This is a genomic window from Flavitalea antarctica, assembly GCF_054461535.1.
Window position 1 is genome coordinate 1 of the sequence record NZ_JBTLQG010000001.1, and the last position, 57,671, is coordinate 57,671.

Consider the following 57,671-nt stretch of genomic DNA (forward strand, 5'->3'; position numbering starts at 1 on the left):
GTTGGAAGATCAGTGAAGGAACCGCTGGTCTGGTAAGCACCGGTACCCAATGCATATTGATATGGTGCAGTTCCACCGGCACCGGTAACCGTTATGGAACCGGTGTTTGGTCCGGCACAGGTAACATCAGTTTTGGTGGTGTTTCCTGTAACGGTATTAACTGCGGCTGCAATGGTAACACTAAGGTCTCTGATACAGAGATTTGCATCACGTACATGAACCGTGTAAGTGCCTGTTGGAAGATCAGTGAAGGAACCGCTGGACTGGTAAGCCCCGGTACCCAGCGCATATTGATATGGTGGCGTTCCACCATCACCGGTAACAGTTATGGAACCGGTGTTTGGTCCGGCACAGGTCACATCAGTTTTAGTTGCGTTTCCTGTAACGGTATTGGTTAGTTGAGTGATGGTTATGTTAGCAGTATTGGTACAGCCAGCTGCATCTCTTACGATAACGGTATGTGCTCCTGCAGCCAGGTTGCTAAATGTTCCGGAGGATACAAACGCACCGGTACCATCTAACTGGTAAGTATAAGGTCCTGTTCCACCGGCACCGGCTACAGTAACCGCACCCGTGTTACCACCGGCACAGGACACATTGGTCTGGCTGGTGATGCTTGAAGTGACGGTGTTCACTGCGGCTGCAATCGTAACACTAAGATCAGTGATGCACAGATTTGCATCACGTACATGAACCGTGTAAGTGCCTGTTGGAAGATCAGTGAAGGAACCGCTGGTCTGGTAAGCACCGGTACCCAATGCATATTGATATGGTGCAGTTCCACCGGCACCGGTAACCGTTATGGAACCCGTGTTTGGTCCGGCACACGTCACATCAGTTTTGGTGGGTGTGCCGGTAACAGTATTGTCGGTCTGGGTGATGGTAATGTTAGTAGTGGTGGTACAGCCAGCTGCATCTCTTACGATAACGGTATGCGCTCCTGCAGCCAGGTTGCTAAATGTTCCTGAGGATACAAATGCACCGGCACCATCTAACTGGTAAGTATAGGGTCCTGTTCCACCGGCACCGGCTACAGTAACTGCACCCGTGCTTCCACCGGCACAGGTAACATTCGTCTGGCTGGTGATGCTTGAAGTAAGGGTATTGGGTGGAGCACTATTTATTGTTACAGGCGCAGTTGGACTTACACAAAGCTTGTCATCCCGGGCTATAACCTGGTAACTACCTGGAGCAAGCCCGGGAAATAGATTTGCGGACTGCCATGTAACACCATTATCGATAGAATACGAAAATCCCTTGTCCGATCCACCGCTACCAGTTGCTGTGATAGTGCCAGTAACAGTTGAGCAATCTGGCTGAGTAACAGCTGTTGCAACCGCAACTGCGGGATTGATTGTAACAGTACTTGAATTTCCTGCCAAAGCCTGACACTCCGTACCAGGATTCAACACCACAGTATACACACCAGAAGATGTTGCAGTATAGGAAGATGCAGTCGCTCCCGGGATACTATTTCCATCTTTAAACCATTGGTAGGTGAAGTCGGCGGAGGCCTGCAGCAGTACAGAACTGCCGGAACAAACAGCGGCTGAGGCAGGGGAGATTGTTCCCACCGGTGGCGTACATGCCAATGCGCCGAAGGTCATCATGTCGTTGAACTGAACTTCAGTGCCTGCAACCGTTGCAGAACCACCAAACATCCACAAATTCCCGTTGTTATCGGTCCATGTGCTTAACTTGGACCTGTTGCCAGGATATGCTGTATTGGAAGAAATACCTTTCGTAGTGTGCACAGGTGGTTTGTCAAACCCCTGCTCCCCACTTATCCATGACCACAGGCCCGTGGTTGTATTGAAACGCCATAGATCACTATACCGGCGATTGTTATAATCAAGGCCGCCAAACAAATACAGGTTATTGTTTCGTGTCCAGCTATTTGCACTTACGCGGTTTCCCGGATGTGCACCAAGGATCTCAATGTTTAAAAGGCCGTAAGAGGTAGGGGCATTTGGAACCGAGGTTCCGCTCACCCAGGTCCACCGTTTTGCACTGATATCATAACTCCACAAATCGCTGGCTACCTGACCGGAACCACCAGCTGTGAATACTACGTTTCCTCCATATAAATACAGATCTCCGTTCGCACCTGTCCACCCAGTCGACCCATAGCGACCACCCGGGTTAGTAATTGCATCACCAAAACCCAGTACCCCGTAATGAGGAGGAGTTCTGACAGACTGATCTCCACCTTCCCAGGCCCATTGTCCGGATGGAAAATGAAATCTCCACAGATCATTCTGATAAGCATCTACCGGCCCAACACCGCCATAAATCCAAAGGTTATTTTTTCCATCCGACCAGCCAACTGCGGAATGTTTACCCCCGGGCGTATTTGCCCGGTCAGCAATTCCTTTCGAGCCAAATACAGCGGTCGCGCCCCCCGTCTGTGAACCGGTTACCCATGTCCACATCGAAGTTGCAGGCTCAAATTTCCATAGGTCATTCAGCACCTGCGGAGATGATCCGATCATCTTATAGCCGCCAAATAACCAGAAATCGCCCTTGTCATCCACCCAACTCGTTGCCCGGCTATCTCTTGATCCCGGCCAGTTCGTGGCGGCCGGCACATTCTTAGTCCCAAAAACTCCATTTGTCTGCGTCACCGTTTTCTCACCGCCAACCCAGGTCCAAAGACTTGTCCTTGGGTTATATTTCCACAAGTCGTTGAGGTAACCACTGGCACCAGCGCCATCAAAACCATATCCACCGAAGAGCCAAAAATTGCCGGATGCATCTGTCCATTTACCCGCGGCAGTCCGTGCTCCGGGTCTGTTGCCAGCTGCAGTGACACCTTTGGTTCCGTAAACGCCGGGACTGTTCGGTTTACTTTCGCCATCGGCCCAGGTCCAATCACTGCCGGCACCAACCTGTGCATAGGAGAGACTAACCCCTGAACATAAGAGAATGGTAAACAGAAGTAGGGACAAGCAACACTGAATATAGATCCGCATGAAATTTTGTTAGTTTGGGTCGATTTATTGCTATTTCCCGCATCATTAAGTGTAATGAAGGAATAGCCTTTAATTAGGATGAAACCCGGGTCAACCCCGGAAATGCGGTTTATCTATTGAATTGGATCGGCCGTATCCCGACGTTCGATCGGGATTCAGCGGTTGCTTAACAGGATGGATTTATGTTCTTACTATACGGATGTTCTGAGTACGTCGTTTAGTAATGTGGTCATTTTTACCCGGTCACATGATGCCGGTATGTAGCGGCGGGTTATTTGTACTGGACCAACCTGAACCCGATATATTTTTGCTTTTCACCCGGATCCCGACTAATCAATTCCACAAAGTCTTTATTTGCGAAGGTCCCACCCCTCACTATTTTTTGCGTTCCCATAGAAGGTCCCGTAGGATCAACATTGTTCTTGTTGCTTTTAAGATACTGGAGATCGTACCAGTCAGCGCACCATTCGGCCACGTTACCCATCAGGTCATAAGCCCCTGATCTGTGTGGTATTCGTGTGCCAACCGTATGCGTTTTTCGTTGGGCATTGTTCTCATTCCACGCCACGTTATCCCCGTACTTCGGGCCACCTCTTTTGTTGATGTATTCGCGATTATCAAGTCTTACTGCATAATCCCATTCTGCATTGGTAGGCAGACGAAACTTAGCTTCGGAGGTTTCATTCAGGATGCGTATAAAATCGTCAACTTCGTTCCAGCTTACATTTTCAACAGGACAATCACTGCAATTTTTGTTCTCACTGTTATTGTAGCCCATCACCTGTTGCCATTGCAGCTGGGTAACTTCGTATTTTCCCAAAGAAAACGGTGAAACAAATACCGAGTCCCTGGAATTTTTACCGGCAGAGGTTTTGGGATCATCTTTTTTATACTTGCCTCCAGGAAGAGGAGACATGTTTGCAGACAGTTCGCTAACCGTCTGCAGTATCGTATTCCGGCTTACATAAAACGGAACCGGGTCCGTAATATCGACCTTGTTGATTTCGATAGCCTCGGAACTGGTTGGCTGAACAGCAGGCACGGCTGAAAAGGTGAGACTGTCCTCCAGGCCTTCAAGGGCAGGATTTAAACCCGACATAGGAATGTTTACGACCTGGTTATTCCCGAGGATAGTAATTGTGGTGTTGTAGAGCTCACGTGTAATTTTGCTTTGGGCAAGAACTTTGTGTTGACCGAAATCCAATGGTATAATTTTCGGTTCATCTTTATTTAGTGTGCCAAACCATTTTCCATTTATTTCCAGTAAACAATCTTCGCTGGCTGTAAAAACAATGTCCAGCTTTTGATCCACTTTAACGGTCTGTGGCTTTTGAGCTTCTTCTTTGATGACCTTTGTTTTCCTGGATTTTTTTGAAGCCGTTGTCTGAACCGGTGGAGGGGTTGTTTTTGCCACAGGTTTTGGCACCTCTTTGGGAGGACTTTTTTTGGGAATGAACTTCTCAGGTACGGCCTGTGAATAGCCTTTCATGAAAAAAATTCCGATACACACCAGTAATAAAAAATATTTTATCATCAGTTTTCAATAATTAAGACGGGTAATCATACTTGAAACGGTTGTCGTGACTAATTTATACGGAGGTTACTGGGCTGATCTGCAGATCCGAAAACCTATGTTGCCACCACGGGTTGTCTCGGGGTAAGCCATCCTGAAAGTGGACCGGCACATCAGATCTGAAGTGAACCACGATCCGCCCCTGGCGACTCTTTCAGTGCCGTTGTCGGGGCCAAAACTATTTTCAGGCCTCGCTGATGAATAAAAATCGTCGCTGTAATAATCGTAACACCATTCCATCACATTTCCGCTCATATCATAAATGCCCAGTTCATTGGGCAACTTCTGGCCGATCCTGGCCACATTTTGTTTTGAGTTCCCATCGTACCATGCTACCCGTGACAGGGTATCATTTCCGCTGTATTTATACTGCTTTGAATTATTACCACCCCTTGCAGCGAACTCCCATTCAGCTTCCGTAGGCAGCCTGAAGGCAAGCCTGGTTTCTTTAGAAAGCCATTTGCAATAATTCATCGCGTCTATCCAGCTAATATGAATAACAGGCACGTCCATGTCCTTCACTTCGATCAGCCTGCCGTAAATATCGTTTGTCCAGTTAACATTTTCTCCTTTTACCCACTGACCTTGCTTATAGATCCAACTGAAGCCAAGCGAATCAGAGGTGGTCATATACCTCGTCTCAGTGATGAAATGAGAAAACTCTCTTACAGTCACCTCATACTTTCCGATCAAAAAAGAAGACAGAATTACATTATGGGCCGGTTTTTCATTCTCCTGTGCATCCCGGTCATTACTCCCCATCAGAAATGTTCCTCCTTCCACAAGTGTCATCTCAGGGGTCTCAAACAAGGCATTCGATGCCGAAACACTTGTTCCCTTATTTGGCCTGGTGGCGCTTTCAAACAAAAATTTATCCAGTGCGAAATAGCCACCAACCAGCACGACTGCAAGGCAGATGAACAACACTATCCTCCTTCGCCTCCTTTTCCGGATCTGGATTTGTTTATTTGAAGGCCGGTTCAGAGGAGTCAATGGCGGTTTGTTGACATGCCTCGGCTTATCCGGATCCCAGGCGGGGTCTTTTGGTGCGACCGGGGGATCAACGTCTATGGTTACAGGGGGTTTTAGTACAACTCTATCCCGGCCAGTACTACGTTCCGGTTCTTTCCTTGGTTCCCTTGGCGGTAATACATAAGCCCCTTCACTGGTATGTCGGAGGTCTTTCGGGTCTGCAACAGGTTTAACATCCGGGCTCAGTTTGGCTAAAGGAGCGGGCTTTTCTTCGGGATCGATACGTACGACGGACGCTGGTTTTTCGGGCAAAATGATCCGGGAACCGGTGAGAGGAGGGTCCGACAGCATTTTTTCGTCATCGACAATCCTTTTCCCGGCAGCCGGTATTTCTTCGGATGATAAGCGCTTCGCAATATTCACCTTCTCTTCAGCATCAGCACGGTTCGAAGTGCCAGTTTTCTCTTCAACGACTACCCGGTTGAGCGGCGCATACTTTTCCTGGGGACCCGTGACCTTGTTTAAAGGGCGGGTTTTACTGTTCTGGGATTCTGGAAATGACTCGGGAATCTCTGGGATTAACGGCCTTTTTGACGCCCCGGGTCCATTTGCAGGAATTATGGGCCTGATCTCTCCCTTTGATCCTGAATCTGATCCTGAATCGTTTTTGAGTGGACGAACGTTGGTGTTTTTTTTATCACCGGGGGAAGTTTTTGAGACAGCAACTTTGACATCGGCATATTTTTCAAAAACCCTTATAAGTTCGGCCGCGGTCTGAACGCGTTCAGATGCATCTTTAACGATACATTTGTTTACTACTTCCTTATACTTTCTTGGCAATGGGTTAAACTGGGCAAGTGGAAACTTGTAGAGAATATTAGACATTACTTCACCTTCACTTGTCCCGGTACTAATACTTCCAAACAATTTGTTATCTGTAATAGTTTCATAAACCATCAAACCAAAACTCCAGAGGTCAAGGTTAGAAGTGATTTGCCCGCCCATTCCATAACGCTTTGGATTGAAATGTTCAGGGGGCATGTACTCAATTGTACTCATCACTGCGGTTGAACCCGGATTGGAGGGATCAGATAACCTGGCAATGCCAAAATCAATAATTTTCGCTACCGGCAGGTCATCGTCAACGGTGATTAGTATATTCTGCGGCCGGAGATCGCCGTAAACAATACCATGCTTGTGCAGGTAGGAGAGCCCCTTCAGAATATCAACAAATAATTTATCAGTATACGCTGGTTCTGCTTTGACATAGTTTTCAAAATTGCCGGCTTCGAGATATTCCATTACCGCGACAACCACATTTTCCGTCTCTCCCATGATATTTTTCGTGGAGATTAATTCAACCGCATAAATTTTACACAGATTAGGGTGATCGAGTTTACTGGCCTTCTCTAGCGTGTTTAAAATCTGATACTTTGCAGAAGCTTCGGCAGAAAAAAATTTGAGTGCAACCGTTCTATGGGCTACAATATCCCGGGCCTTGTATATGCGCGAAAAAACACCGTTACCTAAAAGATCAGATTTAGGGTCAAACTCATATCTCTTTTGAAAATCCATTTCGTCAAAAATATCTTCTTTATTAAGGTCAATGCTATCGTCCCAGTTTCAAGAAATGGACAATCAGTTCAACCGATTTAAGCTCAACTCCGGGAATTAAGCTTCTAATCATTTGTTTTTTCAGGATAATGGCGACGGCGACTGAAAGAGTGGTCAGGCAAAGATGCCCTGGCTAACCATTAGTGAGTTGACTTCAATACAATTGGATTGCATCAAATGTATGTATTTTACCAATAGGTTTAGCCCGAAACATCGCTTTTAACGGCAAACCGGCCGGGATAAATTTTGAATTGAAACCAACCTTAACTTCAGCTAAAACAGGTATTGCTGCAATATCTTTGCCGGATTCCTGCAAACAGCTTTTCAGACCTGTAATTTACCTTATGTTTCCAAGAAGATCGGGCAAAAAAAGTGAAAATTTTGAGATCCGCTTATATGATGGGCCAGCGCCTGGTTCGGAAACCTGGGACTGGGCCGAGAAGTCGGGGAATGAAAACAGTTTTGGTGTTTCCACCGTGTGGAACGTGGGGAATCCCACACTTACCATGTTTCAACCGGAACAAAGTAATATAAATGGTACTTCCATTGTGATCTGCCCGGGTGGCGGGTTTCATTTCCTGGCCATTGAGCATGAAGGCGGTAATATCGCCAGGCAGTTGGTAACGCTGGGCTTTACCGTTTTTATTTTGAAGTACCGACTTTTTCGCGTCCAGCATGAAAACCCATTTGATGAGATGATTCATACTCCGGACAAAAATGCCTGGGACCGTGAAACTGAACCAATTATTCCCCTGGCGATTGCGGATGGACGGGAAGCAATTGGATATGTCAGACGAAATGCGGCTGAATTAGGGGTACTAACTGACCGGATTGGCATCATGGGATTTTCAGCAGGTGGCCTGGTGGCTGCTTCCTCGGCTTTCAACTACACTAGAGATAATCGCCCCGACTTTGTGGTTGCAGCATATCCTGATATGCCCGAATCCAGGCAGTCGCCACTTTTTTCCGACGCCCCGCCTTTATTTCTTATGTGCGCAACGGATGATGAACTCGGCTTCCCGGAACATGTGATCAGTCTTTACAATCGCTGGCTAAAGGCCAAAGCTCCAGTTGAGATGCATCTGTATGCCAGGGGTGGCCATGGATTTGGCATTGGCACTGAAAACAACACTACAGGAAGCTGGATGAGCCAGTTTGTGAAATGGTTGGACCTGGAAGGTTTTATGTGATGATCGAATTGCGGACTTCGACTTTCAAACTCTGGCCGGGTTGCTTACTTCGTCCTTGAGGCCAGGTCCTTAGGCGCAATTGGCATAGGTACCACGTTCTTTACGGGTTTGGTTGATTTAAGAAATGCAAACATTGCTTTAATATCCTCGTTGCTTATGTTTTTATAATTTTCCCAGGGCATAGGTGGCAACAGGGGCCTCGTGTTATCAAGACCTTTGAACTTACCTTCTGTTAACGCTTTACGGAACTGCTCTTCCGTCCAGGATCCGATACCTGTTTCGTCTGAAGTGAGGTTTGCAGAAAACGACGCCCCCCATGGACCTATCATAGACGTTCCACTCATATTAAAGAGCACCCAATTTTTTGCAGTGGCCGTGTCGAAAGGAAATAATGGCATATCTGAAGGATGGCCGGATAACATCCTGTCCATATCCTTTGCTGGTCCCTGTGGTGTCATTTTCATAGGTGTGTGACAATCATTACAACCCATCATATCTACCAGGTATGCTCCTCTTTTAATAAGGCTGTCATTAGATATCTCTGTTACCGGTTGCTTGTCCGCCTGGGCAGTACTGCATGAAATGGCTATGGCGACCGTGGTAGTGAGCAAGCAAAAAATTACAATGTTCTTTTTCATAAAAGTGTTTGTGTTGAAAGGTTCATTTTACGCACGAATCTGCCATCCTTTTATTAATACCGGTGGTCCCAGCTGTGTGAATTGATTAAAAACCGACATGAATTGAGGTGCACAAAAAATGGGTGAAAATCCAAAATCTGTTTGCTACGCTACTTGGATCATTCCATCCAAATATGTCCCAACTGATGTATCACTTAATTGCCATCGGAATGTTTCTTACAAATCTTTGCGTCATAAAAATCAGCAATGAAAAATATTATCCTTCTTTATTTATGTGCATGTTTTGTCGCCACCCCTGCCAGCGCACAGCTGGGAGGCTTTGCTAACAAGGTAAACAATAAGGTAACTACCAGGGCGGCTCAGCGGGCAGATCAAAAAATTGATAAGAAGATAGACGAAGCGTTAGATGCAGCAGAAGGTAAACCGGCAAGCCAGTCTTCAACAGACAAGGACAAACCCGTTACGAATTCATCAACTACAAACGGAAATGCTGCTGACAAGCCATTCACCAGTTACTCAAAATTTGATTTCGTTCCCGGGGAAAAAATCGTTTATGCTGACGATTTTGCCAAAGATGAGATGGGCCAGTTGCCTATGCACTGGAACACGCAGGGCAAAGCAGAACTGGTAAAAGTTGATAAAATGGATGGAAACTGGCTTCGTTTGTTTTCGACTGCAGTTTACCTGCCAGGTAACAAGCAGTCGTTTAGTAAGAACTTTACTGTTGAATTTGACCTGGTGCTTGACCTGCACAATAACGGTTATACCTACCCGTACTTTTCATTTGGCCTGTTAAGCAGCGGCGATGCTGACCCGGCTGATAATGAATTCCTGAAATCTTACCGTTCTATCCAATCAGCCGAAATATATCTCCGGCTTGCTTCAGGAGGGGGAACCGGAACCTATATGGAAAGCTTCGATGGAGGTAAGAAGCATTTCCAATCGGAAACACAACAACTTTCCAACCTTGAAAATTTTTATGGGAAGTCGACCCATGTCTGTATCCAGGTGCAGGAAAGCAGGCTGCGCGTTTGGTTCAATGGTGAAAAGAAATTTGACCTGCCACGTGCATTGCCGGTAACAGCCCTGTTTAATAATATGTTTTTCCGGACCCACGCATCCAGTTATAAGGAAGATCAAATTGGTTTCTATATCTCAAATATCAAAGTAGCAGCGGGACTTCCTGATGCACGTAATAAGCTACTCGAAGAAGGTAAATTTTCGACAACAGGGATTTTGTTTGATGTTAATACTGCAACCATAAAACCGGAGAGTAATGGAGTGCTGAAGGAAATGAGTGACATACTCAGCAAAAACCCCGATCTGAATATCCTTATCGTTGGACATACCGATAGCGATGGGAGTGATGCCGATAACCTCCTGTTGTCGAAGAAAAGATCAGCGGCTGTAAAGGCTGCATTAGTGGCAGGTTCCGGCATTGATGAATCACGTATCAAAACGGATGGTAAAGGCGAAGCTGACGCCATCGGAGATAACAAAACAAAAGAAGGGAGGGCAGCAAACAGGAGAGTTGAATTCATTAAACAATAATCCGCTACGGATATTCATTTATCAAATTATATACAAACAAAATCATTATTTAAATCAGAGTTATGAAACAAATTTTTTCAAGTCGTTCTATTTCGATGTTAAAGTTAACAGGTCTTTGTATGATGCTTTTGGCAACCGGAGTTTCATTGTCATCTTATAAGCTTGCGGCAAAAACTGCCGATGATTTATGGAAGCAACTCGGCATCAGTCAGCAACAAGGTTCAGAAAAAATCAAGAGTAGTTTTATCAGCGGTTACCTGGACTATTGGGGTGCAAGAAATATCAGGAATATAAGTTCAGGAAATAAGGCAATGGTGGCAAAGGATCTGCTGGTTTATACAAAAAACTATCTGAACAGTGATGCAGTTAAAAACGCTTACGCGAAAGAACGTGAATCCGTTAAACCAACCCCACCGGCAGCAGCGAACACTGTAACCAGGGAAGATATTCGCAAAGAGCAGATTGAAGGCATGAAAAAAGCCATCGCGAATACGGAGGCTATGATCAAACAATTCCCGGACATGGAAAAATCTGCCCGTAAGTCGCTCCTTGAATTTGAAAAGATGATCAAGGATTTCGAAAAGCCGGACAGCGAGCTAATTAACATTCTTTACCAGGGAAAACTTGCCGAAAACAAAAACAATGAGGACCGCTACAACGAGAGTCTGCGGAGCTGGGAAAAGAACTTTCCAGCTGATTACAGGTCAAAATTACGGTCATACCTTGAGAAGTATTTAAGTATTGCTTCAACTGTTGATTTCAATGCGGAGCTCACAGAAAAATACAATAAGAAAGTATTTGTCAAGTCTGCCTATGAAAGTAAAGACGACGAATGGAAAATGATTTTCAGGGCAGGCAAAGAGGTTTACGAGGTGGCTAAACCATTTGCAGAACAGTGGTTGAAAGAGTTATCTGCAAATTAGTGTGTATGAATTGAACAAAAAGCGGTATGGATTGGTGAAAGCATGCTATCCCTGACCCCAATGTAATGTACAGGTTCATTACATTTGAAGGATAAAATCAAAGCTTTGCGTTTAATATTTCTGCTATTCGTTTTACTGGTTTGTTCCAGCTCCAACATGCAGGCACAACCGCAGAAATATTTATTCACTCATATTGGAATTAAGGATGGCCTGCTGGCTGACGATATCCTGGCCGTTCAGCAGGACGCAAAGGGGTTCATCTGGATAGCATCTCAGAATGCCTTGCAACGTTATGATGGACAGCGCCTGCTAAATTTTTACCAGGACCCTGCAAATGAGAATTCATTGCCGAAGGGTGGCATCAGGGGTATAAAAATGGACAAAAAAAACCGCCTCTGGGTGCTTTCGGGAACGGTATCCGTTGGCTATTTTGATGTTAATACCTTTAAATACAAAGCGGTTAAAGTCAAACAGGCTCCGCGCGATGCGGCCCAGGCTGGAACCGCTTTGTATATCGACCGGGATGATAACGTCGTTCTGATTTTTGTTGGCCATGGGTATTTGACTTTCAATGAATCAGAAGGCGCGTTTTCTGAAGTCAATAATCCTTTCAAAATCCCGGAAGGCTGGGAACCCTTGTATATGTGGCAGGATTCATCCCATAATTTCTGGGTCGGATCACAATCTGGTTTACTAAAATACAACACCCTGAAAAAGCAGTTGTCCTACCGCGGACACAACACTGAACAGGACCCCGTAATTCGTCATTTTGAATATGCAAGAACGGTTGTTTTTGCGATGGTTGACCGGGCCGGGAGGTTTTGGATAACATCATGGCCGGAAAACAGGTTACAGATCAGAAGTTACTGGCCACCCAGTGATGCGGAAGCAGACTGGTTCGGCCCTGTGAACCGTGGTCTTAAAGGACAATATTTCGAACTACAGGGTGTGAACGAATTCAGTGATGGTTCGCTATGGATGGCCGGCGTAAACATGCTAGCGAAGGTAAATGCTGCCAAAAGTGAGATAGAACCGGTGTTTAGTAATGCCTCTGAGGAATATAGCATCAGGTATGATCACATATTCTCCTTGTTCGAAGACCGTGAAAAAAATATATGGGTCGGTACGAACAAAGGTTTGTTTTGGTTCAACCCGGGCGCCCAATTGTTTAAATCAGTTACAAACAGAACACCTGAAAGTGATTCAGCCTATACTTCCGATGTTACCGATGTGCTGGAGACAGCAGATGGTAAACTGCTGGTGAGTACCTGGGGTACAGGCGTCTTTGTTTATGATCAGTCCTTTAAACCATTGGCTTCGAAATACACCGAGCGTAACAATCCGCTTGCAGAAGGGATGGTGTGGTGTATGCTGCAGCGCCCTAACGGTGATATCTGGAAAGGTGTACAGGACGGACATTTATACATATACGATGCGGCCTCAGGCAAACACGCCAGATTGCATCCGCCGGTCTTTGAAATCAGCACGATTCGCCAGATGGCGCAGGATAAAAACGGCAACATCTGGCTGGGAACTAATCGGGGGAACATTATCAAATGGGAGGCATCGACCGGAACTTTTGTGCTGCAGCACAGGTTGAAAGCGATTATCGGGAGAATTTATACAGACGATGAAAATTATGTCTGGATCTGTACTGACAAAAATGGGGTATACAAGATCAGCGCAGATAATGGCAAAATTGAAGCATGTTACGGAGACCGGGGCGCTGCGGGTCAGGTATTACGGATAAATGGTGCGGCAGATGTAATCAGGTATAACGACTCACTGGTCATGATTGCAGCAGACGGCCTGGCAATGTTACATGTTCGTACCCAACAAATCATTTACGCAGCCGGACAAAAGAACGGACTTCCGTTTCCGAATATTTCTAACCTGGTTAAGGACAAAGCTGGTTTTGTCTGGATGACAACATCTGCAGGCATCATGAGCTATCATCCATTTAAAGGAAAACTTAGCCGGTACAACGCGCAGGATGGCTTGCCAACCAATACCTTCAATGTTGGAAGCAGTGCATACTTGAAAGATGGGAGGATCGCTGTCGGAACGAATCACGAAGTCATCGTTTTTGACCCGACCCGCGTCACAGTCAGCGATTATGTTCCTCCACGGGTTCAGATCTCCGGCTTTGCGGTGATGAACAAAACACTGAATTATGACTCTTTAAGTAAGTTGTCACAGGTAAGTCTCCAGGACTACGAACATTCAGTTACAGTGGAATTGTCTACGCTAACATTCCAGAACATCTATGAGATCTATTACCGGATGGAGGGGCTTGATAAAGACTGGGTACCGGCCGGCAACTCGAAACAGGCAACTTTTAATTATCTGCGACCAGGGACCTACATTTTTAAAACTGCCTGCCGCGACGGAAACGGCCGGATGGGGGAGATCACTGAAATTAAGATACGATTGTTTCCACCTTTCTACCAGACCTGGTGGTTTTATTCTCTTGTTGTTCTCCTGATTGTTGCCCTCGCGTTCCTTGCAGACAGAATAAGACTCCGGCATATTTACCGTGAGCAAAAGATCAGGTCAGGCATTGCAGCCAGCCTGCATGAGGAGGTGAATACGACACTGCAAAACATAAATGTGCTCAGCGAAATTGCAGGTTTCAAGGCTGATGATAACCCGGAGCAGTCAAAAGGATTTATTTATGATATAAAACAGAAGAGCCGAAATATGGTTGTTGCCATGGGCGATGTGTTGTGGAGTATAGATCCGCTTAATGACGACATGGATAAAACTATTGCCCGTATGCAGGAACATATTGAATCTTTAAGGAACAGGCACCAGGCGGGCATCGAGGTTCGTATCGATCCTAAGATCAAAAAAACAAAGCTTGACATGATCATGCGCCATGAAATGATGGTCATATTTAAGCTGGCGCTTGTGAACCTTGTCGAATTGCTTCAGTCAACACATACCGTGGTTCAACTGGACAGGGGAAAAAAGAGTCTCATCTTAAATATCTATTCAACACAAAATGCAGCGACAAGGTCACCACATTTATTGTCGAAAAATATAAATGAAATGAAAAAAAGAGCCGCCAATATCAATGCGACCCTGGATATTCAACGCGATGAAACAGGCTCCTATGTATTGCTGATAATGAAAGTATAACGCTCGATTGTGATGCTGATATTGAAGGTGAAATGCTCAAAGTGTTGTTGATATTGAAAGTGAAATGCTCAAAAGTGTTGCTGATAGTGAAGGGGAACATGCTCAATTGCGTTGCTGATCATGAAGGGAAAATGCTCAATTGCATTGCTGATAATGAAAGTATAATGCTCAATGATGTTTTATGAAGGCTAAACCATACAGCAGCCAGGAGGGGGTCATTTTTTTATGGGCAATGATTCCATATACTGTCATTATTAATGGGATGGTCTTTGGAAAATGTTTTGCCAGGGATATTCTTGCCTTCACAAAGATCAGCACATTGGGTATTTTATATTTTGCAATTGTTTATAGCGTTTTCGGACTGGTTGCATTTCTCGTCAGGAAGCGCTACCCGGAAGATGGAAATTTTTTCAGAAGGATCGGAACCATGCTTCCAATTTTTTACCTCCTCAACATCTGCGTAATGCAGGGCTTGTATGCGATGAACGAATGGCTGCAGCCGGCGGGTTGTGAACCCGACCGCACCATGGAATGGTGGGTGGCTCTTTTTGGATGTTTTGCCAGTACCATACTCACATTTGTGAACGAAGCAGCTGCTGGTTGGGATAAATGGAAAACCTCGGTAATCGAAACTGAACAATTGAAAAACGCCTATCAGAAAACAAAATTGCTTGGCCTGAAAGGACAGGTTAAACCGCATTTTTTATTTAACTGCTTCAACAGTCTATCCAGCCTGATCAACGAAGATGTGTATGTGGCTGAACATTTCCTTAACGAAATGACCAGGGTTCACTGGTATATGCTGAGAAGCGATGATGACCAGCTAACGGAACTGAAAGAAGAACTTAAGTTTGCAAACTCTTACCTCTATCTTATCCGGGAAAGATTTGGAAATGCCGTAGATGCACATATTGACATTGACGCAAATGATGGTGAACTGTTATTGCCACCATTAACGCTCCAGGTAATACTTGAAAACATCATTTATAATAATACAACCAGCAGAACCGCCCCATTATCCATTAATGTCAGCTGTGCACATGGCGAGTTGCTGATCAGGCACACTATCAACGCCAGGAAACGCAGCGACAAATCAGATGAAGAGGAAGGGCTTGACAATCTTATAAAAAAATATCTCTTGTTAAACAATAGCGTGATTACCATCAGGGAGTCGGGAACTGAAAGGAATATTCATTTGCCGTTAATAGCAAAACAGGGTTGACTACATGAAAATGGAAAAGCAGTTATCACTCAGACTAATAGGTTTTCTTATTGCCATGCCGCTTATAGCCTGGTTGACAAACTACATTCTTTATGACGAACGAATTTACCGCCAGTGGACAGTATGGTTGTTTTCATTTCCTTTGATCTGTGTTTTAGGATATATCGGCTGGGTGGTGCAAATGTGGTGCCTGGCGAAGGTTCAGCACAGGTTTCCATCTCTTAAACAAACAACAACCCGCGTAATGATTGTGACGGCAGTGACCTGCCTGATCGTATTTCTTTTTTTTCTTATAATCTTTGGTACCTATCATTTTCTCAACATTCTGGATTACCAATACTCAAAGGACGATGCAAGGCTTGCATTAATTCTTGGCATCTCCGTGAATCTCATGTTTATAACCTTGACCGAAGTATTTTATTCTATTGAAAAGTATAAGGAAAACCTGGCAGAAAAAGAATTGCTTGAACACATGAATGTGATGCAGGAATTTGAAAATCTGAAGAGCCAGGTGAATCCCCATTTTTTGTTCAATTGTTTTAATACGCTGTCATCGCTCATGTTTGAAAACAAAGCAGAAGCGGAGGTTTTCCTAAATGAATTAAGCCAGGTCTATCGTTACCTGCTGCGGACAAACGTTGGGGGCGTGGCGACCCTGGCTAACGAAATAAAATTTATCACCAGTTACTACAAACTATTAAAAACCAGGCATGGTGATGCGCTCCACATGAAATTGGAGATAGACAAAAAATATTATAATTATCTGCTGCCTTCATTCAGTCTTCAGTTGCTGGTTGAAAATGCGGTGAAACATAATATAGCCAGCCGCCAGCATCCCCTTAAGCTTGAGATTTTTACAACTTCTGCTGATCAGCTGGTGGTGAATAACAACCTGCAACCGAAAATCAAAAAAGAAAGATCAGCAAGTATCGGGTTAAAAAATATCAGGCATAAGTATAAGTTGATGCAGCAAACCGGCTTCCAGGTTGTTGAAGGTGAAAGGAATTTTATGGTCGTGTTGCCGTTGGTCTGGGACAATTCTATGGCAAACCGCGACATACCGGTATCATGATTGTCGTGCAACAAAAGCAAAAAGAAGTATTTCAATAAAAGCAAATGGAAAAAATATGAAAATATTAATTGTAGAAGACGAAGAACTGGCCGTAAAGAAATTGTTGAAAACACTTTCGGAAGTTGATGAATCCTGCACTGTCGTGGGTATCAGCGATAGCATTGAATCGACCGTGCAATGGCTGGAGCAAAACCCGGAGCCCGACCTGATTTTGATGGACATTGAACTTGCTGACGGCGAAAGTTTTGAAATTTTTAAAATGGTCGAATTAAAAACGCCGGTAATATTTACCACCTCATATGATGAATATGTGCTAAAGGCATTCAAGGTTAACAGTGTAGATTACCTGCTTAAGCCTGTGCAAAAAGAAGAGCTTTCAGCGGCTTTGACGAAATTCCGTGCGGTGAAAAAGAACTATGCCGGAGACGCCGGCCTTCAGGCAAACTCACAGGTCGAGAATCTCATCAGGGAACTACAGCAAAAACTACAATTAAAAGAATACCGGAAAAGATTCCTGGTAAAACTGGCTCAGAAATTAATGAGTATTGATGTTGAAGATATTTCTTATTTCTATAGTGACGGAAGGCTAAACTTCTTCAGAACTAAGGATAGTAAAAAATTTGTAGTGGATTATACTATGGACGAGCTCGAAGAAATGTTGGATCCGGACAGGTTCTTCCGGATCAGTAGGTCTTTTTTTGTAAGCATCGACAGTGTAGATAAAATAGATGATTACTTTGGCCACCGGTTAATTCTGACGTTGAGACCAGGCCATGAAAAGGAAGTGACCGTTAGCCGGGAGAAAGTAACGTTATTCAAAAAATGGATGGGAAAATAGCGCTGACATAACATAATACACAGTTAATGTGATCGCCAAAAGTTTTCTGAGCTAAAGCCTTACATTTGAGACCTTAATAATTCCTGTTAAGTAAACCACTTCATTGCTTATGAAAAAACTTGCCCTGTCAGCATTGCTTATAGTACAATGTCTATTGAGCCGCGCGCAAACAGACACACTTGAAACCAGCCTTTCAAAAAACAGGGTGAGGCTCCCGAATGGATGGCACCTGTCACCGGCCGGCCGCTCATTTCCGTTAGGCGATCTTCCTTTAAACATTGCAGTTTCGACCTCAAAAAAGTTTATAGCTGTCACCAATAACGGCCAGAGTATACAAAGTATCCAGCTTATAGATCCAAAAAAGGAAACCATTCTGCACACCGTGATCATCCCTAAATCCTGGTACGGTTTGAAGTTTAGTTCAGATGAACAATTTCTCTATGCATCCGGGGGAAATGATAACCGGATTCTCAAATACGCTATCATCAACAACAAGCTTCAGCTCAAAGACAGCCTGGTGCTTGGAAGACCGTGGCCGGTGAAGATATCTCCGGCAGGGCTGGACATCGATGATGCTGCAAAGATCATGTATGTTGTGACCAAAGAGGACAATTCGTTATATGTCATAAACCTCGCGGATAAACAGGTCATCCAAAAGATTGATCTTGGCAGGCAAAACTATAGTTGCCTGTTATCTCCTGACAAGAAGGAATTATATATCTCATCCTGGGGTGGCGATAAAGTGTTGATATATGATACCAGGCAAAAAAAACTGGTTGGCGATGTAGCGGTGGGCGATAATCCCAATGAGTTATTGTTAAACAAGAAAGGCAGCATTCTATATGTCGCCAATGCAAATGACAATAGCGTTTCAGTTATAGACATCCGGAAACGTAAGGTGCTGGAGGTGTTGAATGCTGCCTTATATCCAAACTCCCCGGCAGGATCTACTTCGAACGGGCTGGCACTTTCAGCCAATGAAAGCAAATTATATGTTGCCAATGCTGATAATAACAGTCTTGCGGTGTTTGATGTTTCGGTTCCGGGACGTACAAAATCGAAAGGCTTTATACCTGTCGGCTGGTATCCCACCAACATAAAGGTGATCGGATCAAAAGTTTTTGTTTCCAATGGTAAAGGGTTCTCTTCTTTTCCTAACCCTGATGGCCCCAACCCATCTGCCCCAAGGCAGAATGTTGTCCGTCATCTGGGAGACACTTCCGGTATGGTAACAGCAGGATATATAGGAGGGCTTATGAAAGGTACAATGTCCATCATTGATGAACCAACAGATGCAGCACTTGCGACTTATTCAAAGGCTGTCTATACCAATAGCCCGTTTTCCAAAGAGAGGGAAATAAACAGTGCCGGTGAGCCCGGAAATCCCATACCCATGAAAGTGGGGGATAAGTCTCCTATCAGATATGTATTTTATATTATTAAAGAAAACAGGACCTATGACCAGGTGCTGGGAGATCTGCCGCAGGGCAACGGTGACACCAGCATTGTATTATTTGGCGAAAGGATAACGCCGAACCAGCATAAACTTGTAAAAGAGTTTGTATTGCTTGACAACTTCTACGCTGATGGAGAGGTGAGTGCTGACGGACATAACTGGAGCACTTCAGCGCATGCCACAGACTACCTGGAAAAAAACTGGGTAACCAGCTATGGTGGTCGCGGCGGAACATATCCTGGTGAGGGCCAGTCAGAAACTGCTAATCCCAAAAAAGGTTTTATCTGGGATTACGCGAAACGCGCAGGAGTCTCATACCGTACTTATGGCGAATTCGCCGATGGAGGCAAGGCAAACATTCCTGCACTTGTAGGGCATTTTTGTACTTACTTCCCCGGGTATGATCTGAAGATCCGGGACACGCTCAGGTTTAATGCCTGGAAACGAGACTTTGATTCGTTGCTTACACTTAATGCAGTGCCCCAATTGAATACAATCCGGTTCAGCAATGATCATACAGAAGGGCTCCGGCTAAACAGCACAACTCCGTTCGCTCATGTCGCCGATAACGACCTGGCTGTGGGGTTGTTTATTGAACATTTGTCAAGCAGCCCGATCTGGAAAGAAAGCGCAGTATTTATAGTAGAAGATGATGCCCAGAACGGGCCTGATCATGTCGATGCACATCGCACCACTGCTTATGTTGCAGGTCCGTTTGTGAAACGTGGTTATGTAGATACAACAATGTATTCGACATCCTCAATGTTGCGTACGATCGAACTCATACTTGGCCTTCCCCCCATGAGCCAGTATGATGCCGCTGCAACGCCGATGTTTAAGAGCTTTACAGCAGAGGCAAATTATGCAGCGTTCAAATCGCTCCCATCTAATATAAACCTGAATGATAAAAACACGGCGACCAATGCAACGGCGAAACTGAGTGCTGATATAGACCTGAGTAAAGAAGACAGGGTACCCGATTTGCTTTTCAGCCAGATAATATGGAAAGCAGTTAAAGGAGAAGATAGTGAAATGCCTGCGCCACGACGCAGTGCATTTGTAAATGTTGCCGACGACGACGATGAGGAAGATGAAGAGGAGGATGAGATCCTAACCGGGAAGGCGGCGAAAAAGGAGAAATCATCCGCTGGCAAAAAAAAGAAAACACAGGCTGAAAAACATGACTCCAGGGATAAAAAATAGACAGATAAATCACCCGGCGCGAATCAAAGCGGTTACAATATAAAATCCTTTCATAATTAAGCTTTCTGTCTATACACTGTAATAGTGAATTTCAATATGCGAAAAATCATCCTGACTGTATTCATCCTTTATACCGTTATCACTCCAGGCTTTTCTCAAAACGATACGGCTGCGCTGCTTAATGAGGTGACGGTAACAGCAACCCGGAAACCTCAGCGAAATTTGTTGGTTCCTTACGCAACAGTATCCATCTCCAGATCGTCCCTGCTGAACTATCAATCCCGTACCACACCTGAAGCCCTGATAGGTGCAAACGGTGTGTTTGTACAAAAAACCAATCATGGAGGGGGATCTCCATTTATCAGGGGGCTTACAGGCAACCAGACTTTGATCCTTATAGATGGTATCCGGCTGAACAATTCTACATTTCGTTATGGCCCCAATCAATACCTCAATACCATTGACCCGTTTACAATCAACCGGATAGAGGTAGCTAAAGGAACAGGATCAGTGCAGTATGGTTCAGATGCATTGGGGGGCGTTATACAGGTATTTACATCTGACCCGGAATTTTCAAATGGCAGTCGCGGGTGGTCAGGTAGGGCGGTGGCAAAATACATGACCGGTGATATGGAAAAAACGGTGAGAGGAGAAGCGACCTATAGTTCAAAAAATGTGGTTGCAAGCGCGGGTGCCGGTTATAAAAAATTTGGTGATCTGATTGGCGGCGATACCACCGGAAGGCAGGCTCCATCCGGATACGAAGAGTTTGCTTTCGATGTGAAGACTAAGTTTGCATTTCGGCCGGACATCTCGCTCACACTGGCCCACCAGTTTGTGAGGCAGCATCATGTACCTGTCTATCACAAGTTGAAGCTCGAAAATTTCGCTGTTAATGAATTTGAACCGCAACAAAGGATGCTTACTTATGCTAAACTGAATATCCAGGGAAAACATGCCTGGCTGAGCAATGTTGACATAATAACTTCCTGGCAGCAGCATCTTGAAGGACGAAACAGCCGTAAAAACGGGAGTAACACCTTCCGCTTCGAAAAAGATAAGGTTAATACCCTGGGGTTAACAACAGATCTTACCTCGGTATTTTCAAAAGTCTGGTCAGCTAATTCAGGTATAGAATTATACTATGACAAGGTAAACAGTGTTACAGAAGACCTGAACATGCAAACCGGTTCGGCTGTAAAAAAACGGGGGCTTTATCCCGATGCATCTGAATATGGTAATTACTCTGTTTATTCACTTCATCACCTTGATCTTAATAAATGGTTGATCGAAGGTGGTGTACGTTATAATTTTTTCCGCATCAGCATCAATGACACAACCCTTGGGAAAGTAAGTATAAATCCATCAGCATTTGTATACAATACATCACTTCTCTATAAAATAACCAGCACGCAAAGTGTGTATGCGGGCTTCAATACCGGTTATCGTGCGCCAAACGTAGACGATATGGGAACACTGGGAATTGTAGACTTCAGATACGAAGTCCCGGCCGCGGACCTGGAGCCGGAGCGATCAAAAACGATAGAACTGGGGTATAAACTGCAGACTGGTAAATGGTCCGCCAACGTCACCGGCTATTATATGCACCTGGATAACCTGATTACAAGAGTTAAATCAGGTACAGAGGTTATCAATGGTTATCCGGTTTATAAAAAAGAAAACGTTGAGAAAGCATATATCAAAGGAATTGAAGCCGAATTGTCATACAAATTATTAAAAAGCTGGAATCTTAGTGGCAACGTTTCTTTAACGAAAGGCCAGAGTCTTAGCAAAGGCGAGCCACTTCGGAGGATACCACCGGTCAATGGCCGGTTGTTGACTACTTATCAATACAAACGCTGGTTTGGTTCAGCAGAATTTCTACTGGCGGGAGATCAAGCACGACTTGCACAGGGCGATAGGGACGATAACCGGATTCCGAGGGGAGGCACACCAGGTTGGAATGTATTCAACGTCTATGGTGGATATCAGCTCGGAGCCATTAAGTTCAATGTCGCATTTCTTAATATATTCAATGAAGACTACAGGACCCATGGCTCAGGCATCAATGGAGTAGGGAGAAGCGCAAGTTTTGCTGCAACTCTCTCGCTTTAATTCCTGCCAGATAATAAGATCAACCCCAGGAAACTACGGGTGCATGGTAGTTACGAAAACGGAAAGGCTGGATTTTAGTGATTCGAACCTTTTTCTGAAATGTTGATAGCGCGTTTGCAACTCCTCATGGTCATCTGTTTTGCCGGCAGCATCCTCCGATTTTTTTTGTTTCCTGATCTGGCCCGCAAGTTTCATTTTTAACAGATGCATATCATTTCTCAGTTCATCAATTTCATCGCGGAAGGATTGTAATACTGTCTCGAAGTCCCGGACTTTTTTAGTCAGGTCATCATCTGCATTATTCACGCTGAGTTCCTGCAGGTAATCCTTATATATTCGAATTACATTGATATCGAAATTCATTTCTGCGATCCAGATCCTGTATCCAAGGTGTAAGCTAATCGTCGAAGGCAATACGGTCATTTGACTATTATTTTTCTTAAAATATACAGATTTATGTGACACAACCAGCAACTTTCAATAATAGTTGACAAGTCACGCCGGAGGTGTCGCCTATGACACTTCAGGCTGCAGTCTGGCTGTTACCAAATGCATACCAACCTTGCAGATGATACAAACAGCTAATAATTTTTTTTGTTGATTTGCCGTTCAGGGCTTCAATTCAAGCTGGAAATTTTTTCCCTTTAATACAATTCTGTCGGCGTTACCATACGATTCAGGCTTAATAGTTTTACCATCAACCATCCATTTACTGAATTTATCTTTGGCTTGCGAAAATATGATTGTCCATTCTTCCTGGGTCTGGGTGATCTGAAAATTTATGCCATCCTGTTCACGCTTAAATGTAACCGAAATCCGGTTATTTCCTGCTTCCACATTGTCAATCCTCCCCTCCGTTAACGCCAAAGGGATCAATGGAAATAAATTGATTTCCTTTTTAATAGCCATTGGCCTGATGCCGAAAAACTGTTTAATGATCGGTTCTCCAAAGGCATAGAGATTCCAGGCCTGTGTCATCATCCCAAAATCGGGCGATACCTCATAGATAGAACCAGGCAAAGCATAACTAAAACTCCGAAGCATTTTCTGCATTAAGGCATAAGCTTCGTCCGGCCTTCCATAGTTATTTTCTGACACTATCTGTACTCCTGTAGGAAGCGTCATCACTGCGCCCGTATAAGTAAACGCCCGTTTATTGGCAAGTGCAGCAAAAGATCCTGTATCACTTCCGGCTGACTCATCGCGGTCAATACCAGTAACGAACATACCAAAAGGACTTGTAAATTTCTTAGCTGTTTCCAACGCGATAATTGCCTTTGCGGTATCAGCAATGCCCATCTCCATGGGAGTATTGACCACCCAATTGTGATGCATTACAAAACCTTTCCTGGTATTTGAAGGATAGGAGGCCACCGTTTGTCTTGTAGCTTTTAATTCGGCTACAGCCCAGGGTTTTTGAAGTGTGTCTGCCCGCACAATAGCGTCATCGGCAAGCTGGAGCGCCTGGGCTTTTGTGCCGATAAAGTCAGCATATGAACCAAAATCCTCAACCCAGAAATCCTTATTTATTTTTTCCCTGACCGCATCGGCTGTTGCCTGGTACTCTATTGACAGCGGGGTTTTTCCAAGAATCCTGGCCATTTGTGCAGCATCGGCAAAAGCTCTCTGGGTATAAGCTGCAACATCAACCATTTCGGAGTTCATTCCATGTATCTCCATCATTCCGAAACCGTCCGGAAAAAGGTTTCGGTTTTTGTCATTTTCCGTCATGAGCCATTTAAGTCCTTTTTGAATTGCCGGGAAATGTTTGGAAAGAAAGGCCAGGTCACCCGTCCAGCAAAATACTTCCCACACCAGCGAAGCGAATTGCGCAGTCTCATTTACATTGCCTTCGTTATACACTGCGCCGTTGGTTGATACTTCATGAACGATCCGGCCGTTTCCATTCGTTTTCTCCGAGATCCGGTGGATGAGATCTATTGAACTATATACAAGATCCTTTCTGCCTGTTGCGATCAGGCCTTTCAGGGTGTAAGCCAGGTCTCCTCCAAACCACCACGGATAATCCGGCAGTCCTGCACTGACACTTCTGCCGATTCCCGGCACATCTATGATGAGCCAATCGTTGTTATACTTGATCCAACGAAAAGCTTTTTCCAGGTTTTTATCACTGAGTGTAATTTTTGATTTACTATCAAGAGCCAGCACCCGCGTCTTTTTGTCAAGGAGTAATTTAGCTGGTTGCCTCGCAATTTCTTTCATGAGGCTGATGGCTTTTGACTTGCTTTGCATCGAAGCCGCAAAAGTTACCGGGAAAACAAAACTTTCACCTGCCGCAATGCGAAAAGAATAGGTTGTAGCTGTATAAGAGACATTAGGTTTCGCCGGATCGGGGTTTGTTGAAACCTGGGGTATGCCTTTAACCGGGGAGCTATAAGCCAAAAACCATTTGTTAAGTCCGTCTTTTGTTATCCATGAGTTGGTCTGGTCATCATATGTTGACTGATCCTTTCCGTCTTTCATACCAGTCCTTTCCCCGAGCCATACCGGCCGGAGGTTAGTGATCGCTTTAAACTGAAAGTTCAGATCAATTTGTCGTCGGGAATTGTTTTTAAAAATATATTCAACATAAAATCCAGACTTTCCATCCGGAACAAATTGGTATCGTTCTATAGATATCTCATCCGAAATCTTATTGTACAAGTGTTTGTTTCCAAACGGATAGTTGATAAATGAATCTGCCAACAAGGGCAGCGGCTGGCTGGAACCAACAAGGGTGACTTCAAACCCATCCAATAATTTTACCGGATGGCTCCACACTCCACCCATTTCACCGGTAACGTGCCAGCCGATGGGAGGAAATGAACCATCCTGGTATCCGACTATATAAAGCCTGTCACCGGCAGTATTGAATGGACTTTGAAGATATTGCCTGTTTCCTCCTATCTGTTCCGTGTTCCTGAACACAGGCGCAATAGACCCTGCATTGCTTTGCTGGGCGGTTACTCCGGTAAACGTTGATAAAAAATACAGTATAAAAAATAAGTTGACAGTCAGAGCACTCAGGTGTTTGTACATATTCCAGGCATTGAATCGTTACAGGCAGTTAAAATTACTGATTCTCAGAGGTATGTGGATGATTCGTTTTTATGAACAGAACTGGACAAACTCTGTTCACTTCCGTACAGTTCAGGATAATATGCAATTAGAATGAAATTGATAACCAGCTCATTACCGATTTGGCCTATACGTTGAGGCTTAACTGAAAAGTTATAGCATGTTGTTCAACTATCTCACCATTGCCTGGCGCACCATTTCGAAAAACAAAATATATTCCGGGATAAACATTGTTGGGCTTGCAATCGGGATGGCCGGGTTTATTTTGATAGGAACCTGGATCTGGAATGAGAAAAGCTTTGACCAGTTTCATGAAAATAAAAATTCATTATATAAAGTATGGAACCGTACCACGGGGCCTGAAAATGTGCAGGCCTGGGATGTGACAGCGGGTGCTTTAGGTAAAGCGCTTAAAAATGATTTTGCCGAAATTAAAAATACCTCACGGATTTATTGGAGCATAGATCGCCTGTTTAGTTATGGCGATAAAAGTTTAAAGGCAAAGGGAAATGATGTGGATAAGCCTTTTCTTCAGATGTTCAGTTTCCCCCTGGTAAAGGGTGATCGGAATCATGCGCTTGACGATGTAAATAATATCGTGATCACTGAAGGCCTTGCAGCCCGGCTGTTTGGTAAAGAGGAACCAATGAACAAGATGATCCTGATCGATAATAAAGATCCCTATAAAGTCAGTGGCGTTCTCAAAACGCTGCCTTCAAATACAAATTTTGACTTTGAGTACCTGGTTTCCCTGGAAAAGGGAGAAAATTATTATGCTAATAGCTGGGATAATGCTTATTATACTTTCGTCCAATTACATTCAAATACCGCTGGTGACGCCTTCAATAACAAAATCAGAAACGCACTGATGCGATATTCACCCGCATCGGAAACGGAAATTTTTCTACATCCAATAACCAAATGGCATCTTTATTCAAGATTTGAAAACGGGAAAATTGCAGGTGGAAGAATTGAGATAATCTATTTATTGCTTGTAATCGGGTTGCTGATCCTTGGAATCGCCTGCATCAATTTTATGAATCTAAGCACCGCTCAAAGTCAAGACCGGGCGAAAGAAGTAGGTGTACGAAAAGTAATCGGCGCCGGTAAAGGATCCCTGGTGAGCCAGTTCCTGACCGAGTCTATTTTGATTTCCATAGTAGCCTGTGTTTTGGCCATACTTATGGTTGAACTAACTCTCCCCGCATTCAATAAACTTTCAGATCGAAATCTCACTATCGCCTATGGACAACCGATGTTCTGGCTGGCGCTCCTTGGTTTTGTGATATTAACGGGTCTTCTCGCCGGAAGCTATCCTGCTTTTTTTCTTTCGGCGTTCAGGCCCATCAGGGTTTTGAAAGGTGAGCTGACAAATGTTCAACTACGCTTCACACCCAGAAAGATCCTGGTTGTTGTTCAGTTTGCAATTGCCATTATTCTTATTGTCTCTACCACTATCATTCATAGCCAGATAAAATTTGTTCAACAACGCAATACAGGTTATAATGTTAATAATCTTGCTGAAGTGGAGATAGAAGGCGATATCAACAAGAACTACCAGGTCATCAAATCAGAATTACTAAATCAGGGAGTAATTACTTCCATGTGTAAAACAAGCCTCGGGGTAACCGTGGACGGGGCGTCATCCTCTGGATTCAAATGGACAGGTATGGATCCTGCACTGGAATGGATCAATTTTTCGCGGTTTGGCACAACAGGTCATTTTATCAACACCTTAGGTCTGAAATTATTGCAAGGGAGGGACATTAACCAGGAAGTTTATCCCGGTGACAGTCTTTCAATGCTGTTGAATGCCACAGCCATCAAAGAGATGGGGCTTAAAGATCCGGTCGGAAAAAAAATTGAATGGTCTGGCAACAAATATACAGTGGTAGGGGTGTTTGATGATTTTATTATCGGCTCGCCCTATAGCCGCGTTAATCCGATGGTAGTACTGGGAACAAATTACTGGACATACAACGTGGTGATGCGTTTCAATGCAAAAAATGATATGTCAGCAAATCTGAGAGCAGCGGAATTAGTTTTCAGGAAATTCAATCCTGCTTACCCATTTATGTACCGTTTCGTGGACCAGGAATACGCGAAAAAATTTAATGATCAGCAACAGACGGGGGCTTTGTCTGCGTTATTTGCAGGGCTGACCATATTCATTTCCTGTATGGGACTTTTTGGACTTGCCATGCATACAGCAGGTAATCGTAAGAAAGAGATAGGCATCCGGAAAGTGCTTGGAGCAAGTGTTCCTGGGATTACTAATATGCTTGCCAGCGAATTTGTCCGCCTTGTGTTTATAGCAATAACTATTGCTATCCCAGTCAGCTGGTACATTATGAATAGATGGTTGCAGGACTTTGAGTATCGTGTCTCGATCAGCTGGCTGACATTCGTTTTTGTCGCCCTGGCGGCCATCATTATTGCGATTATAACCATCAGCTTCCAGGCAGTAAAAGCAGCTATTGCCAACCCCGTCACGAGCCTTCGTACAGAGTGATGTTCGGGAACGATTGCGTAAATAAACCGTTCCAAAAACATCTCCGGTAAAAAAAATAATTCTAGCATTGTTGCGGGTTGCAGCCATGGTATAAACCCGGCTGCATCAGATTTCATCGTGCCATCATTGAAGGGTACTTATGTGGAATTGCCTTATCTCTAACGATCAACTGCTGCTAAGATTATGAAAAAAGTATTCCTGTCTGCACTCCTTGTTGCCTTCCAATTTTTAGTAACACACGCCCAGACGTCGACCATTACGGGCCAGGTTATTACCGATAGTTCCGGTTCTCCGCTTGCCGGCGTGTCCGTAGTAGTTGCGGGCTCAAACCAGGGTACGACAACCGGGGAAGATGGCAAGTTTACAATTCCGGTTAGTGCTACAACCGGTGTTAAGCTCAACTTCTCTCTTGTTGGTTATCGTTCCCAGACATTAACGGTTAAGCCCGGTGATTCCGTGACAGTCGTACTCCAGGCTGCCCAGAATAACCTTGACGAAGTTGTAGTGATTGGTTATTCAGCCGTAAAAAGACGGGATCTGACTGGTTCCGTTTCTTCGGTCAATGCGAAACAGCTCCGCGATGTCCCTTTATCATCTGCCGCCGAGGCGCTGACCGGAAGACTTGCAGGTGTGCAGGTGTCTACAGCCGAAGGCGCGCCGGGAGCTGAAGTGGTAATCAGGGTGCGTGGCGGAGGTTCAATAACCCAGGATAACTCACCGATCTATGTAGTCGATGGAATACAGGTTGAAAATGCCCTGCAGGTGATTTCCCCGCAGGATATCGCTTCTATAGACGTGCTGAAAGATGCTTCTACCACCGCAATATATGGAGCAAGGGGTGCCAATGGTGTTGTGATCATCACCACCAAATCGGGAAGATCAGGCAGGACGGTTGTCAGTTATAACGGCGGGTTTGGATTTCGTCAGATCTTCAAAAAAATGGATGTACTTAATCCTTATGATTTTGTAGTGGCTCAATGGGAGAGAAGTCGATTGTCAGGTACCACCGAGATTGAAAACTTCAATAAGACCTATGGCTCCACCTGGGACACGCTGAATGTTTATAAAGATATTGAAGAGGTTAACTGGCAGGAAGTTATGTTTGGACGAAAGGCCTTCTATGCGAATAACAATATTTCTGTTAGTGGTGGTAATGAGAAAACAACCTTCAATCTCAGTCTGACTGCTAACAATGAAGATGGCATTCTGCTGGAATCAGGGTTTAACCGCAAACTTGTAAATTTTAAGATCGACCATCGTTTATCAGACAAGTTCAGGATAGGATTTTCTACCCGGTATATTGACCAGGTGATCAAAGGAGCGGGCACCACAGAAAGTGGTACAAGAACTACAAACAGGCTCCGCCATAGTATTCAATACAGACCCTTCGAAATACCAACGGTACCAAGTCTGGATGAATTTGACGAAGACGCATACATAAACTCAGCGGGACTTACCAACCCGGTTCTGTTGAATGAAGCGGAATATAAAAGAGGATACATGAAGGGTTTAAACCTGGCCGGCTATATAGATTATACAATCATCAAAAATCTGAAGTTCCGTAGCACATTCGGCGTGGACAATACTAACAGCCGGCAAAACTCATTCTCCGGTGTAATAACTAGCGTGGCAAGGAATAACGCCTCGTTGCCCGTTGTTGTTATCAGGAACCAGGAGTTAAGGACAATCAATAATTCAAATACGCTTCAATACAGCCGGCAGGACGTCGATGATAAACATGATTTCGATATCCTGGTGGGACAGGAAATTTATGACCTCGAGGCAAAAAGCTATACTACTGAAGTAAGATATTTTCCTGCTGCCATCGCACCTGAAAACGCTTTCGGTCGCCTTTCTGCGGGTAATCCACCCGCAGGTTCCGGCTTCCAGCAACCAAATCCGATCTCGGATATAGCTCCGCCCGCCCGTATATTTTCCTTGTTTGGCCGTGTGAATTATGCTTTCAAAAAAAAGATACTGGCTACACTTAGTGTCAGATCTGACCGGTCAACCAAATTCAGTTATGAAAACGGTTCGCTGGTGTTTCCTTCAGGTACCATAGCCTGGAGTTTTGGCCAGGAAAAGTTTATGCAGTCGCTCGGTTTTATAAACGAAGCAAAGATCAGGGTAGGCTATGGGGCTGCGGGAAACAACCGGATTGCTGATCTGCTTTATCTACAGCTTTATAATATCTCAGGACAATATGCATTGAATCATGCCATCCTTACGGCAAACGCGCCACAGTCGCTTGCAAATCCTTCCCTGAGATGGGAAAAAAATCTTTCCAAAAATATCGGGCTTGACCTTTCCTTCCTGCAAAACAGGATTCAGCTTACAGTGGACGCGTATAAAAACGAAGGCAACGATTTGTTGCTGTCAGTTAACATCCCTCCAACCTCAGGTTATATAACGCAGATACAGAATGTCGGCTCCACATCCAATACGGGCCTCGAATTTCAATTATCAGCAACCCCGGTACAAAACAGGCGATTTACCTGGACCTCAAATTTCAACTTATCATTCAATAAAAATAAAGTAGAAAGTCTCGGCCCGATTACACAGACTACCCGGAGCGCCGGATGGCAGGGATCGGATGGAGCCGATGATTACCTGGTGAAAGTGGGAGAGCCCATCGGTTTGATGTATGGTTTTGTAACAGATGGAATGTATAAGATCGATGATTTTAATTACAACGCAACAACAGGTGTTTATACACTGAAAGCGGGTGTTCCCGACGCTTCAACAATTTCGGGCACTATCAGGCCCGGCGCATTGAAAATAAAAGATCTTAATGGCGATGGAAGGATTACGACAGACAATGACCGGCAGGTTGTTGGTCGCGCAAATCCTAAATTCATTGGTGGATGGAACAACCAGTTTACTTACAGGAACTTTGACATGAGCATCTTTGTGAACTGGGTGTATGGCAATGATATCTATAATGCAAACAAGATAGAATGGTCGGATGCAAGCTTCCCGAACCTGAACGTGCTGGGTCATATGCGCGAACGCTGGAAAAATATCAACGGGCAGGGACAAGTGGTTACTGATCCGAAAGAGCTTGCAGCAATAAATGAAAATGCCACAATATGGTCACCGGTCAACAGCAATCGTTTTTTCCTGCATTCATGGGCGGTTGAAGACGGATCATTTTTCCGGATCAATAATGTAACCTTAGGATACACGCTGCCTTCTGCAATGATGAAACGGGCAAAGATCTCAAATCTGCGTCTGTATGCAACTGTTAATAACCTGGCTACATTTACCAATTATACCGGCTATGATCCCGAAGTAAATACACGGCGTTCCGACCCTTTGACACAGGGTGTTGACTTCGCCGGATATCCGAGAACAAGAACCTACGTGTTTGGAATCAATCTTAGCCTTTAACCTTTCAAGAAGAAATCATGAAAATCGCACTATACAAAAACATTACACCAGTAATCATTTTCGTACTGATCATTTCAACAGGATGTAAGAAATACCTGACAGTTGAGCCAGTATCCCAGATAGGTATTGCTGAAGCTTTTTCAAGCGTCAGTAATGCATATAACACGGTGCTCGGAGCTTATGATGATCTGCAGGGCGATAATGGATATGGCATAAGGATCAATCTTTATTATCCATTCGACTCTGACGAAGGCATGGTAACAGGTGCTATAGATAATGGCCGTCGGGGCATCGGTCGGTACCAGTTGTTGTTGTCCAATTCAGAATTACGCAATCCTTTTATTCAATTGAACCGCGGCCTTGAAAAAGCAAACTTGTGTATTGAGCAAATTCCCAGGATGGACCTTTATACGAACGGGACCGAGTCAGAAAAAAAAGAGTTGAGGCGACTGCATGGCGAGGTACTTACTTTGAGGGCTCAATATCTTTTTGAGCTGATCCGCAATTGGGGTGATGTGCCGGCCTCGTTTGTACCTGCTTATACTTTGTCTGAACTTTTTATCCCTGCATCTAACCGGGACTCTACCTACGACAGGCTTATAGCCGACCTCGCTGTAGCAAAAGACCTTGTACCCTGGAGAACAGAGGTTCCGAGGAATGAAAGGATAACAAAAGGAGCAGTTAAGGCTTTACGTGCAAAGCTTGCTTTGTTCAGAGGTGGTTACTCTTTGAGAACCGAAAGCAAGGTGATGGAACGCAGAGCGGATTTTCTGAAATACTATACCATTGCACGTGATGAATGTGCTGAAATTATGGCAAGAAGAGATCAGCATACATTGAATCCTTTCTTTGAAAACATATGGAGAAATGTTGCATCATTTACTTACGATCCTTTTGGAGAGATCATCTTTGAGGTTGGTGCAGGTGGCGGTAATTCAAATTCTGACAGCCGGATGGGCCAGTACAGTGGCACCAGTGTAAACGCCTCGTCCAGGTACGGTGGTGGTGGGGGCGGTATCCAGATGTTGCCGATCCTGTTTTATGCCTATGACTCTGTTGATACCAGGCGCGACGTTAGTGTGCCGGTATACCAGATTAATGCAAACAATACCAAATCACACCGGGCGCTCACTGCAATCACGGATGGAAAATACAGGCGCGACTGGCGCGTTCCTGCTTTGCCGGGGCCGGCTTTAAACCTGAGCTTTAACTGGTCACTGATCCGCATGGCCGATGTGCTGCTTATGTTTGCGGAGGCAGTGAACGAAATAAACAATGGCCCGAATGCACAGGCAATTGCAGCTTTTGAAGAAGTGAGAAAGAGGGCCTTCCGCGGTAATGAAAGCAGGATGGGCGTTACACCTACTGATAAAACCGGTTTTTTCAATGCGGTTGTGAATGAGCGTTACCTGGAGTTTGCCGGCGAAGGAATCCGGAAGTATGATTTGATCAGGTGGAACCTACTGGCAGCAAAGGTTGCCCCACAAACAGGTGAGATCAGGGTGAAACTTCGCCAGCTTCGCGATGCTGTTGGACCTTATTCAAACGTACCACTGTATATCTACTGGAAAAACAACGGGGAGGAGATCGAACGCCTCAACTCGTATTACCAGCCGAGCGGCACAGCAACCATTACGGGTTATACCCGTACCAACTGGAGGCAGGACCTGGTAAGAACCGATAATACATTGAATGTGGGAACAGCCAACGTTCATTATATTGACGGCATTGCCTATTTCTTTACGCCAAACAAAAGTGAATTGTTTCCGTATGATCAGCAAACTCTTGATTCGTACCGGGGGCAGCTAAAGCAAAATCCCAATTACTAGATTTGTTATCCGGGATCACTCAGCATAACTTGAAGAATGAAACTACTGTATATATTTTTGCTGGTAATTCCTATCCTGGATCCGGAACCTGAGAAGGTTCGTGTGTGGCTCATCGGCGACTCAACCTGTGCCAACAAAGAAGTCAGGGCATACCCGGAAACGGGTTGGGGTATGCCGTTTACCTATTTTTTTGACTCAACTGTACAGGTCAGGAATATGGCGGTAAATGGCCGTAGCACGAAAACGTTCATTGAAGAAAATCGCTGGCAGCACGTGCTTGACAGCCTGCGCCAGGGTGATTATGTTTTTATCCAGTTCGGACACAATGACGAGGTAAAAGAAAAAGTGGGCCGGTACACAACTCCTGAAGAGTTTGGTGCAAATCTTTTGCGATATGTGAATGAAACCCGCAGCAAAAACGGTATACCTGTGTTATTAACTCCCGTTGCACGCCGCACCTTTGATTCTGCCAGTTCGCGGTTAAAAGAGTCGCATCCGGTTTATTCGGATGTCGTCAGGAAGGTTGCGGCGGACCGCAAGGTTCCGCTGATTGACCTTGATTCATTAAGCATGAAGCTTTTACAGCAGTGGGGTCCTGAACAATCAAAATTGTTATTCCTCCACCTGGCAGCGGGCGAACATCCTAACTATCCCGAAGGGAAAATTGACAATACACATTTTAACGAGCTCGGTGCACGGATGATGGCACAGTTGGTGCTTGCAGAAGTAAGAAAACAGCATATCGGGTTGGCAGAAAGGATCATCCGGAAGTAATTGTTTAGTTAGGCCCGGCCTGTCAACGAAATCTCTTGCGATACATTCAAAATCGCTCAATGAACAAAATTAAATGAATAACAAACTGTCGATTTTAGTGTGGCCATCGCTGTTAGCCGGTATTATATTTTTTTCCAATGATCATCAACCGGGACAAGGTGTACCAGGCGAACCAGCCATTGCTTTTCCAGGAGCGGAAGGGTATGGCAAATTCACTTCAGGTGGACGGGGAGGAAAAACGTTTATAGTTTCCAACCTGGAAGATGGTGGTCCGGGAAGCCTCCGCGATGCCTTGAAAGGCAAGGAGAAAAAAATCATTGTATTTGCAACCTCCGGTACCATCCACCTGCGATCCAGGCTTTCCATAAACGCTAATACTACGATTGCGGGTCAGTCCGCGCCGGGCGATGGAATCTGCCTGGCAGACTATCCGGTAGTTCTTGGTGGGGACAATATTATGGTCAGATACATGAGGTTCCGGATGGGGGATAAAAATCAAAGGGGTGGTATGGTCGATGGCAACGGAAGTGATGATGCCTTCGGTGGCGTAAGGAGAAAAAATATCATCATAGATCATTGCACTATGAGCTGGAGTACAGATGAAGTTTTCTCTGTTTACCAGGGTGACAGTACCACGTTGCAGTGGAATATGATTTCCGAGCCTCTTAACTATTCCTATCACTTTGAAACGGGAGATAAAGACTATGAGCATCATGGCTACGGTGGGATCTGGGGTGGAAGACATCTTTCCGGACATCATAATTTATTTGCCCATTGTACCAGCAGAACGCCGAGGTTTGATGGAAACAGGAACCAGTCCGGAGAATTTGTTGACTTCCGGAACAACGTGATTTATAACTGGTCAACCAATAATGTTTATGCCGGTGAAGGCGGTAGTTATAACATCATCAACAATTATTATAAGCCGGGTCCTTCAACAAAACCTTCAGTAAAAACAAGGATTGCAAATCCTTTTAAGAATGATTTATTGCCATACGGTAAGTACTTTATATTGGGGAATCATGTTGAAGGAGCTCCATTGATAAGCAGCAATAACTGGCTTGGAGTTACCATGGATAAAGGTACCCAGGCCGATACTGCACTTTCGAAATTAACTGAGCCCCTACATGCAGAGCCGGTCAGCACGCATGACGCGACCGATGCGTATGAACTCGTGCTGAAGACCGTTGGAGCGTCATTGCCAAAAAGAGACACACTCGACCAAAGAGTTATTAATGATGTGGTGAATGGCACCGGAAAAATAATTGATGTACAGGGAGGATATGAACATGGGACTGCCTATGAACGAACCGTCAATGCATGGCCAACACTTAACGCTGCTGTTGCACCGCCTGATACCGATAGTGATGGCATGCCTGACGCGTGGGAAAAAGACAACGGTCTTGATTCAAAAAATGCGGATGATGCAAATAAAATTTCTATACACCGCTATTATACCAATATAGAGATGTATCTCAATGGTCTTTGCCAGGCGTCGTTTAATATTACTGATACTTATATCAGGGAAAGCAAGACCCGGCCATATATAAAAATAGCCAACCCGGTTCTTAGTACCGGGATCCTTACGAAGCATAATATTGTATACAGTGTACCAGGCAACCGTAATCTTGTTGCGGATGTTTATTATCCTGCTAAAAAATCAGCTAAACCGAGACCCGCAGTCGTTATGATATTCGGGGGAGGGTGGAAGTCCGGTGACAAATCTCACAACATACCAATCGCCCGATACCTGGCTTCGAAGGGATACGTTGTGATGAGCATTGAATACAGGCTTTCCGGAGAAGCGAAATACCCGGCTGCTGTTCATGATATAAAGGCTGCGGTAAGGTGGCTACGGGCAAAAGCCGGATTGTATCAGCTTGATAAAATGAAGATAGCTACCCTTGGAATGTCTGCCGGCGGACAACTGGCGGCTCTCACAGGAACCACGAACGGCATTGCAAAATTTGAAGGGAAAGGGGGCCACCCGGAACAATCAAGCAATGTCCAGGCGATAGTGAATATTGATGGGTTGCTTGCATTTCATCACCCGGAATCAGGTGAGGGTAAATCAGCATCTGAATTCCTGGGTGGCAGCTACGAAGAAAATCCGGCCAACTGGGAAGAAGCTTCAGCACTGAATCATACCGACAAAAACACTCCACCGATTCTGTTTATCAACAGTTCCATCCCCAGATTTCATGCTGGCCGTGATGACATGATCATGAAACTGGATCAGTTTAAGATTTATCACGAGACATATACCATGCCTGATTCACCTCATCCTTTCTGGTTCTTTCATCCATGGTTCGATCCGACAGTCAATCATATTACCAAATTCCTCGACAAAGTATTTAAAAGGAACACCTAATTGATCACTATTTCACTTCCTGTTCCCAGCCGGTTTCTTTCAGTGCAGGATCATTTTCTTTTTTCAGGAAATCTGCATTTGACAAAGACTGTGCTTCCCACTCAATTATTGCGTTATCAGGAACAACTGATACCGGAGTCTTCCACGAGGTAGATGTTTCGTTGTATGCAAGGTTCGACTGCGAACAATAACAGGAAATAATGGACCAGCGAGGATGTTCGGAAAGGTTTGCTTCCGACCGGTGCAGTAAGTTGCTATGAAAAAACAATGCATCCCCCGGCTCCAGTTCAGTATAAATCAATTCCATTGTTTGAAGTGCGTTGTTAACCATCACCATATCGGCACCCACCTGTTCCCCTGCGAACCCATGGTTTACACGACCCAGTTTATGAGATCCTTTTATTACCTGTAAGCAGCCATTTTCTTTATTAGCATGTGTCAAGGCTACCATCACACTAACCAGCTGATCCGGGAACATGAACTGATTTTTGTACCAGTATCCATAATCCTGGTGCCATTCCCAGGCGCCGCCAACTCTTGGTTCCTTCTGCATTAACTTGGAATGAAAATGACAAACCGGCGCATCGCTGTCAAGAAGCCGGGCAACCGAATTAATCACTTTTTCACTTCTTGTCAGATATCCGAAAACATCGTTTCCAGGAGTGAACCATAATGAAAGCCTCGTTTTTTTTCCTGACTGGTCGTTAAGATCCAAAGCATTATTCCGCATCGCATTATCTTCGATCGCAGTGGTATAGAGTTTGTCAATTTCCTGTTTGCTGCAGAAGTTCTTCACAATGAGATATCCGTCCTTAAAGAAGGTTTTCACCTGTTCGGCAGAGAGGTTAAATGATGGCATCGTTGGAATGTTTTATATTCACTAAATATGCTAAGCTAAAGAAGTTCAATGATATTTGTACTTCATCTTAATTCTAAAAAGCCTTATTAAGGTATGAAAAAATGTACCGGCATTTTGTTAATCCTTTGCACACTTTGTGACCTGGTACATAGTCAGCGGCCCATAGATCGCAAGGCGCTGGTCGAAAGACATACGGCCCGCAATATCACTGCTGATACACTGTCTCCATTTTCAGTCGGGAACGGCAGATTTGCTTTCACGGTTGATGTAACAGGTCTGCAGTCATTTCCTGAAGCTTATGAAAATGGCATACCATTGGGCAACCAAAGCGAATGGGGATGGCATAGTTTTTCGAACCCACAGGGCTTCAGATTCGATGAGACACTCCGGAATTTTAATCTTAACGGAAAAACAGTGAGTTATTCTGTTCAAAGCAACGAACCGGGCAGAGCAAAAAATGCCGTTGACTGGTACAGGCAGAACCCTCATCGGTTGCAGCTTGGTAATATTGGTTTTGAATTGATCAAAAAAGACGGCTCAGTTGCATTGCTCAGTGATATACAGAATATTCAGCAATCATTAAACATGTGGACCGGTGAGATTCATTCAACATTCACTCTTGAAGATGTAAAGGCTGATATAATCACATATGCCCACCAACAGCAGGATGCCATTAGTGTAAAGGTCTCTTCTTTATTGTTAAATGAGGGCCGCCTGCGTATCCGGGTCAGGTTTCCATATCCGACGGGCGAGTGGAAAGATGGTGGAAGCCGGCTGGAAAAAAATGATAAACACCGGTCATATATCGAGAAGAGTTCTCCTAATACCACTTCCATCAGGCATGAAGTAGATAATAGTTCCTGGTTTGTAAATCTGCGATGGAGCGGGAAAGCGCGCGTTGATCAAAAAGACAGCAATTATTTCCTGGTTTTACCTTTATATCCGAAAGCAGATGCTGAATCATCAACATTACCAGGTTCTGATAAAATGAGCACGGGAAAGATTGATTCAACACCCGGCACTATTGAATTCAGTGTTCGTTTCGACGAACGACAAATAAATCCAGCGCCATCTTTTGTGGAAACCCGCGACGATAACAGGAAGCAATGGCTCAGGTTCTGGATGACCGGGGGTGTCGTTGATTTTAGCGGCAGCACAGACAAAAGGGCAAAGGAATTGGAGAGAAGGGTTGTACTATCACAATACCTCACGAGGATACAATGTGCGGGGAATAATCCACCGCAGGAAACCGGTCTCACATACAATAGCTGGTATGGCAGACCACATATGGAAATGCATTGGTGGCATGCCATCCATTTTTCTTTATGGGGCAGAAACGAACTGATGGAAAATACTTTGTCCTGGTACAGCAGAGCAGCTGAAAAGGGGAGGGCCATAGCAAAACGCCAGGGTTATCAGGGTATCCGGTGGCAAAAGATGACTGACAACGAAGGCAATGAAACTCCCTCTTCAGTAGGAGCATTCCTTATCTGGCAACAGCCACATCTTATCTACTTTGCTGAACTATGTTATAGAAATAAGCCTGGCGATGCCACAATGCGGAAATACAAGGACCTGGTATTTCAAACTGCAGCATTCATGGTTTCTTACGCTCACTATGATTCAATCAAAAACCGGTACGTGCTGGGTCCTGGTCTTATTCCTGCCCAGGAAAGATTCGATCCCTTAACAACAATCAATCCTGCCTATGAACTTGTATACTGGTACTGGGCACTCAAGACAGCACAAAGCTGGCGGGCCAGGGCAGGAATGCAGCCAGTAAAAAAATGGGACGAGGTGCTGCAATCATTATCTCCGCTCATTGTCAGGGACAGTAAATACCAGTTCACGGAAAATGCGGTTGATTCATACACCAACCCGGTATATCACACTGATCATCCATCAGTGCTCGGGGCACTTGGAATGTTACCGCAAACCAAATTAGTTGACACGACTATTATGAGATCAACGTTTAAGTGGATCTGGCAAAACTGGAAATGGGAAGATACCTGGGGCTGGGATTTCCCCATGACGGCGATGACGGCAACCAGGTTGGGTTTACCCGAACAGGCGGTTGAAGCTTTACTTAAGCCCGTACCAACAAATACATATCTTAACAATGGACACAACTACCAGGACAAAAGACTAACCCTGTATCTCCCCGGAAACGGGGGACTACTCGCAGCGGTCGCTATGATGTGCGCCGGTTACGATGGATGTAAAACGAAAAACCCGGGCATACCGAAGAACGATAAGTGGAGGGTAAGATGGGAGGGCCTGAAGCGAACACCGTAAGGAACATAGTTCTGATAAACGTATAATGACAAGTGGTAATGATGTTGATGAGAAGAAAGGCTAACTTCTCAAAAATCACCAATATGAACCGCAAAGTCTTTCTAAGCCGGTTTTCAATGGCGGCCGGAACAACCGTCTTTATGCCATCTTCTTTGTTTTCCCAGGCTGCGCCCAAAACGGAACCTTTGCCTCCTGATAAAGTCAAGGCTTTTGTTGGTGCCGGTCACAATGATCTCACAAAAGTAAAATCGCTACTTGCAGAATTTCCGTCGTTACTATATGCGACCTGGGACTGGGGTGGGGGCGATTTCGAAACTGCAATTGAAGGTGCAGGTCATGTGGGTACAAAAGAAGTGGCAAACTTCTTAATCGAAGCCGGAGCGAGAACCAATCTTTTCGTTCTCGCGATGCTGGGAAAAACGCAGCTTGTAAAATCCTGGCTCGAAACATATCCGGGATACATTAATGCCAAAGGCCCACATGGATTCTCACTGCTGCATCATGCGCAACGAGGTGGTGAAGATGCAAAAGAACTGGTCGATTACCTGCAAAGCAAAGGCCTGAACACAACAAAATTCAACATCTCCTGATATATAGAGCTGGTATGGGGTATATGCACTTTGGATTACTCAGTCGTTTAGTCTGCAAATTATCTAATTGTTAAGGTCCGAAATCCTGCCTGAAGTTCACGAACTTCGTTGAAAACTTAGCTATGTCAAAAGCCGCTTTACTGTTTAACGGCATCAGGTTCCCTTTTGCGGTTATTGATCATTCCTTTGAATGGGCAAAAAAAGAAAAAGGAGATCTGCTGGCCATTTTCTTGCTATCAAAAGGAACTGAACCGGAAGGATATATTTTTCCAAGTGATATAGATCAAGCGGAAAACCTGGCTGATGACGATGACTCAACTGGTGATAATGATAAGGTTGTTGAAAGCAATATAGAGATGCTCAAACATCGTGCTGTTGGAGACGGTATCAATTTTACCTCGGTTGTACTGCACGATCCCCCGGAAGAGACTCTTTCAGAAACCCTGGAGGACTGCGATTGTTTATTTGCAACCAAGGATCTTACGGAGGTTTCCGTCGGAACAGTTGACAGTCGTGACCTCAAAAAAATGCTGCGCGATTTTAAAGGTAAGATTGAAATGATTTGAGGTCTCATAGTAACCCAGCTTAATTGTTGTGTGTAATCGGCAATGAAACAATAAATGTACTGCCCTCATTGATTTTACTCAGCACATTAATAAAGCCGTTGTGTTTTTCAACGATTTGCTTACAGAGCGCCAGCCCTATACCGGTGCCTTCGTATTCATCCTGGCTATGCAGCCTTTTAAACATCTCGAAAATCTGTTCGGAATAGCGCTGGTCGAATCCTATCCCGTTGTCTTTTACATAAATGCGTACATATTCTCTTGATGTTGCACCATACGCCATATCACCGGTAGCATTATTTCCATTTGCAGGGGCGCCTGGATCCGGGTAAATCTTGATTACTGGAGCTACATCAGGCTTTGAATATTTCAGCGCATTTGAGATAAGGTTGAAAAACAAGGGTCGCATCAAAACAGGGTTTACCTGTAAAGCAGGGATCTGCCCCAGTTCAACAATCGCATTTTTTGCAACAACGGATTCGTTCAGATCTTCGAGCACCTCTTCTATCAGCATTCGCATATCCGATTGAACAAATGAATCGTTCTGGACAGAAACTTTGGAGAACATCAGGATGTCCTGTATCAGGTCCTGCATCCTGGTAGTAGCCTTTTGGATCCGTTTGAGATCCATTAATATCTCTGTATCCAGTACGTTCGCATTTTTTGCGTAGATCCTGCTTGTGAACATGAGAATCTTTCGCAAAGGTTCCTGCAGATCATGTGAAGCCATGAATGCAAAACGGTCAAGTTCCTTATTCGCTTTCTCCAGGCGATCTACATTGTTGAGCAATTCTGAATTTAGTTCAATAATCTTTTCTTCCGAAGCTCTCCGTTCATTGATCTCAAATTGAAGGTTCCGGTTTATTTCCACCAGCTTTTGCTCCTGCATCATAAGCTGGTGCTTTTGCTTATAAAGATCCACAAATACGCTGACCTTGGCTCTCAGCAGGTCAGGGTTTACCGGCTTATAGATATAATCCACAGCACCCATGCGATATCCTTTGAACACATTTTCTTCTCCATAGGTATTCGCCGTAATAAAAATAATAGGAATATGTCTTAGTTTTTCCCTTTCATAAATGAGTGATGCGGTTTCAAAGCCATTCAGGTGTGGCATGTTCACGTCCATCAAAATGAGCGCAAAATCAAATTCCTTCAACAGAATTTTTAATGCCTGTCTTCCGGATGTTGCTTTTTCAAAGACATAACCTTCCGTCTCCAATATGGTTTCCATTGAAAACAGGTTGTCTTCCCGGTCGTCTACCAATAGTATTTTCTGACTCATCTTTATTTACTTATTTGTAGAACCACACACGCATCAGGGATAATAACTGATCTATTTTTAATGGTTTGGTAATATAATCCGAAGCCCCGGCCTCAATACATTTCTGTCTGTCACCTTTCATGGCTTTTGCAGTTACCGCGATAATCGGCAATGTACTGTTTTTGTGCTCCCTTCTTATTTTCTGTGTCGTTTCATAACCATCCATCTCCGGCATCATGATATCCATAAGGACCATATCTGTTTTTATCTTATCATCATTTATGATCTGTATAGCTTCCTTTCCACTCTCAGCGGTGATCACATTGATATTATAACGTTCAAAAACTGTTGTCAGTGCGAACAGGTTTCTTACGTCGTCATCCACTACCAGTATGTTCTTACCGGTCAGGATATCTTCTTTCATCCGCCTGTTTTCAATCAGCCTTCTCTTATCCGATGGCAGGTCATTATAATTAATATGAAGATGCAAAACGACTTCTTCCAGTAACTGTTCCAGTGAATCAACGCCTTTTGCAAGTATGGCGTTCGACGTCCTGTTCAGCACGTTCAACTCTACCTTATTGAAATCCTTGGCCGAGTAGATGATGATGGGAGTGAGGCGGTGTTTGATCTCGGCAACTTTATTGACCAACTCATTTCCTGCCATGTCCGGCAATGAATAGTCAAGGATAATAGTGTCATAATCTTCCTTGCCGATTTGTTTTATTGCTTTTTTTGCGGATGAGGCTACGTCCACCTTCACTATTTCGCTGTCAAGCATCTTTGCTATCTGGGAAGATTCAAGTTCATTATCTTCTATGACCAGAACACGTTTTACCTGTTTGTTACTAAAGGAAATGATATCGCTGAATAGCTCATTGAGTGATTCATTGTCCAGGGGCTTAAGCAGGAAGCTTCTTGCACCGCGTTTCAGGGCCAGGCTCCGGTTCTCTTCGCCGGAAATCAGGTGGATAGGGATATGACGATAATTGAGGTCATTCCGAAGCAGATCAAGTACTTTCCAGCCACTGGTGTCCGGAAGTTTTACATCCAGCGTTATTGCAACGGGCTTGAATCGGTTGATGAAGTCAAACACTTCTATATAACTCACGGCCACTATGGCCTTGAGGTTATTCTCATTTGCCTTTTCGATCAGTATCTTGCCAAATCGAAGATCGTCTTCAACAATCAACAATACTTTATCCGAGCTTACAATGTTGGTCCGGTCATCACCGGTTTCATTGATCATCTCGTTAACAATACTCAGGTTTTTTGTTTCACCATCTTCATTGGTCACCCGTATTGAATTAAGCAGCGTATCTATTTCGGAAACAGGCGGTGCAAGCTGGTAATGTTTGTAAGCTTTCAGGTTATCTGCATTGGATTTCATTGAAGATGAATTAATGCCATTCACCAATGGAAGGAATAAGGTAAACGTACTTCCCTGGGCCGGGTTGGATTCGAGTTCGATGGTACCACCTAATAATTCAGCAAGACCACGGCTGATGGAAAGCCCCAGGCCCGTTCCTCCGTATTTCCGGCTGGTTGAACCTTCTGCCTGCTGGAATGCTTCAAATATGATGTTTTGTTTTTCCTGCGGGATACCTATACCGGTATCACTGATTGCAAACGCTACAACTCTGTGTGCGTTGTCCAGGTTCGGGTTGCCGCTTTTCCAGTTTCGTTTTGCTTCATATATCTTAAGCTTAACAACACCTTTTTCAGTAAACTTGAAGGAATTAGACAGTAGATTTTTAAGAATCTGGTTCAGTCGCTGAATGTCAGTTTCAATTGAATTCGGAAGGCTTGTATCTGTTTCGATCGTAAACCGGAGGTGTCTTGCTTCCGAAATCGGTTTAAATGTAGTTTCAGCGAACGCGGTGATCTCGGCAAAACGAACGGTTGAAATATTCGCCGTGATAAATCCAGATTCAATTTTAGACAGATCAAGGATGTCATTGATAAGCTGAATAAGGTCATCACCACATGAGTGGATCGTCTTGGCATAACGAATCTGTTTGTCGTTCAGGTTGCCTTCCGCGTTTTCATACAGCTGTTGTGCAAGTATCAGTAAACTGTTTAACGGGGTTCTCAACTCGTGCGACATGTTTGCAAGGAACTCAGACTTATACTTTGATGTAAGGGTAAGTTGTTCTGCTTTTTCTTCCAGTGATTTACGCGCTTCTTCCACTTCCCGGTTCTTATCTTCCACCTCATTTTTCTGCTTGACAAGCAACAGTGCTTTATCCTGCAGCTCATCATTTGTCCGGCTCAATTCTTCCTGTTGGATTTTCAGCTCACCAGCCAGTGACTGTGATTGTGCCAGTAGTTCTTCAGTACGTGAGTTTGCCTCAATTGTATTGATGACGATACCGATACTTTCAGTTAATTGTTCAAGGAAGTCAATATGCGTTTCGCTGAATGTATCCAGGGAAGCGAGCTCAATTACTGCCTTTACTTTGTTTTCAAACAACACCGGGAGAATGATCAGGTTGGTAGGTTTCGCCCTGCCAAGACTGGACGAGATCTTAATATAATTACCCGGTACATTTGATAAAATGATTCTTTCTTTTTCGAGTGCTACCTGACCGACCAGTCCTTCACCTATAGCAAATTCATTCGGGATATGTTTTTCTGATTTGTACCCATAAGCAGAGAACAGGCTCAACTTAACAACCTGGGTTTCTTCGTTCTGGTTGAGAATATAAAACGCTCCATAGTGTGCCTTAACAACCTGTGCGAGCTCAGACAAAATACGCTGGGTTACCGTCTTCAGGTCTTTCTGACCCTGTAACATCTGTGTAAACTTGGCAAGATTTGATTTGAGCCAGTCCTGCTCCTGGTTACGAAGCGTTGTCTCCTTAAGGTTTGCGATCATCTGGTTGATCGTATCCTTTAATGCTTCCACTTCACCTTTAGCTTCAACACGGATGGTCCGGGTAAGGTCACCCTTTGTCACCGCAGAAGCAACCTCTGAAATCGAACGTACCTGGGTAGTAAGATTCTGTGCCAGCTGGTTCACGTTTTCTGTCAGGTTTTTCCAGATACCAGATGCGCCAGGTACCGATGCCTGTCCACCTAGTCTTCCGTCAACACCCACCTCACGTGCCACTGTTGTTACCTGGTCAGCAAAGAGTGCAAGCGTATCGATCATCTCGTTAATGGTATCGATCAGCTCAGCAACCTCTCCGCGGGACACAATCGCAAGTTTCTGTTTAAGGTTACCCGTTGCAACGGCAGTTACAACTTTAGCAATACCCCGAACCTGGTTAGTAAGGTTTGAGGCCATCATATTTACACTATCTGTAAGATCTTTCCATGTACCGCCCACACCGCGCACCTCTGCCTGTCCGCCGAGTTTACCTTCAGTACCAACCTCCCTTGCCACACGTGTTACCTCGAACGCAAATGAGTTGAGCTGTTCCACCATCGTGTTGATTGTATTTTTCAGATCCAGGATCTCACCCTTTACATCGATGGCCACAGTTTTAGAAAGGTCACCGGAGGCAACTGCCTTTGTTACTTCTGCAATGTTACGTACCTGCGCTGTAAGGTTACCTGTCATCTGGTTAACCGAGTCAGTCAGATCTTTCCAGGTACCCGCCACACCCGGTACAAAGGCCTGTCCACCCAACTTTCCATCCGTACCAACTTCCCTGGCCACACGCGTAACTTCGGAAGCAAAAGCGCGAAGCTGATCCACCATTGTATTCAGCGTTTCCTTCAACTGCAGAATTTCTCCGCGCACATCCACCGTAATCTTTTTGGACATATCACCATTTGCCACCGCAATCGCCACTTCCGCAATGTTACGAACCTGGGCCGTTAGGTTACCGGCCATCTGGTTTACCGAGTCAGTCAAGTCTTTCCAGGTACCGGCAACACCAGGCACGTTTGCCTGTCCGCCAAGTTTACCCTCTGTACCAACCTCACGGGCCACACGGGTTACCTCAGATGCAAATCCGCGGAGCTGATCCACCATCGTGTTGATGGTGTTTTTCAACTCAAGGATTTCACCTTTTACATCCACACCAATTTTTCTCGAAAGGTCACCATTGGCCACTGCCGTGGTTACCTCAGCGATATTTCTTACCTGCGAAGTCAGGTTCGATGCCATTTTATTAACGCTGTCTGTAAGATCCTTCCAGGTTCCCGCAACGCCGGGTACATCCGCCTGGCCGCCGAGCTTACCTTCGGATCCAACCTCACGTGCTACCCGGGTAACTTCCGAACCGAATGAATTTAACTGATCCACCATCGTGTTGATGGTGTTTTTCAACTCAAGAATTTCTCCTTTTACGTCCACCGTAATCTTCCGGCTAAGGTCACCTTTAGCCACCGCCGTTGTTACCTCTGCGATGTTACGTACCTGGCCGGTAAGATTGGAAGCCATTCCATTTACTGAATCTGTAAGATCTTTCCATACACCTCCGACTCCCTTAACAGTTGCCTGTCCGCCCAGTTTACCCTCTGATCCAACCTCACGGGCAACACGCGTAACCTCAGAAGCAAATCCCCTTAGCTGGTCCACCATCGTATTGATAGTGTTTTTCAGTTCCAGGATTTCTCCTTTTACGTTTACATCGATTTTTCTTGATAAGTCACCGGTCGCAACTGCTGTGGTTACCTCCGCAATATTCCGCACCTGGGACGTAAGGTTACCGGCCATGATGTTAACCGAGTCTGTCAGATCCTTCCAGGTACCACCCACACCCGGTACCGCTGCCTGTCCGCCGAGTTTTCCTTCCGATCCAACCTCACGTGCCACCCGCGTTACCTCTGAACCAAACGAGTTCAACTGATCCACCATGGTGTTGATGGTGTTTTTCAACTCAAGGATTTCACCTTTCACGTCCACGGTAATTTTTCTGGACAAGTCACCCTTTGCAACCGCAGTGGTGACCTCCGCAATATTTCTCACCTGGCCGGTCAAACTACTGGCCATACCATTTACAGAATCGGTCAGATCTTTCCAGGTTCCTGCCACACCTTTTACCTGGGCCTGGCCCCCGAGTTTTCCTTCGGTACCCACTTCAAGCGCCACACGCGTAACTTCGGAAGAGAAGGAGTTCAACTGATCCACCATCGTATTGATGGTGTTTTTCAATTCAAGAATTTCACCTTTTACATCCACAGTGATCTTTCTCGACAAGTCACCCTTTGCAACGGCAGTGGTTACTTCTGCAATATTTCGTACCTGCCCGGTAAGGTTTGATGCCATCTGGTTTACCGAGTCCGTAAGATCTTTCCAAACTCCGCCCACACCTTTTACTTTAGCCTGTCCTCCAAGTTTACCTTCAGAACCTACCTCACGGGCAACACGGGTTACCTCACCGGAAAATGAGTTAAGCTGATCCACCATCGTATTGATGGTATTTTTAAGTTCAAGTATTTCTCCCTTCACGTCCACCGTGATCTGTCGCGACAGATCGCCCTTTGCAAACGCAGTAGTTACTTCTGCGATATTTCTTACCTGGCCGGTAAGATTTGATGCCATCTGGTTTACAGAATCCGTTAAATCCTTCCACGTACCTGCCACACCTTTTACCTGTGCCTGGCCCCCAAGTTTTCCCTCTGTTCCTACCTCCAGTGCCACGCGCGTAACTTCCGACGAAAAAGAGTTGAGCTGATCCACCATCGTATTGATCGTGTTTTTAAGCTCAAGTATTTCACCCTTTACATCCACCGTAATCTTTTTCGAGAGGTCACCCTTAGCAACAGCAGTAGTTACCTCAGCAATATTTCTAACCTGGGCCGTCAGGTTACTACCCATCTGGTTTACTGAATCCGTAAGGTCTTTCCATACACCGCCTACACCTTTTACTTTTGCCTGTCCGCCCAGTTTTCCTTCAGAACCCACCTCACGGGCAACACGTGTTACCTCCATGGAGAAAAGATTGAGCTGTTTCACCATGTCATTTACTTCTTTGGCTATCCGCGCAAATTCACCCTGGAGTGCATGCCCGCTTATTTCAAGTGGCATTTCCTGTGAAAGATTTCCTTTCGCCACCGAACTGATAACGTGTGCAATTTCTATCGTAGGGTGTACCAGGTCGGAGATAAGAATGTTGAGTGATTCTACCCCCAGACTCCAGGCACCTTTTGCACTGGGCACTTCGATACGTTGCGTAAGTTTTCCCTGTTTTCCGATGGTGTTGCCGGCCTTGGTAAATTCCAGCATCATTTTCTCGTTCAACTGGATGATCTCATTCAGGGTGTCACTTATTTTTCCACTCAGCCCGGAATGATCGATGGGCATCCTTACGCTGAAGTTGCCATTTTTCACTTCCGTAAGCACATGCAGTAAGTGGCGGGTGTCGAGTTCATCGTTATAGGAAACTACAGGTCTGGGAGACTTTGCAACCTGGGTTTTGCTGGAAGGGCCGGCATTTCTGCCATTGCTGCCCGACTGCAATTTGTTTTTCCCGTGGTTTCCGTTCATTGAACCTTTTATGCTGGTTTTGTTGCTAGCCATCAGATTAGGAATTTGGGGTGTAAAATATTGAATCTAAAGGTCAAATTGCAAAAGAAGTTGAAAGCCGGAATTCTGCATACAAAAATAATTATCCCTGGCGTTTGAAACAATAATTGTGGGGGGTGTTCGAAGCAATAATTACCCGGGTGAGCGGCAATCCGGAATCAATATTGAAACCCCGGATTATATATGTCGTAGCATACACGTTCCCGTTATATACAGATAACCCTTCATATCTGCTTTAATAATGTTTTCGGTTGCTAAGGGTCTACCTGTAGACCGGTTGATTGTAAGTAGCATGATCCTGTAATATACTGATGAGTTGTTAACTTTTTATGCATGTGGCATACTCAGCCCGAGAAAACTTCGTTGATAGTGATTAATAGCTACCGGTCATAAGTAAATACAATTATGAAGAACTGGTATCTCAGCTCCTTCATCCCTGAACTATGAAAAAGCCGTCAGTGTTTCGTCCTGCATTCGCATTTGTCTTTATCATTTTATCAGTTTTATTTAGTGAATTTATCCAGGCTCAGACCATCTCCACTTTTGCCGGTGGTTCAATAGGAGAAGGCAGGTTGGGGTCTGCTGTTGGCATATCCCGCGCGCCGGCCATGGCTACAGACACCTTTGGCAATTTGTATGCGTTTGTTAACGATAGACTCAGGAAGGTGGACAGGTTTACCGGTATCATTAATACCGTTGCCGGCGGGGGACAGATAAGCGACATCGATCGGATTCCATTGATGGCAGCCGATTTGACAAACACAACCTGCATTGCGATCGACAATCAGAACAACATATATATAGCAGGGCCGGGAACTATTTATCGCATCGACCCAAATACGGATCAGCTTGTTCGTATAGCCGGTGTAGGATCCGGGATTGGGGGTGATGACGGCCCCGCATTAAACGCCTCTTTCCGCGACATCAGCGCTATGGCAACGGATGTAGCCGGTAACATTTATGTGGCTGATATATCGCAGATCAGAAAAATAACATTAGCGACAGGGATAATTACAACCATTGCCGGAAGTGCTGCAACAAACGCCAACAGTGGTGACGGAGGAACCGCATTGAATGCTACTTTCTCCACCATTATGTCATTGTCGATCGATTACCAGGGTAACCTTTTTGTGCTTGCCGATGGTGAACCCGGTTTTGGCAAAACGGTTCGCCGGATTGATGCAGTCACAGGTATCGTTTCAACATTTGCAGGAAACGGCGTGCCGGGATTTGGTGGTGATGGAGGACAAGCTACCAGTGCAAGGCTTAACTATCCCAATTACATCGCAAATGATCCGCAGGGAAATCTTTATATAACTGATTATTCCAGACTGCGTAAAATTGAAGCAGCAACAGGTATCATCAATACTATAGCCGGAAGTGCCTTTGCCGAATCGCATGGAGATGGCGGACCTGCTGTCAGCGCCACTTTTACACTTGCAGCAATGATCGCTATCTCAAGAGATGGCGATATTTATGTAGCGGATGACTTCAATTCATCTGTTCGTAAGATTGATAAAAGCACAGGAATCATCTCACGATGGATAGGTAGCGGTACAGGCAATATATCTGGTATCGGCGGGCACAGGGACAGCGCTCAGTTGAGTCATCCTGAAAATATCACTGTTGATGCAATGAATAATGTATATATCGCAGATGCGGCCAATGCAAAGATTTATAAAGTTGATGCGATCACTAATAATATCAACACAATTGCGGGGACAGGTGTACCAGGGTCAATTGATGACGATGGCATGCCTGCAATCTCTGCAAGAATTGGTATGCCCTCTGGTTTAGCTGTTGATTCTGCAGGCAACCTTTATTTTGTCGACAACAATATGTATATCCGTAAGGTTACAGCAGCTACGGGTTTGATTTCAACAATTGCGGGTACAGGAACAAACGGATATTCAGGAGATGGTGGTCCTGCTACCGCTGCAGCCATGAACAATGTACAGGATATAACAACAGACAGTAAAGGAAATGTTGTGATAGCCGATCAATACAATCATCGCATCAGGAGAATTGATATCACCACCGGTATAATTTCAACCATTGCAGGAACCGGAGCTGATGGATTCAATATTAACGACTCCATTGCCATTGATGCTGCATTGAGTTTCCCAACAAAGATCACCATTGATAACTTTGATAATATTTATTTCAGTGAAAGTGGAAATCTCCTTATCAGGAAAATTGATGCACTCACAGGCAGAATTTCAATCGTTGCGGGTAATCACTTTCCGGGCACAGGCGGTGATGACGGACCGGCAATAGAAGCCGAAATAGGCGCTGTCACTGGCATTGCTGTCGATACCATAGGTAATCTCTACCTGACCGCCCAGGAATCAAGTATTGTGAGAAGGGTTGATAACGGGACGGGTGTTATCACACGATTAGCCGGAACCTATGGTACCAGCTCATATTCGGGTGATGGCGGGCCGGCAATTAATGCCAGCCTGAACACACCTGCGGGGCTAGCTTTTAACACAAAGGGAAACTTGTTTATCGCCGACTACGATAACGACAGGATCCGCATGATTGACTTTGCCGCTATAATAGTTCCCGACAGTGCGCTTCATGGCAGGGTGTTTTATGATCTGAACTATGACGGTATAAAAGGGGCCGGCGAAACTTTCGCTGATGGTATTCCAGTATCAATCAGTCAAAACGGAACTGACTACCGCAGCCTTGTTAAAAATGGTGAATTCAGGTTTCTTACAGATACTGGTTATTTCGAGGTTCGCATTCCTGACCAGGAACATTACACCGTTTTCCCCGCGTTCCATACTGGAAATTATACCCGGGGAAGCGCGGGAGATTCCATCGTTTTTGCTTTACAGCCAGTTGCCAATCAATATGACCTTTCAGTTAACATCATTCCCTTGACACCGGTGAGACCAGGAATGGCAATAGGTTACCGGCTTGAATACAGGAACACGGGTACCATGGTAGCAACAAACGCAAAACTTAAATTTATTAAAAGTGGCAAAACCACAATTACAGGGGCCACACCTGCTTTCGCAGCCATATCCGGCGACACCCTTACCTGGAACCTGAATACCCTTAACCCGGCATCTTTTGGGGCCATAGAATTAACAGGAGTGGTGGCACTTCCGCCTATAGCAAATTTTGCAGATTCTATGTATGCCCAGGTTTTGGTCAGCCAGTCCGATACAGATGTACGGCCATTCAATGATACGGTTAAATTAAGGCAGTTGGTTACAGGAGCCTATGATCCAAATGACAAGATTGAATTACACGGCGGATACATGAGCCGCGCCCAGGTAAACAATGGAGAATACCTCAACTATGTCATCCGCTTTCAGAATACCGGCAATGACACCGCGTTTAATGTCATGATCAGGGATACACTTGAAAATAACATTGACGTTGCCTCATTGCAGATGATCGGGGCCAGTCATAATTATTTGCTAACCATTTCAGATAATAATAAACTGGAGTGGAAGTTTGAAAATATCCTTTTGCCTGACAGTAATATAAACGCAAAAGCCAGTCACGGTTACCTGGCTTTCAGGGTCAAACCCCAGTCATTTGTAACAAATGGAACTTTGATCAGCAACAGGAGTGATATCTATTTTGATTTCAATCCCCCGGTCAGGACCAACCTCGTACACACGTTGATCAGGGATCTGCCGGCAGCACCGCCGAAACCTTCCATAGCTATCGATTCAGCATATTGCGGTTCCATTGTTATGCAGAAAATAAAAGTAAATAATCCGGGCACACATTTTAAAGCCAGGGTAATCGTTGGATCCGCCTCGCTTCCCGTTAGCAGTGACAGCATTTTTAGTATCAGCCCTAAATTAATACCTGCAGGAGTTTACACCGTACTCGTTCAGTACGTAAACGAAAGTGGTGAAAGCTGGCTCGTAACACCGGTGCGCATTACAAGCCCCGTTACACCGGAAGTCGGAATCAGTGCGGGAACAACCACAATCAGCAACCCGTCTGAAGTTTCCATGCTAACTGCAACCAACAAAAAATATGGTGGCGCAACTCCCGTATATACTTTTGCAACCGACAGGAACTTTACTAATATCCTCCAATCAGAAAGTGCTTCCGCCACATATGGAATTACTGCCGACAAACTTATCAATGGCAGCAATTGGATTTATGTCAGGATGAAAACCAGTGAAGGTTGTTATACGACTTTAACAGCGATAGACAGCGTAAAAATTACCAGGAACCTGATGACAACCAGCGTGACTGACGTCGATTATCCAGGTATTGCTATTACCGGTTATCCAAATCCATTTACCAATGGATTTACCATAAAGGGATTATCGACCAATAAAACCTACAGCGTAACTATTTATGATGCACGTGGTGTGATACTGGATGCTTATAAATTTAGTAATAAAACCACCCATCTGCTAAACACGGCAAAATTTGTAAGAGGAACCTATTGGATCAGTATAAGAGACATGAAGAAAAACAGGTTAATCGGCACATTAAAGGCTGTTCGCAATTGAGGTGACTAATCCTGGCTTCGCCTGGAGTTGAATAATAACCCCCATTGAAAATATTAAAACCCCGTACGATAAGCATTACTCATTGAATACGGGGTTTTATAATCTCTTTTCATTGATGATACGATAGATACCAGCTTATTTCTGTGCGCCCACAAATTCTCCTTTATCGAAGATCATTAACTGGTTGTAATTGCCCCGTGCGGGACCTGAAAATTCTATTCTCGCAGTACCTGACCGGAAAACGTGTGGGTTCAGCGCTTCAAGCTTCATCACTCTTATACCGGGGATGCGGAGAATGAGCTCAGTCTTCTCAAGGACAACGGCTAACGTTTTGTCACCAGATGAGCCAAACCTGTAGGTGCCGGTATAGGCCAGCATCATACTATCAGGTAACTTAACTGACGGAGCGTCCATGATAGATTTGGAAAACGGTTTCTGATAAATGAGGTTCACAATGTTTCTTACCATTCCTCCTACGGAACTATTGTTTGCATTACTCAAGGCAATTACACAGGTGTTTTTCCCGGGGAACCTGTTTATGTTGGATTTAAAGCCATTAATATTACCATCATGTGATACTCTTTCATCACCGTATAAGGAGTCGGTGAACCATCCAAATCCATACGGGCCTTTGTCACGCCGATACATCGCGATTAAGGATTCATTACTTAAAAACTTCGTGGTTTGAAGAGCGCTGTCCCATTTATATAAATCCCCTGTAGTACTGTAGATGGCACCGGTTGCATAAGAAACGGAAGGATGGACAGCAGTCACCTCACGCTGGAAATTCTTAAAATACATTCCATAACCCCTTGCCAGGTTTGCCGTATCAGTCGGTGGTCCATAACTGGTATGGTACATCCGCAGTGGATTGAAAATATACCGGTGGAGCGCTTCACCGTATGACATCCCCGTAATTTTTTCGATGACAACACCGAGCATTCGATAGCCACTGTTACTATACATAAATTTAGTTCCCGGTTCAAAATGGAGCGGTTTGTCTTTAAACCAGTTGATCATTTCTTCATGGTTAGACGCTTTCATCTGATCACTGTTCCTGAACCCTGGGTCCTGTACATAATCCGGGATACCAGAGGTATGTGTCAATAAATGCCGGATGGTTATTTTCCCGGCATTTGGGAAATCCGGATAATAATTTGACAGTGAGTCGTCAACCGAAACCTTTCCTGATTCCTGTAACTTCATGATAAGAGCTGCGGTAAATGTTTTGGTAATGGAAGCGATATTATATATTGTCTCAGGGCAGTTGACTGACTTTTTTGTTAAATCACTATAACCATATCCTTTGTGCAGTAAAACTTTGCCGTTGTTAATGACTAACACTGTTCCATTGAACTCACGGTTTTCAACAGCTGAATTAACGAGGCTATCGATCCTCCCGCTCATTGACTGAGGGGATGCTGACTGCGCTGATGCGTTCAGGTAAAATATGATTGCAACGATTGACATAATAATACTATGTTTCATATAGAATAATTTAAGTTCCAAAATGACAGACATAAAAGCCGGTAAACAAAGCAAACCGACAGATCACTTTTTATTTTCTATCAGCAGTTGCTTTTTGCCGACGGGCGCTGCTACAGAACGCGCCTTTCCTGATAGTTGCCGGTTTAGGCCGCTTTGTAGAATTTTTAAACCCTTTAGTCGGTTAGATTCTTTGGTTGGCGCCAAAAATTGCAATTTGTCGGTATGAACATCAATAAAGCGTTGGATATCGTTTACCGGACCAAATCAATCAGGATTGCATTGCATTTGTTTTTCTGGATTGTCATTGTGCTGATCCAGTTTTATCTTTCAGGAATCTCCTTTAACAGTCTCCGCGGGTGGCCAAGAAGTATGGTTTTTGCAAATATTGCGGCAAGCGCTTTTGCTACGATTATCTTTTACTACCCATTCGTTTACTGGGTCCTTCCGCAATATTTCTATCGTAAACGATTTGTGATTGGGATAATACAAACATTCGTTCTCCTGGTCATTTTTGCGCTGGCGGATATTGGCAGGGAGGAAATTTTATTGAAAAATTGTTCAACCTGCATGGCCGCACTGGAACGGGATAACTCAGGATATTTTCCATTCATGTCTAAGGATATTTCGACGAGATTGTTAGCCAAAGTACTGAGCCTTGGCAGTCTTATTGGGCTGATCTTCACCATTGCCCTGCCATTAAGTATTAAGTACGCGATCATGTTCATGCGACAGCAATTTTTATCTTTACAGCTTAGCAGGGAAAATCTTCAGCTTGAATTTAACTTTTTGCGATCTCAGGTAAATCCACATTTTCTTTTCAATACGCTGAATAATATTTATGGACTGATCATGAACGATCAAAAGACGAAGTCACTTGAAACAGTTGCAGGTTTGACCCAGTTTCTTCGTTATTCGTTATATGAGAGTAACAGTGATTTAGTGGCTGTAGATAAAGAAGTCCAATTGATGCGCAACTATATTGATCTCGAATCGATCCGTCTTAACCATATAACAGTTAAATTTAATTATCAGAATGATGGCACAGTCAAAAACATGGCGCCCCTTTTATTGGTACCAGTAATTGAAAATGCCTTCAAACACACGGAAGATGTAATAGACGCTTACATTAAGATTGATTTCTTTGTCGACAAAAATCATATCATTCTCAGGGCGGAAAACTCGGGCGGGGTAAAAGAAACTGTTGAGGAAAGACAGGGGATAGGTATCAGGAATCTTCAGAAACGCCTTAACCTCTACTATCCTGGCAAATATGCTTATGAAGTGAGCGCGACGGCGGAGCATTATATCGTTTCAATCAATATAGAATCTTATGAATGAGATCAGGTGTATGATCGTGGATGACGAACCACTGGCGCGGGAAATCTTAAAGAATCACATTGCTGCCACGCCTGGCCTGTCACTTTTAAAAACCTGTATGAATGGCGCGGAAGCTTATGAAGGGATTCATCAACACGAGATCGACCTCATTTTTCTTGATATCCAGATGCCAGTCATTACCGGCACTGAGTTCCTGCGTTCACTCAGGCAACCCCCATTGGTAGTCTTTACAACGGCTTATCACGATTACGCAGTTGAAGGTTTTGAACTTAACTCGGTTGATTATCTCCTCAAACCGGTGACCTATGACCGGTTCTACCAGGCCATTGAAAAAGTGAGGGAACGTATGAGAACCAGGACGGTTCAGGAACCTGGTTCAAATGTAGATTACATTTTTATTAAAAAGGATTCAAGGCTTATAAAAGTGCCATTTAACAACATCCTTTACATTGAAGCAGAAAAGGATTTTAGTTATGTACACCTGCCTGATAAAAAGATACTGGCCGGAATGCATTTGAAAATGTTTGAATCCATGTTACCCGGTAACACTTTCGTCCGCGTCCATCGCTCCTTCATTATAAATATAACACGGATAAATGCGTTAAACGGGAATATGGCAGAGCTTGACAAAGTCGAAATTCCTATCGGCGCCAATTATAAAGAAAACCTGCTTAAGAAGCTTGGAATAGGCTCATAGCGTGTCCCCAAACATCACCACGGCATATCAGTGTGGCCGGCTGGCGACTGGCTTAATTCCGATTAGCAGAACACGTCATTAATCATAAACGCGTTGGATTAAACATGCTGAATGCTGTATCTTCCGGTAATAAATACAGACGCATGCTCAAATTATTTCCCACCGGTGTTGTCCTGATATTCACGCTCATTTCTTGCCAGAACAGCGAAACAAATATGCCTTCTGATGATGGCCTTGCAAATTTTCGTGCTGATTCTCTTAAGAAACATGTTGCTGTACTGGCTTCAGATTCTTTTCTGGGCCGTATGCCTTTTACCGAAGGTGAATCACGGACTATCAGTTACCTGCAGACAGCATTTGCTGCCCTTGGACTAGAGCCGGGGAATGGTGACAGTTACCTGCAGGCCGTACCTATGGTAAATATCCTGGCTACCGCGGCACCTTCTATGAAAGTTAATGCTCAACGTGGGAGTTTTGACCTCAAAGCATACGACGATTATGTCATCTGGACAGACAAAACCGACTCTTCCATCTCTTTAAATAATGTCGAACTGGTTTTTGCAGGATTCGGCGTCGTGGCACCCGAATATCAATGGAATGACTATGAAGGGGTAGATGTGAAGGGTAAAGTTGTGATGGTTATGGTTAATGATCCCGGTTTCTGGATAGGCGATACTTCATTATTCAAGGGAACTGAAATGACTTATTATGGGCGTTGGACCTACAAGTTTGAAGAAGCTGCACGACAGGGGGCCAAAGGCTGCCTGATCGTTCACAACACTGCTGCAGCCAGCTACCCGTTTATCGTTCAGCAAAATGGCTTTAACAGCCCAAGGCTGCAACTTGATACCCGTGGAAAGGCGGTAAAAAACTGCGATGTTATCGGATGGATCAATGAACAATCAGCAAACCGTCTGCTCACAGCAGCTGGCCTTGACAGTACAATGCTAAAAAAGGCAAATCAACGGGGATTTAAGGCTACCCCACTGAATGTTAAACTTAGTACTTCCATGAAAGTACAGGCAACCTATAACAGGAGTCACAATGTGATTGCAAAAATACCAGGTACGAAAAGGCCTGGTGAGGTTATTATATTCAGCGCACACTGGGATCATTTCGGTATCGCAAAACCAGATGAATCCGGGGATTCAATTTATAATGGCGCA

The 57,671-nt window shown here is 44.6% G+C and carries 31 protein-coding genes (1 of these 31 running past the window's edge); 21 read left to right on the plus strand and 10 right to left on the minus strand.

Going from position 1 to position 57,671, the window contains the following annotated elements:
* The 3 genes from ACX0G7_RS00005 to ACX0G7_RS00015 form a co-directional block, all read right to left on the minus strand.
* On the minus strand, window positions 1–2,948 hold a 2,948-nt coding region (locus ACX0G7_RS00005), incomplete at its 3' end, for a kelch repeat-containing protein (protein WP_458921337.1).
* Between the two features lie 295 nt (window positions 2,949–3,243).
* Window positions 3,244–4,506 (minus strand): formylglycine-generating enzyme family protein, encoded by a 1,263-nt coding sequence (locus tag ACX0G7_RS00010; RefSeq protein WP_458921338.1) that lies wholly within the window; start codon window positions 4,504–4,506, stop codon window positions 3,244–3,246.
* A gap of 66 nt (window positions 4,507–4,572) precedes the next feature.
* Window positions 4,573–7,092: an SUMF1/EgtB/PvdO family nonheme iron enzyme gene (locus tag ACX0G7_RS00015; protein ID WP_458921339.1), complete on the minus strand. Its 2,520-nt coding sequence runs from the start codon at window positions 7,090–7,092 to the stop codon at window positions 4,573–4,575.
* Window positions 7,093–7,475: 383 nt separating this feature from the next.
* Between ACX0G7_RS00015 and ACX0G7_RS00020 the strand changes: the two genes are divergently transcribed.
* Window positions 7,476–8,321 carry an alpha/beta hydrolase gene (locus ACX0G7_RS00020; RefSeq protein WP_458921340.1) on the plus strand — a complete coding sequence of 282 codons (846 nt, stop codon included), beginning with the start codon at window positions 7,476–7,478 and terminating at the stop codon, window positions 8,319–8,321.
* A 44-nt stretch (window positions 8,322–8,365) separates the two neighbouring features.
* Here ACX0G7_RS00020 and ACX0G7_RS00025 read toward each other — a convergent pair whose 3' ends face one another.
* A complete protein-coding gene (locus ACX0G7_RS00025) occupies window positions 8,366–8,959 on the minus strand; it encodes a diheme cytochrome c-553 (RefSeq protein WP_458921341.1) in 594 nt (197 codons plus the stop codon).
* A gap of 246 nt (window positions 8,960–9,205) precedes the next feature.
* Between ACX0G7_RS00025 and ACX0G7_RS00030 the strand changes: the two genes are divergently transcribed.
* The 8 genes from ACX0G7_RS00030 (at window position 9,206) to ACX0G7_RS00065 (ending at window position 22,480) form a co-directional block, all read left to right on the plus strand.
* Window positions 9,206–10,510: an OmpA family protein gene (locus ACX0G7_RS00030; RefSeq protein ID WP_458921342.1), complete on the plus strand. Its 1,305-nt coding sequence runs from the start codon at window positions 9,206–9,208 to the stop codon at window positions 10,508–10,510.
* Between the two features lie 62 nt (window positions 10,511–10,572).
* The gene (locus tag ACX0G7_RS00035) at window positions 10,573–11,433 is read left to right on the plus strand and encodes a hypothetical protein (protein WP_458921343.1); all 861 of its coding nucleotides are present in this window, start codon (window positions 10,573–10,575) and stop codon (window positions 11,431–11,433) included.
* Between the two features lie 105 nt (window positions 11,434–11,538).
* Window positions 11,539–14,574 carry a ligand-binding sensor domain-containing protein gene (locus tag ACX0G7_RS00040; RefSeq protein ID WP_458921344.1) on the plus strand — a complete coding sequence of 1,012 codons (3,036 nt, stop codon included), beginning with the start codon at window positions 11,539–11,541 and terminating at the stop codon, window positions 14,572–14,574.
* Between the two features lie 181 nt (window positions 14,575–14,755).
* Window positions 14,756–15,796 carry a sensor histidine kinase gene (locus tag ACX0G7_RS00045; protein WP_458921345.1) on the plus strand — a complete coding sequence of 347 codons (1,041 nt, stop codon included), beginning with the start codon at window positions 14,756–14,758 and terminating at the stop codon, window positions 15,794–15,796.
* A gap of 4 nt (window positions 15,797–15,800) precedes the next feature.
* A complete protein-coding gene (locus ACX0G7_RS00050; RefSeq protein WP_458921346.1) occupies window positions 15,801–16,868 on the plus strand; it encodes a sensor histidine kinase in 1,068 nt (355 codons plus the stop codon).
* A 55-nt stretch (window positions 16,869–16,923) separates the two neighbouring features.
* A complete protein-coding gene (locus ACX0G7_RS00055) occupies window positions 16,924–17,706 on the plus strand; it encodes a LytR/AlgR family response regulator transcription factor (protein ID WP_458921347.1) in 783 nt (260 codons plus the stop codon).
* Between the two features lie 109 nt (window positions 17,707–17,815).
* Window positions 17,816–20,365 carry a beta-propeller fold lactonase family protein gene (locus ACX0G7_RS00060; RefSeq protein WP_458921348.1) on the plus strand — a complete coding sequence of 850 codons (2,550 nt, stop codon included), beginning with the start codon at window positions 17,816–17,818 and terminating at the stop codon, window positions 20,363–20,365.
* Window positions 20,366–20,461: 96 nt separating this feature from the next.
* Entirely contained in the window at window positions 20,462–22,480 is a 2,019-nt protein-coding gene (locus ACX0G7_RS00065) for a TonB-dependent receptor plug domain-containing protein (protein WP_458921349.1), read from the plus strand.
* A gap of 33 nt (window positions 22,481–22,513) precedes the next feature.
* Here ACX0G7_RS00065 and ACX0G7_RS00070 read toward each other — a convergent pair whose 3' ends face one another.
* Both ACX0G7_RS00070 and ACX0G7_RS00075 read right to left on the minus strand, forming a co-directional pair.
* Window positions 22,514–22,903 carry a hypothetical protein gene (locus ACX0G7_RS00070; protein ID WP_458921350.1) on the minus strand — a complete coding sequence of 130 codons (390 nt, stop codon included), beginning with the start codon at window positions 22,901–22,903 and terminating at the stop codon, window positions 22,514–22,516.
* A gap of 186 nt (window positions 22,904–23,089) precedes the next feature.
* On the minus strand, window positions 23,090–25,519 hold the full coding sequence (locus tag ACX0G7_RS00075) for an alpha-L-rhamnosidase-related protein (protein ID WP_458921351.1): 2,430 nt from the start codon (window positions 25,517–25,519) through the stop codon (window positions 23,090–23,092).
* Window positions 25,520–25,718: 199 nt separating this feature from the next.
* Here ACX0G7_RS00075 and ACX0G7_RS00080 point away from each other — a divergent pair, with 199 nt between their 5' ends.
* The 5 genes from ACX0G7_RS00080 (at window position 25,719) to ACX0G7_RS00100 (ending at window position 36,434) form a co-directional block, all read left to right on the plus strand.
* Window positions 25,719–28,070 carry an ABC transporter permease gene (locus tag ACX0G7_RS00080; RefSeq protein ID WP_458921352.1) on the plus strand — a complete coding sequence of 784 codons (2,352 nt, stop codon included), beginning with the start codon at window positions 25,719–25,721 and terminating at the stop codon, window positions 28,068–28,070.
* Between the two features lie 183 nt (window positions 28,071–28,253).
* Window positions 28,254–31,460, plus strand: coding sequence for a SusC/RagA family TonB-linked outer membrane protein (locus ACX0G7_RS00085; protein ID WP_458921353.1), 3,207 nt, complete (start codon window positions 28,254–28,256; stop codon window positions 31,458–31,460).
* A gap of 17 nt (window positions 31,461–31,477) precedes the next feature.
* The gene (locus tag ACX0G7_RS00090; protein WP_458921354.1) at window positions 31,478–33,289 is read left to right on the plus strand and encodes a RagB/SusD family nutrient uptake outer membrane protein; all 1,812 of its coding nucleotides are present in this window, start codon (window positions 31,478–31,480) and stop codon (window positions 33,287–33,289) included.
* Window positions 33,290–33,325: 36 nt separating this feature from the next.
* Window positions 33,326–34,063, plus strand: coding sequence for a rhamnogalacturonan acetylesterase (locus ACX0G7_RS00095; RefSeq protein WP_458921355.1), 738 nt, complete (start codon window positions 33,326–33,328; stop codon window positions 34,061–34,063).
* Window positions 34,064–34,136: 73 nt separating this feature from the next.
* A complete protein-coding gene (locus ACX0G7_RS00100) occupies window positions 34,137–36,434 on the plus strand; it encodes an alpha/beta hydrolase fold domain-containing protein (RefSeq protein ID WP_458921356.1) in 2,298 nt (765 codons plus the stop codon).
* Window positions 36,435–36,441: 7 nt separating this feature from the next.
* Here ACX0G7_RS00100 and ACX0G7_RS00105 read toward each other — a convergent pair whose 3' ends face one another.
* The gene (locus ACX0G7_RS00105; RefSeq protein ID WP_458921357.1) at window positions 36,442–37,293 is read right to left on the minus strand and encodes a phytanoyl-CoA dioxygenase family protein; all 852 of its coding nucleotides are present in this window, start codon (window positions 37,291–37,293) and stop codon (window positions 36,442–36,444) included.
* A gap of 93 nt (window positions 37,294–37,386) precedes the next feature.
* Here ACX0G7_RS00105 and ACX0G7_RS00110 point away from each other — a divergent pair, with 93 nt between their 5' ends.
* From ACX0G7_RS00110 to ACX0G7_RS00120, 3 genes are all read left to right on the plus strand, one after another.
* Window positions 37,387–39,588 (plus strand): hypothetical protein, encoded by a 2,202-nt coding sequence (locus tag ACX0G7_RS00110; protein WP_458921358.1) that lies wholly within the window; start codon window positions 37,387–37,389, stop codon window positions 39,586–39,588.
* An 83-nt stretch (window positions 39,589–39,671) separates the two neighbouring features.
* The gene (locus ACX0G7_RS00115; RefSeq protein ID WP_458921359.1) at window positions 39,672–40,178 is read left to right on the plus strand and encodes a hypothetical protein; all 507 of its coding nucleotides are present in this window, start codon (window positions 39,672–39,674) and stop codon (window positions 40,176–40,178) included.
* Between the two features lie 122 nt (window positions 40,179–40,300).
* The gene (locus ACX0G7_RS00120; protein ID WP_458921360.1) at window positions 40,301–40,744 is read left to right on the plus strand and encodes a hypothetical protein; all 444 of its coding nucleotides are present in this window, start codon (window positions 40,301–40,303) and stop codon (window positions 40,742–40,744) included.
* A gap of 19 nt (window positions 40,745–40,763) precedes the next feature.
* Here the strand turns inward: ACX0G7_RS00120 and ACX0G7_RS00125 are convergent, their stop codons facing one another.
* Window positions 40,764–42,026: a sensor histidine kinase gene (locus tag ACX0G7_RS00125; protein WP_458921361.1), complete on the minus strand. Its 1,263-nt coding sequence runs from the start codon at window positions 42,024–42,026 to the stop codon at window positions 40,764–40,766.
* 10 nt (window positions 42,027–42,036) lie between these two features.
* Window positions 42,037–48,480, minus strand: a complete 6,444-nt coding sequence (locus tag ACX0G7_RS00130; protein WP_458921362.1) for a HAMP domain-containing protein — start codon at window positions 48,478–48,480, stop codon at window positions 42,037–42,039.
* 449 nt (window positions 48,481–48,929) lie between these two features.
* Between ACX0G7_RS00130 and ACX0G7_RS00135 the strand changes: the two genes are divergently transcribed.
* Window positions 48,930–52,982, plus strand: coding sequence for a DUF7619 domain-containing protein (locus ACX0G7_RS00135; protein ID WP_458921363.1), 4,053 nt, complete (start codon window positions 48,930–48,932; stop codon window positions 52,980–52,982).
* 135 nt (window positions 52,983–53,117) lie between these two features.
* Here the strand turns inward: ACX0G7_RS00135 and ACX0G7_RS00140 are convergent, their stop codons facing one another.
* Complete coding sequence (locus tag ACX0G7_RS00140; protein ID WP_458921364.1) at window positions 53,118–54,470, minus strand: serine hydrolase domain-containing protein; 1,353 nt, start codon at window positions 54,468–54,470, stop codon at window positions 53,118–53,120.
* A 222-nt stretch (window positions 54,471–54,692) separates the two neighbouring features.
* On the opposite strand from ACX0G7_RS00140, the gene ACX0G7_RS00145 reads away from it, so the two are divergent.
* From ACX0G7_RS00145 to ACX0G7_RS00155, 3 genes are all read left to right on the plus strand, one after another.
* Window positions 54,693–55,808: a sensor histidine kinase gene (locus tag ACX0G7_RS00145; RefSeq protein WP_458921365.1), complete on the plus strand. Its 1,116-nt coding sequence runs from the start codon at window positions 54,693–54,695 to the stop codon at window positions 55,806–55,808.
* On the plus strand, window positions 55,801–56,505 hold the full coding sequence (locus ACX0G7_RS00150; RefSeq protein ID WP_458921366.1) for a LytR/AlgR family response regulator transcription factor: 705 nt from the start codon (window positions 55,801–55,803) through the stop codon (window positions 56,503–56,505). The genes ACX0G7_RS00145 and ACX0G7_RS00150 overlap by 8 nt, the downstream gene beginning before the upstream one ends.
* A gap of 143 nt (window positions 56,506–56,648) precedes the next feature.
* Window positions 56,649–57,671, plus strand: the 5' portion of a protein-coding gene (locus tag ACX0G7_RS00155) for a M28 family metallopeptidase (RefSeq protein ID WP_458921367.1). It continues 639 nt past the right edge of the window; 1,023 of the gene's 1,662 nt are visible here — the first part of the coding sequence; its start codon is at window positions 56,649–56,651; the stop codon falls past the right edge of the window.

Bases quoted from the DNA above. Each gene is read 5' to 3' on its own strand.
- ACX0G7_RS00115 (WP_458921359.1), top strand. From the start codon at position 39,672: ATGAACCGCAAAGTCTTTCTAAGCCGGTTTTCAATGGCGGCCGGAACA.
- ACX0G7_RS00110 (WP_458921358.1), top strand. From the start codon at position 37,387: ATGAAAAAATGTACCGGCATTTTGTTAATCCTTTGCACACTTTGTGAC.
- ACX0G7_RS00065 (WP_458921349.1), top strand. From the start codon at position 20,462: ATGCGAAAAATCATCCTGACTGTATTCATCCTTTATACCGTTATCACT.
- ACX0G7_RS00050 (WP_458921346.1), top strand. From the start codon at position 15,801: ATGAAAATGGAAAAGCAGTTATCACTCAGACTAATAGGTTTTCTTATT.
- ACX0G7_RS00045 (WP_458921345.1), top strand. From the start codon at position 14,756: ATGAAGGCTAAACCATACAGCAGCCAGGAGGGGGTCATTTTTTTATGG.
- ACX0G7_RS00140 (WP_458921364.1), bottom strand. From the start codon at position 54,470: ATGAAACATAGTATTATTATGTCAATCGTTGCAATCATATTTTACCTG.
- ACX0G7_RS00030 (WP_458921342.1), top strand. From the start codon at position 9,206: ATGAAAAATATTATCCTTCTTTATTTATGTGCATGTTTTGTCGCCACC.
- ACX0G7_RS00125 (WP_458921361.1), bottom strand. From the start codon at position 42,026: ATGAGTCAGAAAATACTATTGGTAGACGACCGGGAAGACAACCTGTTT.
- ACX0G7_RS00135 (WP_458921363.1), top strand. From the start codon at position 48,930: ATGAAAAAGCCGTCAGTGTTTCGTCCTGCATTCGCATTTGTCTTTATC.
- ACX0G7_RS00130 (WP_458921362.1), bottom strand. From the start codon at position 48,480: ATGGCTAGCAACAAAACCAGCATAAAAGGTTCAATGAACGGAAACCAC.
- ACX0G7_RS00015 (WP_458921339.1), bottom strand. From the start codon at position 7,092: ATGGATTTTCAAAAGAGATATGAGTTTGACCCTAAATCTGATCTTTTA.
- ACX0G7_RS00020 (WP_458921340.1), top strand. From the start codon at position 7,476: ATGTTTCCAAGAAGATCGGGCAAAAAAAGTGAAAATTTTGAGATCCGC.
- ACX0G7_RS00085 (WP_458921353.1), top strand. From the start codon at position 28,254: ATGAAAAAAGTATTCCTGTCTGCACTCCTTGTTGCCTTCCAATTTTTA.
- ACX0G7_RS00080 (WP_458921352.1), top strand. From the start codon at position 25,719: ATGTTGTTCAACTATCTCACCATTGCCTGGCGCACCATTTCGAAAAAC.
- ACX0G7_RS00145 (WP_458921365.1), top strand. From the start codon at position 54,693: ATGAACATCAATAAAGCGTTGGATATCGTTTACCGGACCAAATCAATC.
- ACX0G7_RS00100 (WP_458921356.1), top strand. From the start codon at position 34,137: ATGAATAACAAACTGTCGATTTTAGTGTGGCCATCGCTGTTAGCCGGT.
- ACX0G7_RS00105 (WP_458921357.1), bottom strand. From the start codon at position 37,293: ATGCCATCATTTAACCTCTCTGCCGAACAGGTGAAAACCTTCTTTAAG.
- ACX0G7_RS00070 (WP_458921350.1), bottom strand. From the start codon at position 22,903: ATGACCGTATTGCCTTCGACGATTAGCTTACACCTTGGATACAGGATC.
- ACX0G7_RS00075 (WP_458921351.1), bottom strand. From the start codon at position 25,519: ATGTACAAACACCTGAGTGCTCTGACTGTCAACTTATTTTTTATACTG.
- ACX0G7_RS00025 (WP_458921341.1), bottom strand. From the start codon at position 8,959: ATGAAAAAGAACATTGTAATTTTTTGCTTGCTCACTACCACGGTCGCC.
- ACX0G7_RS00035 (WP_458921343.1), top strand. From the start codon at position 10,573: ATGAAACAAATTTTTTCAAGTCGTTCTATTTCGATGTTAAAGTTAACA.
- ACX0G7_RS00060 (WP_458921348.1), top strand. From the start codon at position 17,816: ATGAAAAAACTTGCCCTGTCAGCATTGCTTATAGTACAATGTCTATTG.
- ACX0G7_RS00090 (WP_458921354.1), top strand. From the start codon at position 31,478: ATGAAAATCGCACTATACAAAAACATTACACCAGTAATCATTTTCGTA.
- ACX0G7_RS00095 (WP_458921355.1), top strand. From the start codon at position 33,326: ATGAAACTACTGTATATATTTTTGCTGGTAATTCCTATCCTGGATCCG.
- ACX0G7_RS00150 (WP_458921366.1), top strand. From the start codon at position 55,801: ATGAATGAGATCAGGTGTATGATCGTGGATGACGAACCACTGGCGCGG.
- ACX0G7_RS00055 (WP_458921347.1), top strand. From the start codon at position 16,924: ATGAAAATATTAATTGTAGAAGACGAAGAACTGGCCGTAAAGAAATTG.
- ACX0G7_RS00120 (WP_458921360.1), top strand. From the start codon at position 40,301: ATGTCAAAAGCCGCTTTACTGTTTAACGGCATCAGGTTCCCTTTTGCG.
- ACX0G7_RS00010 (WP_458921338.1), bottom strand. From the start codon at position 4,506: ATGATAAAATATTTTTTATTACTGGTGTGTATCGGAATTTTTTTCATG.